Source organism: Streptomyces sp. NPDC057307, from assembly GCF_042667665.1.
Classification (GTDB): domain Bacteria; phylum Actinomycetota; class Actinomycetes; order Streptomycetales; family Streptomycetaceae; genus Streptomyces.
Map to the genome: position 1 here is coordinate 114,127 of NZ_JBHUZM010000001.1, position 57,202 is coordinate 171,328.

General features: G+C 72.1%; 48 protein-coding genes and 1 pseudogene (2 of these 49 running past the window's edge). 24 read left to right on the forward strand and 25 right to left on the reverse strand.

Features of this window, described 5'->3' with window-relative positions; genetic code table 11:
- From ACFUN8_RS00495 to ACFUN8_RS00515, 5 genes are all read left to right on the forward strand, one after another.
- Positions 1-638 carry the 3' portion of a TetR/AcrR family transcriptional regulator gene (locus ACFUN8_RS00495; RefSeq protein ID WP_383629577.1) on the forward strand. 4 nt of this gene lie to the left of the window's left edge, so only the last 638 of its 642 coding nucleotides appear in the window; the start codon falls outside the window, past its left edge; its stop codon occupies positions 636-638.
- Between the two features lie 180 nt (positions 639-818).
- Complete coding sequence (locus tag ACFUN8_RS00500) at positions 819-2,171, forward strand: amidohydrolase (RefSeq protein WP_383629579.1); 1,353 nt, start codon at positions 819-821, stop codon at positions 2,169-2,171.
- A complete protein-coding gene (locus ACFUN8_RS00505) occupies positions 2,159-3,355 on the forward strand; it encodes a DUF5937 family protein (protein ID WP_383629581.1) in 1,197 nt (398 codons plus the stop codon). Before ACFUN8_RS00500 ends, ACFUN8_RS00505 begins: the two co-directional genes overlap by 13 nt.
- Positions 3,356-3,498: 143 nt before the next feature.
- Positions 3,499-4,461, forward strand: coding sequence for a threonine/serine dehydratase (locus tag ACFUN8_RS00510; protein WP_383629583.1), 963 nt, complete (start codon positions 3,499-3,501; stop codon positions 4,459-4,461).
- Positions 4,462-4,677: 216 nt separating this feature from the next.
- Positions 4,678-5,250 (forward strand): hypothetical protein, encoded by a 573-nt coding sequence (locus ACFUN8_RS00515; protein ID WP_383629585.1) that lies wholly within the window; start codon positions 4,678-4,680, stop codon positions 5,248-5,250.
- Between the two features lie 135 nt (positions 5,251-5,385).
- Here the strand turns inward: ACFUN8_RS00515 and ACFUN8_RS00520 are convergent, their stop codons facing one another.
- On the reverse strand, positions 5,386-8,349 hold the full coding sequence (locus ACFUN8_RS00520) for a LuxR C-terminal-related transcriptional regulator (protein WP_383629587.1): 2,964 nt from the start codon (positions 8,347-8,349) through the stop codon (positions 5,386-5,388).
- A gap of 452 nt (positions 8,350-8,801) precedes the next feature.
- On the opposite strand from ACFUN8_RS00520, the gene ACFUN8_RS00525 reads away from it, so the two are divergent.
- Complete coding sequence (locus ACFUN8_RS00525; RefSeq protein ID WP_383629589.1) at positions 8,802-9,797, forward strand: alpha/beta fold hydrolase; 996 nt, start codon at positions 8,802-8,804, stop codon at positions 9,795-9,797.
- 67 nt (positions 9,798-9,864) lie between these two features.
- Here ACFUN8_RS00525 and ACFUN8_RS00530 read toward each other — a convergent pair whose 3' ends face one another.
- Together ACFUN8_RS00530 and ACFUN8_RS00535 are read right to left on the reverse strand one after the other, a co-directional pair.
- A complete protein-coding gene (locus tag ACFUN8_RS00530; RefSeq protein WP_383629591.1) occupies positions 9,865-10,551 on the reverse strand; it encodes a response regulator in 687 nt (228 codons plus the stop codon).
- A complete protein-coding gene (locus ACFUN8_RS00535) occupies positions 10,548-11,723 on the reverse strand; it encodes a sensor histidine kinase (protein ID WP_383629594.1) in 1,176 nt (391 codons plus the stop codon). Before ACFUN8_RS00535 ends, ACFUN8_RS00530 begins: the two co-directional genes overlap by 4 nt.
- A 168-nt stretch (positions 11,724-11,891) precedes the next feature.
- Between ACFUN8_RS00535 and ACFUN8_RS00540 the strand changes: the two genes are divergently transcribed.
- From ACFUN8_RS00540 to ACFUN8_RS00560, 5 genes are all read left to right on the forward strand, one after another.
- Positions 11,892-12,854: an ABC transporter ATP-binding protein gene (locus ACFUN8_RS00540; protein ID WP_383629596.1), complete on the forward strand. Its 963-nt coding sequence runs from the start codon at positions 11,892-11,894 to the stop codon at positions 12,852-12,854.
- Positions 12,851-14,377: an ABC transporter permease subunit gene (locus ACFUN8_RS00545; RefSeq protein ID WP_383629598.1), complete on the forward strand. Its 1,527-nt coding sequence runs from the start codon at positions 12,851-12,853 to the stop codon at positions 14,375-14,377. The genes ACFUN8_RS00540 and ACFUN8_RS00545 overlap by 4 nt, the downstream gene beginning before the upstream one ends.
- Positions 14,377-15,150, forward strand: a complete 774-nt coding sequence (locus ACFUN8_RS00550; RefSeq protein ID WP_383629600.1) for an ABC transporter permease — start codon at positions 14,377-14,379, stop codon at positions 15,148-15,150. The genes ACFUN8_RS00545 and ACFUN8_RS00550 overlap by 1 nt, the downstream gene beginning before the upstream one ends.
- Before the next feature lie 429 nt (positions 15,151-15,579).
- A complete protein-coding gene (locus tag ACFUN8_RS00555) occupies positions 15,580-16,575 on the forward strand; it encodes an ATP-binding cassette domain-containing protein (protein WP_383629602.1) in 996 nt (331 codons plus the stop codon).
- Positions 16,572-17,384 carry an ABC transporter permease gene (locus tag ACFUN8_RS00560; protein ID WP_383629604.1) on the forward strand — a complete coding sequence of 271 codons (813 nt, stop codon included), beginning with the start codon at positions 16,572-16,574 and terminating at the stop codon, positions 17,382-17,384. Before ACFUN8_RS00555 ends, ACFUN8_RS00560 begins: the two co-directional genes overlap by 4 nt.
- Before the next feature lie 52 nt (positions 17,385-17,436).
- On the opposite strand, the gene ACFUN8_RS00565 is transcribed toward ACFUN8_RS00560, so the two are convergent.
- Positions 17,437-18,585, reverse strand: a complete 1,149-nt coding sequence (locus ACFUN8_RS00565; protein WP_383629606.1) for an amidohydrolase family protein — start codon at positions 18,583-18,585, stop codon at positions 17,437-17,439.
- Between the two features lie 128 nt (positions 18,586-18,713).
- Between ACFUN8_RS00565 and ACFUN8_RS00570 the strand changes: the two genes are divergently transcribed.
- Together ACFUN8_RS00570 and ACFUN8_RS00575 are read left to right on the forward strand one after the other, a co-directional pair.
- A complete protein-coding gene (locus ACFUN8_RS00570; RefSeq protein WP_383629608.1) occupies positions 18,714-19,253 on the forward strand; it encodes a MarR family winged helix-turn-helix transcriptional regulator in 540 nt (179 codons plus the stop codon).
- A 55-nt stretch (positions 19,254-19,308) separates the two neighbouring features.
- Positions 19,309-19,674: a PH domain-containing protein gene (locus tag ACFUN8_RS00575; RefSeq protein ID WP_363244683.1), complete on the forward strand. Its 366-nt coding sequence runs from the start codon at positions 19,309-19,311 to the stop codon at positions 19,672-19,674.
- Positions 19,675-19,687: 13 nt separating this feature from the next.
- Here ACFUN8_RS00575 and ACFUN8_RS00580 read toward each other — a convergent pair whose 3' ends face one another.
- From ACFUN8_RS00580 to ACFUN8_RS00610, 7 genes are all read right to left on the reverse strand, one after another.
- Entirely contained in the window at positions 19,688-20,833 is a 1,146-nt protein-coding gene (locus tag ACFUN8_RS00580; protein ID WP_383629610.1) for a hypothetical protein, read from the reverse strand.
- A 5-nt stretch (positions 20,834-20,838) separates the two neighbouring features.
- The gene (locus ACFUN8_RS00585) at positions 20,839-23,394 is read right to left on the reverse strand and encodes an Hsp70 family protein (RefSeq protein ID WP_383629612.1); all 2,556 of its coding nucleotides are present in this window, start codon (positions 23,392-23,394) and stop codon (positions 20,839-20,841) included.
- Entirely contained in the window at positions 23,387-24,202 is an 816-nt protein-coding gene (locus ACFUN8_RS00590) for a hypothetical protein (protein ID WP_383629614.1), read from the reverse strand. Before ACFUN8_RS00590 ends, ACFUN8_RS00585 begins: the two co-directional genes overlap by 8 nt.
- A complete protein-coding gene (locus ACFUN8_RS00595; protein ID WP_383629760.1) occupies positions 24,199-25,407 on the reverse strand; it encodes a serine/threonine-protein kinase in 1,209 nt (402 codons plus the stop codon). Before ACFUN8_RS00595 ends, ACFUN8_RS00590 begins: the two co-directional genes overlap by 4 nt.
- A gap of 5 nt (positions 25,408-25,412) precedes the next feature.
- Positions 25,413-26,297, reverse strand: a complete 885-nt coding sequence (locus ACFUN8_RS00600; RefSeq protein ID WP_383629616.1) for an FHA domain-containing protein — start codon at positions 26,295-26,297, stop codon at positions 25,413-25,415.
- Complete coding sequence (locus tag ACFUN8_RS00605; protein WP_383629618.1) at positions 26,294-28,504, reverse strand: septum formation family protein; 2,211 nt, start codon at positions 28,502-28,504, stop codon at positions 26,294-26,296. Before ACFUN8_RS00605 ends, ACFUN8_RS00600 begins: the two co-directional genes overlap by 4 nt.
- Positions 28,505-28,795: 291 nt before the next feature.
- A complete protein-coding gene (locus ACFUN8_RS00610; RefSeq protein ID WP_383629620.1) occupies positions 28,796-29,872 on the reverse strand; it encodes a ferric reductase-like transmembrane domain-containing protein in 1,077 nt (358 codons plus the stop codon).
- A 314-nt stretch (positions 29,873-30,186) separates the two neighbouring features.
- On the opposite strand from ACFUN8_RS00610, the gene ACFUN8_RS00615 reads away from it, so the two are divergent.
- Both ACFUN8_RS00615 and ACFUN8_RS00620 read left to right on the forward strand, forming a co-directional pair.
- On the forward strand, positions 30,187-30,852 hold the full coding sequence (locus ACFUN8_RS00615) for a hypothetical protein (RefSeq protein WP_383629622.1): 666 nt from the start codon (positions 30,187-30,189) through the stop codon (positions 30,850-30,852).
- A 126-nt stretch (positions 30,853-30,978) separates the two neighbouring features.
- Positions 30,979-31,662 (forward strand): sigma-70 family RNA polymerase sigma factor, encoded by a 684-nt coding sequence (locus ACFUN8_RS00620; RefSeq protein WP_383629762.1) that lies wholly within the window; start codon positions 30,979-30,981, stop codon positions 31,660-31,662.
- Between the two features lie 25 nt (positions 31,663-31,687).
- Here ACFUN8_RS00620 and ACFUN8_RS00625 read toward each other — a convergent pair whose 3' ends face one another.
- The 4 genes from ACFUN8_RS00625 to ACFUN8_RS00640 form a co-directional block, all read right to left on the reverse strand.
- Positions 31,688-32,944 (reverse strand): MFS transporter, encoded by a 1,257-nt coding sequence (locus tag ACFUN8_RS00625; RefSeq protein ID WP_383629624.1) that lies wholly within the window; start codon positions 32,942-32,944, stop codon positions 31,688-31,690.
- Between the two features lie 44 nt (positions 32,945-32,988).
- Positions 32,989-34,227 carry an ATP-grasp domain-containing protein gene (locus ACFUN8_RS00630; RefSeq protein ID WP_383629626.1) on the reverse strand — a complete coding sequence of 413 codons (1,239 nt, stop codon included), beginning with the start codon at positions 34,225-34,227 and terminating at the stop codon, positions 32,989-32,991.
- On the reverse strand, positions 34,224-35,354 hold the full coding sequence (locus ACFUN8_RS00635) for a pyridoxal-phosphate dependent enzyme (protein WP_383629628.1): 1,131 nt from the start codon (positions 35,352-35,354) through the stop codon (positions 34,224-34,226). The genes ACFUN8_RS00630 and ACFUN8_RS00635 overlap by 4 nt, the downstream gene beginning before the upstream one ends.
- 102 nt (positions 35,355-35,456) lie before the next feature.
- Complete coding sequence (locus ACFUN8_RS00640) at positions 35,457-36,152, reverse strand: class I SAM-dependent methyltransferase (RefSeq protein ID WP_383629764.1); 696 nt, start codon at positions 36,150-36,152, stop codon at positions 35,457-35,459.
- A gap of 335 nt (positions 36,153-36,487) precedes the next feature.
- Between ACFUN8_RS00640 and ACFUN8_RS00645 the strand changes: the two genes are divergently transcribed.
- Positions 36,488-37,780 carry a CAP domain-containing protein gene (locus ACFUN8_RS00645; protein WP_383629630.1) on the forward strand — a complete coding sequence of 431 codons (1,293 nt, stop codon included), beginning with the start codon at positions 36,488-36,490 and terminating at the stop codon, positions 37,778-37,780.
- Positions 37,781-37,836: 56 nt separating this feature from the next.
- On the opposite strand, the gene ACFUN8_RS00650 is transcribed toward ACFUN8_RS00645, so the two are convergent.
- Positions 37,837-39,357 (reverse strand): alpha/beta hydrolase, encoded by a 1,521-nt coding sequence (locus tag ACFUN8_RS00650; protein WP_383629632.1) that lies wholly within the window; start codon positions 39,355-39,357, stop codon positions 37,837-37,839.
- A gap of 170 nt (positions 39,358-39,527) precedes the next feature.
- Here ACFUN8_RS00650 and ACFUN8_RS00655 point away from each other — a divergent pair, with 170 nt between their 5' ends.
- A complete protein-coding gene (locus tag ACFUN8_RS00655; RefSeq protein ID WP_383629635.1) occupies positions 39,528-40,040 on the forward strand; it encodes a hypothetical protein in 513 nt (170 codons plus the stop codon).
- Positions 40,041-40,053: 13 nt separating this feature from the next.
- Here the strand turns inward: ACFUN8_RS00655 and ACFUN8_RS00660 are convergent, their stop codons facing one another.
- Positions 40,054-40,395, reverse strand: a complete 342-nt coding sequence (locus ACFUN8_RS00660; protein WP_383629637.1) for a DUF5713 family protein — start codon at positions 40,393-40,395, stop codon at positions 40,054-40,056.
- Positions 40,396-40,563: 168 nt separating this feature from the next.
- Between ACFUN8_RS00660 and ACFUN8_RS00665 the strand changes: the two genes are divergently transcribed.
- Entirely contained in the window at positions 40,564-41,649 is a 1,086-nt protein-coding gene (locus ACFUN8_RS00665; protein ID WP_383629639.1) for an NAD-dependent epimerase/dehydratase family protein, read from the forward strand.
- Here ACFUN8_RS00665 and ACFUN8_RS00670 read toward each other — a convergent pair.
- The 3 genes and pseudogenes from ACFUN8_RS00670 to ACFUN8_RS00680 form a co-directional block, all read right to left on the reverse strand.
- Positions 41,608-42,402 carry an isocitrate lyase/phosphoenolpyruvate mutase family protein gene (locus tag ACFUN8_RS00670; RefSeq protein WP_383629641.1) on the reverse strand — a complete coding sequence of 265 codons (795 nt, stop codon included), beginning with the start codon at positions 42,400-42,402 and terminating at the stop codon, positions 41,608-41,610. The two genes, ACFUN8_RS00665 and ACFUN8_RS00670, sit on opposite strands and share 42 nt — an antisense overlap.
- A 38-nt stretch (positions 42,403-42,440) precedes the next feature.
- Complete coding sequence (locus tag ACFUN8_RS00675) at positions 42,441-43,550, reverse strand: sensor histidine kinase (RefSeq protein ID WP_383629643.1); 1,110 nt, start codon at positions 43,548-43,550, stop codon at positions 42,441-42,443.
- Positions 43,551-43,945: 395 nt separating this feature from the next.
- Positions 43,946-44,674, reverse strand: a pseudogene (locus ACFUN8_RS00680) (response regulator transcription factor); the annotation flags it as partial.
- A gap of 123 nt (positions 44,675-44,797) precedes the next feature.
- On the opposite strand from ACFUN8_RS00680, the gene ACFUN8_RS00685 reads away from it, so the two are divergent.
- From ACFUN8_RS00685 to ACFUN8_RS00695, 3 genes are read left to right on the forward strand one after another with little or no spacing between them, the layout of a single operon-like run.
- Complete coding sequence (locus ACFUN8_RS00685) at positions 44,798-45,580, forward strand: glycosyltransferase family 2 protein (protein ID WP_383629645.1); 783 nt, start codon at positions 44,798-44,800, stop codon at positions 45,578-45,580.
- Positions 45,577-46,230, forward strand: a complete 654-nt coding sequence (locus tag ACFUN8_RS00690) for a DUF2064 domain-containing protein (protein ID WP_383629646.1) — start codon at positions 45,577-45,579, stop codon at positions 46,228-46,230. The genes ACFUN8_RS00685 and ACFUN8_RS00690 overlap by 4 nt, the downstream gene beginning before the upstream one ends.
- On the forward strand, positions 46,227-47,051 hold the full coding sequence (locus tag ACFUN8_RS00695; protein ID WP_383629648.1) for a methyltransferase domain-containing protein: 825 nt from the start codon (positions 46,227-46,229) through the stop codon (positions 47,049-47,051). Before ACFUN8_RS00690 ends, ACFUN8_RS00695 begins: the two co-directional genes overlap by 4 nt.
- Positions 47,052-47,430: 379 nt before the next feature.
- Here ACFUN8_RS00695 and ACFUN8_RS00700 read toward each other — a convergent pair whose 3' ends face one another.
- Positions 47,431-48,771, reverse strand: coding sequence for a molybdopterin-dependent oxidoreductase (locus tag ACFUN8_RS00700; RefSeq protein ID WP_383629650.1), 1,341 nt, complete (start codon positions 48,769-48,771; stop codon positions 47,431-47,433).
- A gap of 113 nt (positions 48,772-48,884) precedes the next feature.
- Here ACFUN8_RS00700 and ACFUN8_RS00705 point away from each other — a divergent pair, with 113 nt between their 5' ends.
- Positions 48,885-50,324, forward strand: coding sequence for a hypothetical protein (locus tag ACFUN8_RS00705; protein ID WP_383629652.1), 1,440 nt, complete (start codon positions 48,885-48,887; stop codon positions 50,322-50,324).
- Between the two features lie 21 nt (positions 50,325-50,345).
- Here ACFUN8_RS00705 and ACFUN8_RS00710 read toward each other — a convergent pair whose 3' ends face one another.
- On the reverse strand, positions 50,346-51,044 hold the full coding sequence (locus ACFUN8_RS00710) for a GPP34 family phosphoprotein (RefSeq protein ID WP_383629654.1): 699 nt from the start codon (positions 51,042-51,044) through the stop codon (positions 50,346-50,348).
- 216 nt (positions 51,045-51,260) lie between these two features.
- Here ACFUN8_RS00710 and ACFUN8_RS00715 point away from each other — a divergent pair, with 216 nt between their 5' ends.
- The gene (locus tag ACFUN8_RS00715; RefSeq protein WP_383629656.1) at positions 51,261-52,241 is read left to right on the forward strand and encodes an aldo/keto reductase; all 981 of its coding nucleotides are present in this window, start codon (positions 51,261-51,263) and stop codon (positions 52,239-52,241) included.
- Between the two features lie 9 nt (positions 52,242-52,250).
- Here the strand turns inward: ACFUN8_RS00715 and ACFUN8_RS00720 are convergent, their stop codons facing one another.
- Positions 52,251-53,786, reverse strand: coding sequence for a PLP-dependent aminotransferase family protein (locus ACFUN8_RS00720; RefSeq protein ID WP_383629658.1), 1,536 nt, complete (start codon positions 53,784-53,786; stop codon positions 52,251-52,253).
- A 143-nt stretch (positions 53,787-53,929) separates the two neighbouring features.
- Between ACFUN8_RS00720 and ACFUN8_RS00725 the strand changes: the two genes are divergently transcribed.
- Positions 53,930-54,904 (forward strand): ABC transporter substrate-binding protein, encoded by a 975-nt coding sequence (locus ACFUN8_RS00725; RefSeq protein WP_383629660.1) that lies wholly within the window; start codon positions 53,930-53,932, stop codon positions 54,902-54,904.
- A 10-nt stretch (positions 54,905-54,914) separates the two neighbouring features.
- Here ACFUN8_RS00725 and ACFUN8_RS00730 read toward each other — a convergent pair whose 3' ends face one another.
- Positions 54,915-56,294, reverse strand: coding sequence for a glutamine synthetase family protein (locus ACFUN8_RS00730; RefSeq protein WP_383629662.1), 1,380 nt, complete (start codon positions 56,292-56,294; stop codon positions 54,915-54,917).
- Positions 56,291-57,202, reverse strand: partial view of an IucA/IucC family protein gene (locus ACFUN8_RS00735; RefSeq protein WP_383629664.1) — the 3' portion only. 894 nt of this gene lie beyond the right edge of the window; 912 of the gene's 1,806 nt are visible here — the last part of the coding sequence; the start codon falls outside the window, past its right edge; the stop codon is at positions 56,291-56,293. The genes ACFUN8_RS00730 and ACFUN8_RS00735 overlap by 4 nt, the downstream gene beginning before the upstream one ends.

Genomic DNA, 57,202 nt, shown 5'->3' on the forward strand with positions numbered 1-57,202 from the left:
CTTCTGAGGGGTCTGCGCTGCCCGAGGAGAACGATGACGCCTGTGGCGATCCCGGGACCGTCCGCCCCGGAGGCCGTACAGCGAGAGTGCGCGCCGCGGTGCTCCGCGCCGCCGGGGACCTCCTCGCCGAGCACGGCTTCGCCCACCTCGACCTCGCCGATGTCGCACGCCGCGCGGACGTCGGCAAGTCGACCGTCTACCGGCGCTGGGGGACGGTCGCCGGCCTCGTCGCGAACCTGCTGACGGACATGGCGGAGCAGTCGCTGCCGCGTACCGAGACCGGTTCGCTGCTCGGCGACCTGCGGGCCAACGCCGAACTCGTACGCCGCACGCTGGCCGACCCACGCCAAGGCGCCCTGTTCAAGGCGGTGATCGCGGCGGCCACGACGGACGCGAGGACGGCCGAGGCCCTGCACCGCTTCTACGAGATCAGGGTCGCCGAGTGGGCGCCGTGCGCCGAAGAGGCCGTGCGGCGGGGCGAGTTGCCGGAGGGCACCGACCCGTACGAGGTGATCCGCGCGGTCTCGGCCCCGCTCTACTACCGCCTGCTGACCAGCGACGCGCCCCTCGACGAGGCGGCGGGGGTACGTGCGGCGGAAGCGGCCGCGGCGGCGGCGAAGGCGGGTGTCTACGCGTAGGTCCTGTCCGGCGGGTCTTCGGGGCCCCGGAGAAACGCGACGGCGCGGGCGGGGGAAGGGAGCGGGGTTACCTGGGGCGCGGTAATCGGAGACCGGACGGGCGACGGCGGACGCAAGCTCGTCGTGTCCGGCCGCGTGGTCGGAGACACCTCAACTCGATCTCGTACGACGGGAGTCCCCATGTCCGGAACGACCACCGGCCCCACCTCCATCCCCACACCCGAGCCCGAGCCCGAGCCCACGCCCGTGCCCACGCCGGTGCCCACCTTGAAGGGCCTGACCGGCGAACTCACCGCGCTGCGGCCCCGCATGGAGGAGGTCAGCCTCGCCATCCACGCGCGGCCGGAGCTGAAGTTCGCCGAGTTCCACGCCCTGGAGGTGCTGACCGACTGGCTCACGGAGGCGGGCTTCGCGGTCGAGACGGGGGTGGGCGGGGTCGACACCGCGTTCGTGGCGGTGCACGAGGGAAGCCGACCCGGTCCTTACGTCGCCGTGCTCGCCGAGTACGACGCGCTGCCCGGCGTCGGGCACGGCTGCGGCCACAACCTCATCGCGGCCGGCGGCGCGGCCGCCGCCATCGCCGCCGTACGCGCGCTGCCCGACCACGCCGGCACGATCGCCGTCATCGGCACGCCCGGCGAGGAGATGGGCGGCGCGGGCAAGGTCCTGCTGGCCGACGCCGGGGTCTTCGACGGGGTGGACGCGGCGGTGATGTTCCACCCGGCCGACCGTTCGGCGACCACGCAGCACGCGCTGGCCGCCGCGCATCTGCGGGCCGACTTCACCGGCGTCAGCGCACATGCCTCGAAGACCCCGTGGGAGGGGCGCAGCGCGGTGGCCGCCGCCCAGCTCTTCCTCAACGCACTCGATTCGATGCGGCAGTTCATGCCGCCGACCGCCCGGCTGCACGGGATCGTCTCCGACGGCGGCCAGGCCCCGAACGTGGTCCCCGCTCGGGCGGCGGTGGACTTCTACGTACGGGACATCACGACGGCCGCCACCGAGGCACTCGTCGAGAGGGTCCGCGCGGCGGCGCGGGGCGCGGCGCTCGCCACCGGGACGGAAGCGGCGGTCACGGAGACCGGCGCGCTGTACGCGGAGCGCCGTAACAACGAGGTGATCGCGGCCCGATTCGGCGCCACGGTGCGGGCGTTGGGCGTGGGCATCGCCCCCGGCGCGCCGCACGAACCGGCCGGCTCGTCGGACATCGGCAACCTCTCCCAACTGCTGCCCGTCATCCACCCGTACGTCCAGACCGCCGAGTTCGGTACGCCCAGCCACTCCGACGCCATGCGGGACGCGGCGGCGACCGCCTTCGCGCACGACCGCACCCAGGTCGCGGCGACGGGGCTGGCCCGGGTCGTGACGGATCTGGTCTCGGATCCGGAGTTCCTGGCGGCGGCGCGGGCGGAGTTCGACGCGGCGCAGGCGGGAGAGGGGGAGGAAGCGGCGGACGACGAAGAGATCCTGGAGGTCATAGGGGCCTACGGTCACCCGGGCGACGCTCGTACAATCCGGCCATGTCGGTCGTAGTCGTACTGGAGGGGGCGGGGGCGGCCCGCTTCACCGTCGCGGTGTCGCCCCTCGCCGAGCTGGCCGCCAGCCTGCACGTGCTGACCGGGCACGGCCACCACGCGGAACACGCGCCCTGGGCCCGGGAGGTGGCGGGCTCCGCGCCGGCCGCCTTCCGGGCCGGGCTGCGGCGCTTCTCACCGCTGTGGACGGCGCTGCGGTGGCGGGGGTTCTACACGGGGCTGGAGAGGACGGAGGGTTCGGCGGGACCCGTGGGATCGGTTGGGTTGGTTGGGTCGGTTGGGTCGCCGAGGTCGGGGGCCGGGAGCGGGACTGCGACTGGGCGACGGTCGACACCGTTATCCGCCCCGCCCATACCCTCCCCGGGCTCCGCTCTGTCCCCGTTGTCGCGCCTGCCCGTCGACCGCTTCGCCGAGCTCACCGCGTACTCCTGCGCCAGCGGCTACCTCGGCTACGCCTTCGACCGCGTCCTCCACAACCCCGCCCAGGCCGCCGCGCTGCACCACGCGGCCTCCGGCCTCCCCGAACCGCACCTCGAACTCGCCGAGGCCCTGCTGCGCGACCCGGAGGCCCTGCGCGCCGATGTGCTCGCCTTCCTCGACCTGTGCCGCCCCGTCTTCTTCGGCGCCCTGTGGGCCGAGACCGAACCTCTCCTGGCCCGCGCCGCGCACCGCGTACGGCAGCGGCTCGCGGACGACGGCCCGGCGGCGGCGCTGGCCGCGCTCAGCCCGTCCAGCGTCCGGCTCGCCGACCCGCCGCGCGTCATCTTCGACAAGGTGCACCACGCGGTGATCTCCCCGGCCCGTACGCCGGTGCTGCTGATCCCCACCCGTTACGGCGCCCCGCATCTGGTGGTGAAGAACGAACCGCGTCTGCCGCCCGTCGTGCACTTCCCGGTCGACGCCCCGGTGGTGGGCGTGACGCTGGCCCGCAGCCGCATGCTCGCGCTGACCGATCCGAGCCGGGTACGGCTGTGCCGGCTGATCGCCCGCCAGTCGATGACCACGGCGGACCTGGCGGACCGGCTGTCGATGACGCGCCCCCAGGTCTCACGCCATCTGCGCGCGCTGCGCGACCTGGGACTCGTACGGACGGAACGCAACGGCCGCTACGTGCACTACGGCCTCGACCTCGGCGCGGTCGACCGCATCGGCAGGGACGTCGCGACGGCGCTGCAGTACTAGGACGGGTCCGACCCGACGGGGACGTGGGGGGCGGGCCCGACGCGACCTGGGGGAACGGCGATCTGTACGGTCTCTCCTGAGGCGGCGGCGATCGGGCGTGGACAACCGAGCGTCACAGCGGGCGTCAACAGGAGGTACGTGTCGTGATCGGCATCTCGGACATCGAAGCGGCGGCGCGACTGATCGCCGGACATGTCGTGCGTACGCCGACGGTCGAGAGCCCCGGACTGTCGGCGCTGCTCGGGGTCCCGGTCACCGCGAAGCTGGAGTTGCTGCAGCGCACGGGCTCCTTCAAGGCGCGCGGCGCGACGGCGAAGCTCCTGTCGCTGGACGACGCCGATCGCGCGGCCGGGGTGGTGGCGGTGAGCGGCGGCAACCACGCCATCTCCGTCGCGGTCATGGCCGAGGTGCTGGGCGTGAAAGCCACCGTCGTCATGGCGAAGTCCGCGCCCGCGCGCGCCGTGGAGATCGCGGAGGCGGCCGGCGCGACGGTGCGGCTGACCGACACGATGGACGACGCGTTCGCGCTCATGGCCCAGCTCCAGGCCGAGGGACTGACCATGGTCCACCCCTTCGACGACCCGGTCGTCGTCGCGGGACAAGGCACGGTCGGCCTCGAACTCGCCGACGACGCCCCCGGCGAGATCACGGATGTGCTCGTCTCCATCGGCGGCGGCGCACTGATCTCCGGCGTCGCGGCGGCTCTGCACGCGCGTCTGCCCGGCGTACGGGTCTGGGGTGTCGAGACCGAAGGCGCACAGGCCATGTCCGAGGCACTGGCCGCCGGGGCGCCGCAGCCGGTGCGGCTGTCGTCGATCGTCACCACCCTCAGCGCGCCCACGGTCTCGCGGCTCACCTACGACCATGTGACCGAGCTGGTCAGCGACGTACTCGTGGTCTCGGACGCCGAGGCCGTCCAGGGCACGCTCGATCTCGCGAACCACGCGAAGGTCTGGGCCGAACCGGCCGCCGGCTGTCTCGTCCCGGCGGCCCGCCGCGTACTGGAACGCGTAGGCGGCGAGGCGCGCCTCGGCCTGGTGCTGTGCGGCGGCAACGCGACCACGACGGACGTCATCTCCTGGGCGGAGCGCTTCAACCTCCGCTGAGAACCCTGCCCGCGCCCCCGGCGACTCCGTCGTCGGGGGTTCTTTGCGTATCCGTATGTCGGGCGACCCGGATAGGCGGCGGGCACGGGCGCACGTACTTTGCTCGCGATCCCCCCATGTACGGGGCCCGCCCCACGGGCCCGAGTCTCGCGGCGTCGTCCACGACGGGTCGTACCGGCGTGAATGTGCGCCACTCCCCCCACAAGGAGATATGTCATGCTCTCGTCAATCCGAAGAATCGCTGGGGCATCGGCCGTAGCGGCCGCCCTTCTCTTCGCGCTCCCCACGTCGGCCAACGCCGTCGAGAACACTGACACCGCCCGTCCCGCCGCCGTGACGCAGGCCGCCCAAGCTTCCGTCGCCGACCCCACCCCCTCCTCGCCGCGCTTCGAGACCGGTGACGCCGGCAACCTGTCGGACCTCCCGACGGTGAACGCCAACAAGCGCGACGTCCGCGTACCGGCGTGGAGCTACCACATCACCTCGTCCTGCAGCGGTCGCGAAGGCGCGATACGCCAGGGCGCCAACTACTGGGGCGCCGGGACCGAGACCGCCTCCAGCGGAACGCCTGTCTCCTGTGTCGGCGGCTACGTACAGGGCTGCGGCGCCGGCAACGTCGTGGGCTGCAACTGGGGCGCGGGCCAGCGCATCGAACTGTCCACCATGGTCGGCGACTTCGCTCTGCTCGCCGCCCACGAGTTCGGCCACAACTGGTACGGCCACTCCGGCACCGGCTGCGCGAGCTGGGCGAGCCAGGCCGATGTGATGCGCACGACCATGTGCAGCTGATGTCCCGTCATTCGAACTGACCGGCACTCGCCGGTGGGGCGGGCCGACCACGTACGACGGTCGGCCCGCCCCTTCTGTTCGCCTCTCCTGTTCGCCTCTCCTGTTCGCCCCTTCTGCTCGCCCCTTGGTCCCGCTCTACGCGCCACCGCCGTCGTTGCCCCCATCGTCGCCGTACGCCGGGCGGACCCGCGCCACCTCCTCCGCCAGACCTTGCCGGCTGGCGATGCCGAGCTTGCGCATCGCCCGCGCCACGTGCTGTTCCACCGTGCGCGGCGACAGATACAGCGTCGCCGCTATCTCGCGGTTCGTGAGCCCGGTGGCCGCCAGTTCCGCCACCTCCCCCTCGCGCGGGGACATCCGCTCCGCGTACGCCGGCCGGCCCGGCGGCCGCCGTTGCGCGGCGGGGCGGTAGGCGCGCAGCGTCGCCCGTACGCGCGCGGCGTCCCAGACCGCGCCGAGGTCGGTCAACTCCTGCACGCAGCGGGTGAGTTCACCGACGGCCTCCTCCACCTCGCCACCGCCCCCACCGCCTCCACCCCCGTCGCCGCCGCCGTCGCCGTCGCCACCGAGCAGGAGCGCGCAACGGCCCGCGCCCTCGCTCATGAGCGCGCGGGCGTACGGATGCGGCAGCCCGGCGTACGCCGCGCCCGACTGCTGGAAACGCGCCCGCGCCTCCGCCAACTCGCCGTCCGCCTCCGCCAGCACGGCCCGGCACCAGAGCAGGGCCGCGGTCGCCGACGGGGCGTCACGCCCGGCCAGACCGGCCGCGAACTCGGCCACCACCCGCTGCGCCGACTCGCGCTGTCCGGCGCGAGTATGGGCCTCGACCACCCAGGGAGCCAGTTCGGCGCCCCAGACCCAGACCCCCTTCCTGCCGAGCCACGCCCAGGCCGACGTGGCGGCTTCGGCGGCGGACTCCACGTCCTGCCGGGCCAGCAGGAGCCGGATGTGGGCGCCGGCCGCCGTGGCCGCCACCGGGGCCTCGCAGGTCTCGTACGCGCGGTAGGTCTGGTAGTTCTGATAGGTCTGGTACGCGTCGTCGGGCGTGGTCATGGTCGTGGTCTCGGCCCCCGTCCCGGCCCCGGCCCCGGCCCCTGTGCCGTTGCCGCACGGCGCGCGGGGCGACGGCGGGTCGCCCCGGGGGAGCCAGTCCCGCACCGCGGCCCAGTCCCCCTTCGCCAGCGCCAACAGGGCCAGCACCACGCGGGCGTCGCTCGCGCTGCCGTCCTCGGCGACCAGGCCCGTACACCGTTCGGCCAGGCCCTCCCAGCGGCCGGTCAGCCAGTCACGGAACAGGGCCGTCCCACGTCCGACCCGCTCCAGGAACGGTGCGCCGCTGCGCGCCGCCAGTTCGATGCCCTCCGTCAGCAGTTCGTCCGCGCGCCGGTAGTGGCCCAGATACACCGCGCCGTTCGCCGTGTTGCACAGGCCCCGCGCCACCTGCTGGCGGCTGGCCCGGTCCGCGCTGTCACGGGGCAGCCGCGCGATCAGCCGCCAGGCTTCCAGGTCGCCGGTGTTCATCAGTACGGTCGCCCGGCAGGCGCCGGTCGCCGTGCGTGCCGCGCGGTCCCCCGACGCGTCGGCCGCCGCCTCCGCGCGCTCCAGCCAGGTCACGTTCTCGGCCAGGGAGGCGCCGGGGAAGAACGGGTTCGCCAGCGCCGCCATCGCCCGCGCGGCGAGCGCGGGCCGCTCGGCCTCGGCCAACTCGTGCGCCGCCCGGCGCAGTTCCGTACGCCCCTCCTCGAAGCGTCTCTTACGGTTGTGCAGGAGCAGGCCCAGTTCGAGCCGTATCTCGCCCCGGTCGGCGGCGGGCAGCGCCGGGTCCTCGACGATCCCGCGCAGGACGCGGGCCGTCCCCTCCGAGCGGCAGCCGAACACGGCGCCACGGGCGAGCGTGAGCGCCAACCGCCCCCGCTTGTCCGGCGGGAGGCCGCCCACGTCCAACGCCTCTTCCAGCAGCGTGACCGCCGCCTCGTCGTCGTTCGCCACGTGCTCCGCGGCCCGCAGCCAGTCCTCCGTGCGACCGCCGCCGCGCCAGTGGCGTGCGACACGCGCCCACGGCACCGGCTCGTACGCGGCGAGCATCGCCGCCGCCCGGTGGTGCAGCCGCTCCCGCACCGGGCCCGGCAACTCCGCGTAGAGCGCCGACGCCGCCAGCGGCACCGCGAACCCGTACCGCCCCTCGCTCGTCTCCCGCAGGGCCGATCCCTCCAGCGCCGCGATCAGCGCCGTACGGCCCTCGTCCCCGCGAAAGCCCGCGACCGCCGCCAGGTCCTCTGCCCCCGCGGGCTCGTCCAGCACCGCCGCCGCCCAGACGATCGGGCGGTACGCCTCCGGCAGCGCGGCGGTCCGGTCCAGCACCAGCTCCGCCAGCCGGACGGGCACCCCGGCCTCGTCCACGTCCCGCGCGGAGAAACACTCCCGCCCGGTCCGCTCCACGCCACGGACACCATCCCGGTCCCGGTCCGGGTCCCGGTCGGCGGCGGTGTCCCGCAGCATCCGCAACAGATCCACGACGACCTGCGGCACCCCACCGGAACGCTGCCGCAGCCGCCCCACGAACTCCTGCGGACACCTCCGCGCCCCCAGCAACTCCCCCGCCACACACCGCACACGCCCCTCGTCCATCGGCTCCAGCCGCCACCGCACGACCGACAGCCGCGCCGGATAGTCCACCGCCCGGCCCAACGGCAGCCCGGAGCGCGGCAGTTGCTCGGGCCGGTAGGTCAGCACCGCGGCGAAGGGCGCGGGCGGCTCCCTCAGCAGACCGCGCAGCAGAGCCAGACAGTCGTCGTCGGCGTGGTGGAGATCCTCGGCGACAAGGAGGGCGGGGCGGGCGGAGGCCAGCAGCGCCTCCAGCGCCCGGTGCGGTGCGAGCCGCGGGTCCGGGCCGAGCGGATCGGCGACGACGAAGCCGCCCGAGGCCTGGAAGGTCACCACCAGCCGCGCCACCGCGCGCGCCTGTGGCAACTCCAGCAGCCGGTGCACCAGTCTGCTCTTCCCCATACCGGCGTCGCCCTCGACCAACACCAACGTCGGCTCCTGCCCGGCCCCGGACAGCGCGGACACCACTCCTCGCTCCCACGCCTGTTCCCGCACGAGAGGCCACTCCTCACGGTCGTCACGCACTGCTCGCCCTACCGGCCGTCCACGGCCGGAGCCGCAGGCCACCGCCCTCCGGTCCTCGCTGCCTATCACGCGTCGACATGTACAGAACAGCCACCACCCGGCCAGCTCCCCTCTTCTCGCCCCCGCGTTCCGAGGTCGAACTGGCACCCGCCACAGCCGGCCAACGGTGGGGCACCCGGCCGCAAGGCGCAGATGTGCGCGAATTCGTGGAACTCGTACGAGGGAATCCCGTTCCACTTTCTGCCCAAGACCCGTCCCCAGATGATTTCGTGGCGAATTCTGGTCGTTGGTAGGAGCAGTGAAGCGGAAATGCTCCTGCTCGCTCGCGTCCGGATCCGGTGTGCCGCCGCTGCGGGACCTGCAGGGGCACTTGCCGGACGGCGAGAGACCCCCACCTCAGTCCTTGGAGCCACCCTGTGCCTGTGCCCACCGACGCGATCACCAGCTCACGCACCCCCACCGCCGACGTCGCCCTCTCCTTCCCGACCCAGTCCACCGACGGAACGGCCGGCGAGGCCGGGCAGCACGCGGAAATCGTCGAACACGATCTGACCTTCGGCGGGTTCCGCTACACCTGCCGCATCGCCCGCCAGGGCCGGCTCGACACCGAGCCCATCGTGATCCTGGGCGGGTCCTCCCAGGACCGCCATTCATGGCAACGGCACGAGAAGTGGCTCACCCCCCTCAGCTCGGTCATCACCATCGACCTCCCCGGCTATGGGACCGCCGACTTCCTGCCCGCGAAGTACGGCGTCGACTTCCTCGCCGCGGCCGTACGCCACGTCGTCCAGGAACTCCGCATTCCCCGCGTCAACCTGGTGGCCGCCTGCTACGGCGGAGCCATCGGCGTACGGTTCGCCCAGCACTACCCTCACCTCCTCGCACGGATGATGCTCGTCGGGATGACCACCGTCATTCCGGCCGACTACGCGGTGGCCATGGAGCGTTGGGACGGCATGATCCGACGCGGTGAGACGGAGCCCATCGCCCGTGAGCTCGCCGACCGCTTCATGTCGCCTCCCGGCACCGGCCACGTACGCAAGAAGGCCGCCGTCGCCCGCCTCGTCTACCAGCAGATCGCGGCGCAGAACCCCGAGCAGCTGCGCATGTCCGCGGAGCACAACTCCCGGCTGATGCGCCACGAGTGGTACCGCCCCGAACCGACCCCCGCCGTCCCCAGCCTGGTCGTCACCGGTGAGCACGACACCCTGACCACACCCGCCATGGGCCGCACGATGGCCGCGTGTCTGCCGGCGGCGCGGTTCATGACCATCGAGGAGACGGACCACCTCGCCCCGGTGGAACGCATCGCCGACTTCGCCGACCTGATGGCGCGCTTCTGTACCGACCGCCCGCTGGAAGCGCTGCCCTACGCCGCCGAGCCGGAGGTATTCGGCGCGCCCCTGCCGACGGCCTGACCGGCCCACGGTCCGTCGGCGCGACGTCCCGGCCGCTCCCCGGTCCTCTTCTCCTCCCGCCCATCCCTCACCCCTCCTGTCCGCCGACGCCCGGCACGATCAGGCCCGACTCGTACGCCGCGACCACCGCCTGCGTGCGGTCACGCAGGCCGAGTTTGTTGAGCACGCGGCTGACGTGCGATTTGACCGTCTCCTCGCTGACGAACAGCCGGGCCGCGATCTCCGGGTTGGACAGGCCCTCGGCGATCAGCCGCAGCACCTCCGTCTCGCGCGGGGTGAGCGCGTCGAGCGACGCCGCAGGCGCGGCGGCCGGCTTTCGGCGCAGCCGGGCGAACTCGCCGATGAGACGGCGGGTGATCGTCGGCGCGAGCAGCGCCTCACCCGCGGCGACCACCCGCACGGCGTCGAACAGCCGCTCGGCCGCGACATCCTTGAGCAGGAAGCCGCTGGCCCCCGCGCCAAGGGCGTCGTAGACATGCTCGTCCAGGTCGAAGGTGGTCAGGATGATGATGCGCGGACCGTCGCCGTCCCCCGCCGCCGAGCAGATCCGTTCGGTCGCCTCGATGCCGTCCATGACCGGCATCCTGACGTCCATGAGCACGACGTCGGGTCGCTGCTCGCGGCAGACCCGCACCCCCTCGGCGCCGTCGGAAGCGGTGCCGGACACCGTGAAGTCGTCCTGCGTGGCGAGCAGTCCGGCGAAGCCGGCCCGCACCAGTTCGTGGTCGTCCACGATGACGATGCTCGTGCTCATCGGACGGCCTCCGGCGCCGCGAGGGGCAGCCTCGCCACCACCAGGAAGCCGCCACCGGGTGCCGGCCCGGCGCGCAGCTCGCCGCCGACCGCGGCGACCCGCTCACGCATGCCCAACAGCCCGTGCCCCGGGGTCCGGTCTCCCGATCCCGGCGGTGGTCCCGGGCCGTTGTCCCTGATCCGCACCTCAAGCACCTCCCGGTGGTAACGCAGTTCGACATCGACGGCCGCCCCCGGAGCGTGCCGGCGGGCGTTGGTGAGGGCTTCCTGGACTATGCGGTACGACGTGAGCTCGATGCCCGGGTCGAGCGGCGCCACCGGCCCGCTGACGATCAGCCGCGTGGCGGCGCCGGTCGCCTCACGCGCCTCGTCCAGCAGCTCGTTGAGCTGGGTGAGCCCCGGCTGCGGCCGACGGGTGACGGGCGGGGTGCCCGCGTCCTCGCGGAGCACGCCGAGCAGCCGCCGCATCTCCGTCAGCGCGGCGCGAGCCGTGTCACCTATGTCCCGCAGCCGCTTGGCCCCGGCCTCGGGCATGCCGGGCGTGGTCAGCCGGGCCGTCTCCGCCTGCACGGAGATCATCGAGATGTGGTGCGCGACGACGTCGTGCAATTCGCGTGCGATGCGCGCCCGTTCACCCCGCGCCACATGCTCGTGGAGCGTGTCGGCGACAGCCCGCTCGGTCGCGTCACGCGCCACCTCCTCGGCGCGCGCACGACGACCTGTGCCGTCCGCGACCGCCGCCGCCGCGAGCACGGCCGTCACCACCCCGTACACCCGTATCCCATTGATCTGCGGGCCCGCGAGGGCCGTCGCGACATACGGGAGCACCAGCAGCACGGCGAGCCGGCGGGAGCCGCGGCGGGCGAGCCAGTGCAGGGCGAGCAACTGCGCGACGAGCCCGCCGACGGTCAACAGGTGGAAACTCACGAGCGACACGACACCCGCGGCCGTGAGGCCGACGGTGGCGGTGGTGGCCAGTGGCGTGCGCAGCAGCCCGGCCGGAGTCGTGGTGCTGATCGCGAGCGTGAGCGCGAACGAGAGATCGGTGTCGATACTTCCCCCGCGCACCGCGGTCTCCCCGCACGCGAGCAGCGCGAGCCCCGCCCCGGTCGCCACCTGTCGGTCGGGCGACTCGGCGATCCTCTTCGCCACGCGCTTGATTTCTTGCCTCACGTCCACCATTGTCCCGGCGCCAGGGCCCGTTGGCGTCCCCCTGACCAGCCCTCTTCGCATCCCCCACGCGAGCGATACCGATGGCGGTTCCTCCCCCGTGCCAGGGGTGCCGAAGTGCGCTCTGCCGCGTGACGACCCGGGGCACCCCCGCTCCCTAGCCTTTCGAGCATGCAGGCAACCATCGAAGTTCAGGAGCTGCGCAAGCAGTTCGGGCAGACCGTCGCGGTCGACGGTCTGTCCTTCACCGTGCGACCGGGTCAGGTCACCGGATTCGTCGGGCCCAACGGCGCGGGAAAGTCCACGACCATGCGTATGCTCCTGGGCCTCGACGCGCCGGATTCCGGGCAGGCGTTGATCGGCGGGCGGCGGTACGGGACGCTGCGCCGGCCACTGACCGAGGTGGGGGCGCTGCTGGACGCGGCGGCCGTGCACCCGAGTCGGCGCGGCCGGGACCATCTGCTGTGGCTCGCGCACTCGCACGGATTCCCGGCCTCGCGCGTCGACGAGCTGCTGGAGCGCGTCGGCCTCGCGTCGGCGGGCCGGCGCCGGGCGGGGGGTTACTCACTGGGCATGCGGCAGCGGCTGGGGATAGCGGCCGCGCTGCTCGGCGATCCACCGGTGCTGCTGCTGGACGAGCCGGTCAACGGCCTTGATCCGGAAGGAATCCGATGGATCCGTGGCTTTCTGCGCGGGCTGGCGCGCGAGGGACGCGCGGTGCTGGTCTCCAGCCATCTGATGAGCGAGCTGGAGGACTCCGCCGATCATCTCGTCGTCGTCGGGCGGGGCCGGCTCATCGCCGACACCTCCGTCGCCGAGCTGCTGGCGGCCGCTTCGGGCGACCAGGTCGCGTTGCGTACGACCGCGCGTACGGAGGCAATGGGGCTGCTGGCCCGTGAGGGGGCGACGGTCGCGGCGGACGGGCCCCGGTCGCTCACCGTCACCGGCATGCCGACGGAGCGGATCGTCGCGCTGCTGACCGCGGGCGAGGTGCCATTCTCGGAGATCGGCGCCCACCGGGCGACGCTTGAGGAGGCGTATATGGAACTGACGCGTGACGCGGCCGAGTTCCGCACGGTCGAGGCCCACACGGACACGGCCGCGGTGAACGAGGCGGAGGGGACGCGCTCATGACCACGCCCACCGTCACGCCCTACCGCTCCGAACTCCCGCCCGCGCGCGCCGGGTTCCCGCAACTGCTGCACGCCGAGTGGACCAAGCTGCGTACCGTCCGCCGGTGGGGCTTCACCCTGCTCGCCGCCGTGGTGATCACGGTGCTGGTCTCGCTGCTCTCCGCCTTCAGCGGCGGCAGCGACGTCGGCGGAGACCGCCCCCCACCGCCGGTGGGACCGGACGGTGGCGTTGTCTCCGACGGCTTTCCCTTCGTCCACCAGCCGCTGACCGGCGACGGCAGCATCACCGCCCGGGTGTCCCCGCTCAGCGGCCGGGAAGGACGCGCGGCCGAGCCGTGGGCCAAGGCCGGAGTGGTGATCAAGGAGAGTACGAAACCTGGATCGCCCTACGTGGCCGCCATGATCACACGGGGGCACGGGGTCCGGCTCCAGTCCAACTTCATCCACGACACCGCCGGTGGCACCGTCTCCCATGACCGGCCGCACTGGGTGCGGCTGACCCGCTCGGGCGACGAGTTCACCGCGTACGAGTCGGCCGACGGCTCGACGTGGACGAAGGTCGGCACGGCGCGGCTCGCCGGACTGCCGGAGACCGCCCAGGCAGGTCTCTTCGTGGCCACACCCGGAGAGACCATGGTGCAGAGGCAGTTCGGCTCCACCTCGGTCGGAGGACGACCCGCACGGGTCACCGCGGCCTTCGACCGTGTCTCGGTGGACGGCGGAAACGGCACCTGGCGTCAGGACAACATCGGTGCGGCCGTCGGTGGGAACGGAGACCCCAAGGGGACGCCGGACAGTTCGACGGAGAAGTCCGGCACCTGGACGCTGACGGGCTCCGGCGACGTCGCGCCCCACACGCCGGAGGTCGACATCACCCAGCAGTCCCTCACCGGGGCGCAGATAGGGCTGATTCCGCTGGTGGCGCTGAGCGTGCTGTTCATCACCGCCGAATACCGGCGCGGCATGATCCTCACGACGCTGACGGCCAGTCCGCGCCGGGGCAGGGTGCTCGCCGCCAAGGCCGTCGTCCTGGCCGGAGCCGCCTTCCTGGCCGGACTTGTCGCCGCCGTGGTCTCCTTCCTGCTCAGCGAGCCCGAGTTGCGCGACCGGATGCCCAATCCCGTCTTCTATCCCGATGTGGCCCTCACCGACGGACCTGTGCTGCGCGCCGTCGTCGGCACCGCCGTACTGCTGGCGGCCGTCGCCGTGCTGGCCCTGGCCGTGGGCGCGCTCCTGCGGAACACGGCCGCGGCCGTCACGTTGATCGTGGTCGCGCTCGTCCTGCCGGTCGTCCTTCTCTCCGGACTGCCCATCGGCACGGCGCACTGGGTGATGAAGCTGACCCCTCTCGCCGGCTTCGCGGTGCAGCGGACGCTGCCGGAGTACGAACACGTGGACACCGTCTGCCTGCCCGAGGAGGGCTGCTATCCGCAAGCCCCGTGGGCAGGACTCTCGGTGCTGTGCGCCTGGGCGGTCGTGCTGCTGGGACTCGCGGTCTGGCGGCTGCGCCGGAGGGACGCGTGATGGGGGCACTGCACGCGGAATGGACGAAGCTGCGCACGGTGCCGAGCACTTGGTGGCTGCTGCTCGCCGTGGTGGCGCTGACGGTGGCGCTGGGGGCGGCGGCCACCGGGACGGTGTCGACGGACCAGTGTCCGTCGCCGGACGAGTGCCACGAGGACACCGTCAAGCTCAGCCTCACCGGCATCTGGCTCGGCCAAGCGGCGGTGGCCGCGTTCGGGGTGCTGGCGATGAGCAGTGAGTACGGGGCCGGGACCATTCACGCCACGCTGACGGCGGTGCCGGGCCGGGCCCGTGTCCTCGCCGCCAAGGCGGCGGTCGTCACGGGTGCCGCACTGGCCGCGGGGACGGTGGCCGTCCTCGGCTCACTGTTCACCGGCCGGCTCATCCTGCCCGGCAACGGCTTCAGCGCGGCGCCGCTCTCCCTCTCCGAGGGACCGGCCCTGCGTGCCGCCGTGGGGACGGTTCTCTACCTCGGCCTGATAGCCCTGCTCTCGCTGGGCGTGGCCGCGCTCGTACGGGACACGGCCGGGGCGATCACGACGGTGCTCGGACTGCTCTACGCGCTGCCCGCCGTGGTCGAGTTGGTGGGTAACGAGGAGTGGCGGGAGCGGATACGGGAGTGGGCCCCCGCCTCGGCGGGGCTGGCCGTTCAGGCGACCAAGAACCTGGACAGCCTGCCCATCGGCCCCTGGTCGGGCCTCGCGGTCCTGGCCGCCTGGGCGGGAGCCGGGCTGCTGGCGGGGGCGGCGGTGTTCAAGCTGCGCGACGCGTGAGCCCGCTGCCCACGCCAGCCGGAGCCATCTGACAGGGGACGGGTGCCAGTCGGCGCCAGGCGGTGCCAGTCGGTGCCGCCGGGAGGATCGGTTCGGGCGTCGGTGGCCGGGATGCCGTGATGGTTGGCACCACCGGATAGAGCGCGGCGACTCCCATCAAGAAGGGACTCTCACCTGCGATAACGATGGAAGACGCGAGACGGCTGAGCCAGAGTGCGGCACGATTGAGCCAGAGAGCCTTGCCATGACGCCAAGATGGTGCCACTATGGCGTTACGGCCGCAGCGGCGTCCGGTGTGACTGACCAGCGGTACACCCCCGGAGCGCGGCCACCCATCCACAGGTGATCGAACTGATGTCCGATGTGACACCAGACCTCGATCCGGCATGCCCCTCTCCGCCACGCCCCTCTCCAACGAAACGAGGACTCATGACCATCCAGCACTCCGCATCGGCGATCACCGCCGTCGGGCTTCGTAAGTCGTATGGCGAGAAGGTTGTTCTTGATGGGGTTGATCTGGAGGTGGGGGAGGGTTCGGTGTTTGCGTTGCTGGGTCCTAATGGTGCGGGGAAGACGACGGTGGTGCAGGTTCTGTCGACGTTGATCGGTTGTGATGGTGGGCGGGTGCGGGTGGGGGGTCATGATCTGGGGCGTGATCCGGAGGGTGTGCGGTCGGTGATCGGGGTGACGGGTCAGTTCTCGGCGGTGGACGGGTTGTTGAGTGGCCGGGAGAATCTGAATCTGATGGGGGATCTGCGGCATCTGGGGCGTGTGGCGGGCCGGGCGCGTACGGAGGAGCTGCTGGAGCGGTTCGATCTGGCCGACGCGGGGGACACGCTGGTGTCGGCGTATTCGGGCGGGATGCGGCGGCGGCTGGATCTGGCGATGACGCTGGTGGGTGACCCTCGTCTGATTTTCCTGGACGAGCCGACGACGGGTCTGGATCCGCGGAGCCGGCGCACGATGTGGGAGATCATCCGGGGGCTGGTCACCGACCAGGGGGTGACGATCTTCCTCACGACCCAGTATCTGGAGGAGGCGGACCAGCTCGCGGACCGGATCGCGGTGCTCGACCACGGGCGCCTGGTCGCGGAGGGCACCCCGGGGGAGCTGAAGCGCCTGGTCCCGGGCGGGCATGTCGAGTTGCGGTTCACCGGCACCACCGGGTTCGAGGCGGCGCTGGGGGTGTTGTCCGGCATGCTGGACGGCCTTCCGCGTGACGACGAGGCGCTGACCCTGCAGGTGCCGAGCGACGGGCGGGTGCGTTCCCTGCGGGCCCTGCTGGACCTGCTGGACGCGCACGGTGTCGAGGCGGAGGAACTGTCGGTCCACACGCCGGATCTGGACGATGTGTTCCTCGCGCTGACCGGGCAGCCCAGGTCCGTCCGTACCGCTCCTGTGACCGGGAAGGCTGTGACCCGATGAGTTCTCTCAACCACACCCTGGCTGATTCGGCGACGATGCTGCGGCGCAATCTGCGGCACATGCTGCGCTATCCGTCGATGACGGTGCTGCTGGCGGGGATGCCGGTGGTGTTCCTGCTGCTGTTCGTGTACGTCTTCGGCGGCGCCATCGGCGCCGGACTCGACCCCACCAACGGGTCGGGCGGCGGGTCGGGTGGTCGCGGGGAGTACATCGTCTACGTGATGCCCGGGATCCTGCTCATGACGGTGGCCGCCGTCGCCCAGGGGACGGCGATCTCGGTCGCGATGGACATGACCGAGGGCATCATCTCCCGCTTCCGTACGATGTCGATCTCCCGCGGCGCCGTCCTGACCGGACACGTCGTCGGGAGTCTCATACAGACCATGATCGCGACGGTGATCGTGGTGGCCGTGGCGCTTGTTGTCGGGTTCAGGACCGACGCGACGCCGGTGGAGTGGCTTGCCGCCCTCGGGATCATCGCGATGATCGCCTTCGCGGTCATCTGGCTGTCGGTCGCTCTCGGCCTGGTCAGCAAGACCGTCGAGAGTGCCAGCAACCTCCCGATGCCGCTGACGCTGCTGCCGTTCCTCGGCAGCGGGTTCGTCCCCACCGACTCCATGCCCACCGGGCTGCGCTGGTTCGCCGAGTACCAGCCCTTCACCCCCGTCATGGAAACCCTCCGCGGACTCCTCACCGGAACCGCCATCGGCAACAACGCCGCCCTCACCGCCGCCTGGAGCACCGGCATCGCCCTCCTCGCCTACCTCTGGGCCCGAAAGCTCTACAACCGCGACCCCGGCCAGAGCTGAGACCACCGAGCGAGTCCGCTCAACTTCTCAACTTCCGTTGAGACGCTGACTGTCAGCGGGAGAGCCGGACGCCACGCCGCCAGACCGCGACGATCTCGCGGGTGGCGGCGATGTCCCTGGTCGGATCCCCCTCGACCAGCACGAGATCGGCGCGCAGGCCGGGGGCGATACGGCCGCGGTCCGAGAGGCCGAAGTGCCGGGCCGTCGTCTCGGTGCACGCGGTCAGGGCCTGGGGCGGAGTGAGTCCGGCCCGCGTGAGCAGTTCCAGTTCGCGGTGCAGGCCGTCGCCGTGGGCGGGGTGGTACGGGTTGGCGTCGGTGCCGGCCAGCAGCGGTACGCCGGCCCGGTGCAGCGCGTTGGCGACGTAGGCGGCGTTGGCGGAGCGGCTGGGGTCGCCGCCGCCGAGAGACTCGATGTACACGAGGGTGCTGACCACAAACACGCCCTGGGTGGCGACCCGATGGACCAGTTCGTCGCTGTCCGGATGGCCAGGGACCTTGTCCGACCAGACGTGGGCCAGACCGTCGACGCCCGCGTCCAGGGCGATCACGGTGTCCCTGGCGGTGGCCACGTGCGCGATGGTCCGTAGGCCGGCGGCGCGGGCCGCCTCGACCAGGGCCTTGGCGAGGTCCCGGCCGATGGTCGGGGTAGGAGGAGGGGTCGGGTTGGACGGGGACGGTGACGCGGATGTGGCTCCGTCGTCGATCACGATCTTCAGGTAGTCACTCCCCTCGGCCAGCCGGGCGGCGACGAACTCCGGGGCCCGCGCGCTGTCTTCGATCGTGTCGAACCGCCCGACCGCGTCGTTGGGTTCGTCCAGTGTGGCCGCCATCGCCGTCATCACCGCTGTCGGATGCCCGCCCGGGGCGGTGGCCAGGACGCCGGCGCTGCGAAGGTCCGCGACGTCGTCCCGCTCGGCCGTCTTCCGCTGACGCGCGAGGTTCGACGGCAGGCAGAACATGTCCAGTTCGGTGGTCACGCCGTACGTCAGCGCTTGCGCGAGGCTCCCGTCGAAGGTGTGGGTGTGGGCGTCGATCAGCCCGGGCAGGAGTGTCCGCCCCGTGCCGTCAATCTCCACGTCCACGCCGTTGGGCTCGGAGTCGGCGATGCGGTCGCCGTCCAGCAGTACGTCGGCACGCGGGAGCGTGCGGCTGCCGTCGAAGACGCGTACGTCATGGATGAGAGTTCGCGGAGGGCGCACGGGGTCACCTCGACCAATCGGTTCGGCTCGGATCATTCACTTCAGTCGGCTGGGATACGGATTCCCAAGTAATTCTCCAGAAGATAGTACTCCAGCTAACTATTTACCAGTCGCTAGAATCTCGGGCCATGAGCGATGACGAGACGGACGCGAGCCTGGTGGACGGTGCCCTGGAGGACTGGCGCCGGGAGCGGCCCGACCTCGACGTGTCCGCCGTGGCGGCCGTCGGTCGACTGGCTTTCGTCGCCGAGAACGTCGTCGGCCCGGTCGGAAACCGCGCGGTTGAGCGCCACGGCATCGGCAAGGGCGAGTTCGATGTGCTCGCGACACTGCGGCGCAGAGGCGCGCCGTACACGCTGAGTCCGTCCGTTCTCTCCGCCGAGCTGATGATGTCGCGCGCGGGAATGACCAAGCGGCTGGACCGACTGGAGAAGGCCGGAATGCTGACGCGCGCCCTGGACGCCGACGACCGGCGCAGCTTCCGGGTCTCCCTCACCGACGAGGGCCGCCGCGTGGTCGACGCGGCGCTCACCGATCTGGTGAGCGCCCTCTCGGCGCTGGTCTCACACCTCACGGACGCGGAGCGCGACGGCCTCGACCGGGCGTTGACGGCGCTGGCGCGTGCGGGCAAGGAGTCGGGAGCCGTGGCGACGACTTCTGATCCCTGAACGCCCTGCCGGTATAGTACGAAGATCGTGCAACTTGGATAAATGGGGGACTCACATGGCGCTGTTCGGCAACGCACACACCATCAATCCGGCCACCGCTCAGCAGGACTACGCGCGCCTGCTGGGGCAGGGCGAACAGGTGCACGCCGCCTACCAGTTGATCCGCGACAGCATCCTCTTCACCGACCGGCGGCTGATCCTCGTCGACAAGCAGGGGATAACCGGCAAGAAGACCGAGTACCACTCCATCCCGTACCGGAGCATCACGCACTTCGCCGTGGAGACGGCCGGCACGTTCGATCTCGACGCGGAGCTGAAGATCTGGCTCTCCGGCGCCTCGGTGCCGATCCAGAAGACCTTCACCAAGGGCGTCGACATCTATGAAGTGCAGGCCATCCTCACGCAGTTCGCGGCCCGGTAGGTAGACCGGTAGTTCAGGGCGCGGGCCGGGGCTCCTTCGGGGTGATCAGCAGCGTGACCGTACGGTTGCGAGGCGCGTTCGCGTCCGTCGCCGGGAAAGGGCCCCGCCGCTGGTCCGCGCTGACCAGCCGGAAGTCCGTCAGCCGCAGGTCGCTGTCCTGCGCCAGATACTGGGCAGCGACCCGGGCGCGGTTCAGCGCGACGACCGAGCCGCCGCTCGGGGCCCCGCCGGGCACGGCGACGGAGTGACCCACCACCGTGGTCTCCACGCCCGTACCCGCCTCGGATTCCAGATCCGCCAGCCTGCGGCCGATCTCCGTCAACGCCTCGGCGCCATCCGGGCCGATCACGGAGTCGTACGGGAACACCCCCGTACTGAACACCAGTTGGACGTCCTCGGCATGCCGCCGGATCTCCACGCCCGGCATCGCCAGCCGCTTCGCGACCTCGTCGAGCGTGCTGTCGCGCTGCTCGGCGTCGGCCGTGACGCCCTCCTCGATCGCCGCCAGCCGCGCCTTGAGTTCGTCCGCGCGACGCGACTCCACCCTCAGCCGTTCCGATCCGGTGTCCGACTCGGCCACCGACTTCGAGGCCCGCCCACCGTCGCCGCCCTCACCGTCGTCGGCGTTCATGAAGAGCCAGCCGCCACCGCCGATCAGCCCGGCTCCCAACAGGGCGGCGGCGACCACCGCGACCCGGCCGGTGTGGACGGCGGGGCGGGCGTGCCGGCGTCCGGCGGCGATCTTCGCGAGGGTACGGCGGCCGGCCGCCGCGTCCGGGTCGTCGGGCGCGAGCGCCTCCACCCGGGACCAGCACGCGTCCGCCTCGGCCAACTCGCCGCGCTGGGCGTGCACCTTGGCGCGCAGGTTGAGGGCGGCCAGCACCGTCGCCCGGTCAGCACCGGACCCCGGGCCGGCCTTGTCAAGGCGGACCCGCCCCGCGTCCGGCCCATCCAGCTCGCCCGACGCGCTCAACTCGCCCAGCTCGTCCAGCAGCCGCGCCGCCAGGTCGAGATCCCCCGCCCGCGCCGCCGAGTGCGCCCGGTTCACGGCCAGTTGGAGGCTCAAGGCCCGCGCGTCCACCGAGTCGTCAGGCCCCCCGGTCGCCCCGGTCGCCTCCGTCACCCCGGTCACCTCCGTCACCTCCGTCACCTCACTCACGCCGCTCATGACCTGCCCAGCCAGACGACCTTCTCCTGCTCATCCTTCGGAAGCAGCCGGTACAAGCGCTGGTTCACCGCGTCCAGGCCCTGCCGGTCGTTCGCCGCGATGGCGCGCTGCCCCTCCTGGATGAGCGGCCCCGCCTGCCCGGACGACCGGAGCATCTCCTGAAGCGTGTAGAAGAGTTTCACCGACCAGTCGGGACTCCGCCGTTCAAGTTCGAACAGCAGCGTCCCCGTCCGGTCGATGAGCCCTCGCACGGCGACCGAGTCCTGCGCGTTGATCGCCTCGTCGGCGCGGCTCCGGATCGCGGCGAGTTCCTGCCGGTCGGCCGTGTCGCCGTGCTGACGCACGAGTTCGTCGGCCTCGGAGAGCGCGGACCGCAGGTCCCGTACGAGACCGGGCAGCCCCACGGCGTCCGCGATGTCGTCCAACTCCGCCTGGAGATCGCGCAGTCGCTCCTCGGCCGTGGCCGCCGCGCCGTTGTCCACGGCCGCCGCCTCCACCTGGTCGCGGGCGGTACTGACGGACCGCTCCTCGTCCAGCTTGGCCAGCCGTCGCTCGGCGTCCGCCGAGCCCGCGTCCGCCACGAATCCGCGCAGCGCCGCCAGCCGTCCCTCCGCCTCGTCCAAGTCGTCGCGCAGCGCCTCGGGGTTCTTGGTACGGATGTTGTCGAGGTCGATCTCGGCCTCGAACTGCGCCTGCACCAGCGGCACATCGGCGATCACCGTCACCATGCTGGACCGGTCGACCTCGACCGTCACCTCGACCTCGCTGCCCGCCGGCAGGTCGATCCGGATGTCACGCGGCCGGATCTCCAGCATTCCCACCGTACGGTTGCGGTCGGCCCGGCTGCGTTCGCCGTGGATGACCGGGATCCGGATCGTCGCGTCGGCGTCGGAGCGGTGCAGGGCCGCCGACGTACGGAACACCTCACGCACCGAGGTCGGCAGGGTGGCGCCCTTGCGCAGCATCGGCGCGAAGACCTGCTCGGCGAGCTGGATGCCGAGCGAGTTCGCGAGCCGTACGCCGCCGAACTCCAGGTCCCGGTGGGTGATCGACAAGGTGTTGGAGGTGAGTTCGCAGCGCGCGCCCGACGGGTCGGTCAGCTCGACGAAGAACTTCGATGTGGTGTGCGGGTCGACGGCAACATCGGTGACGAAGACGCCCTCCGCGTTCACCGAGATGGCGGCGGTACGGAACGGCGGCTGACCCTGCGGGTTGTTCAACGTGACCGTGTAGCCGCCCCAGTTCACCGGCGCCCCCGACCCCGCCGCGGAATCCGCCCCCGCCCCGGCCCCCACCCCGGCCCCCACCCCGGCCCCCGCCGCCGACTCCGACGAGCCGCGCAGGCGACCGCCGACCGTGGGCTGGAGGGTGGTGACACTGGGCTCGTACGACAGCTCGACGGCGAACTGCCCGGCCGGGACCGGCGCCGACTTCGACCGCGGGATCCGGACCGTACTGGCGAAGATCGCCGCACCACGGGCGACGACCGTGGTCGGGTCGAGGCTGACGTCGAGCTCGATCCCGAGGCCGTGGCGCGGGTCGGCCAGCCGTTCGCGCAGGCCGGGCGAGAGCGTGACGCCGCCGACGAGGAGCAGACGGTCGATGTCGTCCGGACCGAGAGCCGCCTCGGCGAGCGCGTCGCGGCACAGGTTGATCGCCCGGACGTAGAACGGCTCGGCGACCGAGTCGAGTTCACCGCGGGTCAGCGTGTGCTCGAAGGTGACCGGGTTGCCGGCACCGTCGTTGAGGTCGACCAGCAGCTCGACCTGGTCGCGCCGCGAGAGATGGATCTTCGCGTCCTCGGCCGCGCGCTTCAGCTTCGCGAAGTTCGCCCGCCACTTCGGGTTGTCCCTGCGCATGTCCGTCAGCCCGAGCTGCGAGACCGCCGCGGGCACCAGCAGCCGCTCGATCAGAGCCCAGTCGATCAGCTTGCCGCCGAGGTACGGGTCCCCCGCGTGGTTGAGCACCCGCAGGTCACCGTCGCGCTTGCTCACCAGCGCGGCGTCGAAGGTACCGCCGCCGAAGTCGAACACCATCCAGTACGCGCGGTCGGTGGCGTCCTGGAAGCCGTACGCGAAGGCCGCCGCCGTCGGCTCCTGCACCAGCGGGCAGGCGGCGGTGAAGCCGGCGAGCTTCGCGGCCTCGATGGTGGCCTTGTTCTGATTCAGCGCGAAGGCCGCGGGGACGGTGATCACCGCCGATTCGGGCGCGGAACCGCAGTGGTGTGTGGCGTCCGCGCGGAGCGACTTGAGCACTTCGGCGGAGAGCTGCGGCGGGGTGAAAGAGACCCCGGCGGTCTCGAAGACCTTCCGCGAGTCGGCCAGCCCCATCTCCAGTTTGAACTCGGCCGTGGCGTTCGCCGGGTCCTTCTCCACCCAGTCGCGCGCCGCGCGGCCGACGTGGACCCGGCCCTCCTTGGGCATCCAGACCGCCGAGGGTGTGATGTCCCAGCCGTCGTTGTTCTTGATGACGGACACACCGCCGCCCTCGACGACGGCGATGGCGCTGTTGGTCGTACCCAGGTCGATACCGAAGTCGACGGTGTCACGCATGATCGGTCCTCTCGTGGTCCGAGCTGGACGGTGCTTCTGAGGCAGGGGAAGGGGCGGGGGGAGAGACAGGGGAGGAGACAGAGGAGGCGGCGGGGGCAGCCACAGGGACGGAGTCCTCGGGCTCGGGCTCGTGCTCGTGCTCGTGCTCGCGTTCAAATTCGGATGCGGGCTCGGGCGCACGCTCGGCCGCACGCTCCGGCTCGGGCTCAGACGCCGGAGGCGTCGAAGGCGCGGCCGGTTCGGGCGGTTTGGGCGGACAGCCCACGATCACCTGGCCCATCTGGATGCGACGGCCGTGCAGATAGATCGTCGGCCGGATGGTTTCCCGTACGGTGTCGGCCGTCAGCGACGGATCGTCCTCGAAGGCCAGCGCCTCCAGCGACCGACCGGCGTGGAACGCGTCGCCCTCGTGTTCCTGTACCAGCAGCCCGGCGTCGTCCAGCGCCTCCCGGCACGAACGCAGATAGCGGCCGGTCTGCCGCGAGCGCGTGGTCGCCTCCTCACCCTGGCGGGAGAGCCTGCGCTGGGCACGCCACAGATTCGTCGCGGCATCGGCCAGCGCCTTCTCGTCCAACCGGTCCTCGGGCGGCGCCGATTGCAAGCTCGGTCGGACAGCCGGCTGGGGATCGTCGCCGACGCCTGCCTCCGTCGACACGACCGACGCCGCCACCGCCGCCGTCACTCCCGCGAGCAACCGCTCCAGTTCCTCGCGCGACGGTTCGTCCCACGGCAGCGGCGCGATCCGGAACGCGCGGTGGTGCCGCCGTTGCCGCAGGTCGGCCCGCAGCCGGGACAGCCGCCCGCTCACATCATCACCCCCCGGCGCCACAGCGTGAGCTTGGACAGATGCAGGTCGCGCAGGTACGGCGACAAGTTGACGGCCTCCTCCATGAGGTCGGCGGCGCGGTCGAGTTCCCCCGGCGAGCGGGCCAGTACGAGTGCTTCTTCGGCCAGCCGCCGCGCGCGTTGCGTGGGCGGCCTGTTGGGACGTTTGGTTACGGACCTGGGCCCCCCGCCCGCGCCGCGCGAGGACCCGGACGCGGCGGACTCAGCGGAATCAGAGCCCGAGTTGGAGTCGGAGTTGGAATCCGAGCCGGAGCCCGAGCCGGAGTAGCCGGAGGCGTTGGCGGATCCCACCGTCCTGCCCGCCGCAGCGGCGGCCATCGCCTCCGCGCGTTCGCGCAGCGCGTCCCCGAGGATCTGGGCCGTGGCCGGCCTGTGCTGCGGGTCGAGTTCGAGCATGGCGAGCACGATGCGGTCCAGGTCCGCGTCGACCTCGTCGTTGTAGCTGCTCGGCGGCAGCAGCGACCGGTTGAAACGGCCGAAGGAGAACGACGAGAACTCCTCCCCGCCCTGATGGAACGGAAAGCGGTTCGTCAGCAGCAGATACGCGATCACTCCGACCGACCACACGTCGCTGGCGCACGAGTAGCCCTGATTACGCATCACCTCGGGCGCCATGAAGGCGTACGTCCCCTGGGCGCTGGCCAGATGTGTGAACGGATCGGCGCGCTTCGCCAGCCCGAAGTCGCTCACCCGCACCCGCATGCCCGTCCCGTCGTAGCCGACAAGGACGTTGGCCATGGTCACGTCCCGGTGCACGATCGGCGGGTCCTGGTCGTGCGCGACGGCGAGACCGCTCGCGATCTGCGTCACCACCTCGGCGACCAGGTCCCTGGGCACCATCGACTTGTGCGCGGCGGCCAGCCGTTCGAGGCTGCCGCCCGCGACGTACTCCATCGTGAAGAAGCCCCGCACCCCCTCGGGAGTACGCACGGTGTTCGCGTCGAAGACGCGCACGATGTTCGGGTGCCCGAGCGTCGACAGCAGCCGGGCCTCGTCCAGCATCCGTACCGTCTCCTCCTTGGAGGCGACCCGTTTGAACAGCTTCATCGCCTGCCAGCCGAGATACTCGTGCCGCACCCGGTGGACCTCGGCGAACGCCCCCTCGCCCAGCGAGCGGTCGATCACGAGGGTGTCGCTGACCCGGTCACCACTGACGAGCAGTGTCATCCCCGTCACGCCCCCTGTTTCCCCGTAGCCCTTGACGTCCCCGTACTGCCCCCGCCCGCAAGGACGTTGAGCCGGTACCCGATCCCCGTCACCGTCTCCAAGATCTTCGGATTCGACGGATCCGCCTCCACACAGCGCCGTACGGCCCGTACGACCCCCGCGATGTCCGCCCTGCTGTACGAGCGGTGCGGCGCCCACTCCTCGTGCGCTCCCCACAACGCCGTGATCAGCTCGGCGTGTTCACACGCGACGGCCGCGCCGCTCGTGCTGCGCCCCGCCATGTAGCGCAGCAACTGGTGTCCCTGTGGCCGTAGTCCGGTGATCAGCGTCTCCTCGCCGTCCACGTTGCGGTACGCCCTGGCGGCCACCCAGTCGTATCGCAGGCACGGTCCGGTGTGGCGTACGTCGGACGGCGAACCGAACGGCGCCGGCCGGGTGGTGTGCGGGTCCAGGAAGGTCAACTCCCAGTACACCGGCTCCCCTTCGGGATCCATGTCGCCGAGGATCAGCACGGTGTCCCCGTGCTGTATGCGCTTGCGCGCCTGGAGACGTTCGATGGCGTCGCCATGTCTCAGCAGCGTCCCGTTGACGCTCGCGTTGTCCGTCACCGACCACATGCCGTCGGCGAAGTCGAGCGTGCAGTGCAGCCGTCCGACCCAACGCTGCGGATCGGGTCCGAGACCCACGTCGGGAGCCCGCTCGGGCACGGCGCGCCCGACGGTGACCGACACACCGCTCAGCTCGAAGACGTTCTGCCCGCCCTCCGGCGAACTGACGCGCAGAGCCGCCCCCTTGACCCCCACCACCCGTTTCTCCTCCGTGGTCATCATCGGCAGCCGCCCGTCCGGCAGCCTTCCAGCCGGCGGTGGCTGCTCAGGCGATCGTGTCATCGCAGTCCGCCGGTGAAGGTGTTGTCGGCCAAGTAGGACACGGCACACATGGCGTAGATCGGGCGGTCCGGGCTGGTCCACCAGTCCGAGGCCGGATAGGTGACGTGCAGGCTCAGGTCGTTGGACAGGCCCTTCGTCAGTTTCTGGCACGCCGTCTGCGCCCGGTCGAAGACGGCTTTGTCGCCGGGCCACTTGCCCGCGTCGTCCGCGTACAGAACGGGATAGCCCACGATCTCGGCCCAATGGGGCTCCTCGCACGGCACGATGGGGAGATCCGTCGTCGTGACGGCGAGGTCGGTCTTGCTCTCCACACACGATCCCACCGGCGCGTTGGCCGCTATGTTCCCGGCGAAGGTGGACATCGGCACGGACGTGGGAAAGGCCGGCGCGTTCACGTTCACCCGGTCCGAGGACGTCATGTTCTGGTTGTCCAGCCGGTGCGCCACGCACGTCGTGTACTCGTCGAGCGTCGGCCCGGACGGATCCCAGGCCTCCTTGCCCGGGGTCGAGTACTTGACCGTCATCGTCGTGTCGTCCGGACGGAACTCGGCCAGGGCGCGTTCGCATCGGAACCTGGAGAGCGCCACCGTCTGGTCGATTCCGGGGTACTCCGCCTTCAGATACCGGGACGCCAGGTCCACCAGCGGTTCGTACGCCACCACCTCGCCCCAGTGCGGGTCGTCGCACGAGACCACGTCCACCTCACGTGCGCCGAGCGTCCAGTCCGACTCCTGCTCTATGCAGCTCCCGACCGGGCTGTTGTCCGTGATCACCGGCGCCGCGACGACCGCGACGCCACGTTCCGACCCCGCGCCAGAACCGGGGTCCCCCTCGCCGTCGAAGTACCCCGCGATCCACGCCGCGAAGAGGATCCCCAGGGCGAGGAGCACGGCCCAGGCCAGGGCCCGGACCCCGCCACCGCTGCGTCGCGGCATGTACGTACCGGGCCGGACCCGGAGATCGGCCAGCATCCGGTCGATCTCGTCGGACCCCGGTCCACCGGCCAGTTGGCTCTTGACCCTCAGCAGGAGGGTCCTGGCCAGATGCACATGGCCGGCGGCGACCAACTGGTCGACCTGCGCCTTGATCTGCGTGAACGTGGTCATCATCTCGGTCAGGCCGTCACGGTTCGTCCTGATCGTCTGCTGGGTGACCGGGTCCGTCGCCAGTTCGGCGGCCGTACGGAACCACTTCGACGCGTTCAGGTTCGCGGCCGGACCGAGTGCGTCGGCGGCGGCGGTGGCGCAGTTGTTGAGCAGCACCGCGACGTCGTTGCGGGCGCTCGCGGTACGGCGGTGCCTGGCGTACGGGACCAGGGCCTCCAGCCGGGCCAGTGCGGGCAGGGCGTGGTCGTACGCCTCGGCCGCGGCGCCGTCCCAGTTCCCCCCTTCCAACTGGGACGACGCCCGTTTAGCGGTCGCACGCAGCGACTCGTAGTGAGGCGCGGCGGCCTCCTCCAGCTGGTCGTCGACCAGGTTGGCCGGTACGAGGGGCCAGTCCCGCGCCCGGAGGGCGAGCCGGGCCCGGTCGGCGGGTGTCGACGCCGCCGCGGCCAGCTCGATGAGCGGTTTGACGAGGACGGTCGGCAGCGCGTCGCGGAGCGTGTCGATCACGGACTCGTCGAGCTGCCGGTCGTCGAGTACGGAGATACGGTGCCGTACGTGGTCCCAGAACACGGCGCGGCGGAGCACCTGGCCCCACAACCGCGCCGCGTTGGACCAGAGTTGGGTGACCTCGTCGAGGCGCTGGCCGGACGACAGGGCGGCGTTCTCGACCTCCAGGTCGAGCGCGGCGCTGTGGGCGCGTACGGCGGCGTCGTGGTCGTGGTGCAGCGTCTTGGGGCAGGGGCAGGTGGACGCGCTGCCGTCGGCCGACCCGTTCCCGTTCGCCGCCCCGCTCCCGGCGCCGTTCCCGTCCCAGAGCCAGAACAGTTCGTCGACCAGCCGGCGGCGCGGATCGCCGAGTATGCGGTCGAAGGCGCCACGGACGTCGTCCAGCCGGACGGGGAGCGAGTGCCCGAGATCGACGTCGGCGCCGAGTTCCAGTGCGGGAGTGATGCGCTGCTGCCGCTGCCGCACGGTCCGCCGGTCGGCGGATGTGGGCAGGCCGGTGATACGGAACGAGTTCCGCCGGTACATCTGCGGACCTGCCGCCTCCAGCAGGCCCGCTGTCGTCTCGTCGATCACAGCACGCTCCGAATCGACCATGTCGAGGGTGGGTGTTCCCTCTGGAAAGTATGGCGACCTGACGTGCCCTGCTCCATGGCAACCGCATGGAATTCACATGGGCAACGCCCCCTTCGCCGGGCCCGGTTGAGCGTGCGACCGGGGCGGGGCGAAAGGGGCGGGAAGGATGGTGAAGGAGGTGCGGGAGGTGGGGAAGATACGGATGTTACGGCGCGGAAGGGGACGGTCCGGTTGGCCGGCTCGCTCGCCCCACCCGCTTCACTCGCCCCACCCGCTTCACTCGCCCCACCCGCTTCACTCGCCTCACCCGTCTCACTCGTCGTGCACGTGCGTGGACGACGTGTCCTCGGGCGGCACCGTACGCCCGCCGTCACGTCCCGAGGCGATCACCGCGACCAGCACACCGATGATGGCCACGACCGCCACCCGACCCGACATGCGCAGGCTCCAGCCGGCCTTCGACCCCTGGTGCGCACCCGGCGACGCGAGGCGTTCCGAGCGGCGGGCCGGCCGGAGGAGGCGGAGCAGGAAGAGTGCGGCGAGCGGGAGTTGGAGGAGCCACACCGTGTTGCGGAAGGCTCCGTCGTACCAGACGTTCGTGCCGTACAGCAGGGTGTGCCAGACGCTCAGGACGTACACGACGAGCACGAAGCGGTGCATGATCCGCCACGTCTTCGGGCCGATGCGGTGCCGTACGTAGAAGAGCAGGCCGAGCGGGATCGCGAGGTAGAGGGCGGCCTGGCCGATCGGCATGGCCCAGACGCCGGTGCCGGAGTTGTAGCCGCCGGGGATGAACGTCTCCAGTACGGCGCTGCCCACCCGCGAGGGCCAGGAGTCGGTGTCCTGGTAGATCAACTCGGCGGCGAACAGCAGCGCGTGGGCGACGATGAGCGCGATCGTGTTGAGGCTGGTGGTGCGGTGCAGACGCTCCAGCCGGGGGCCCGAGAGCGGCAGGCGCGCGGGACGCGGGCCGGAGAGCAGCAGGCCGATGACGACGGTGCCCCACGCCCAGAGGAGCGCGGACCAGCCGAACGCCTGGCTGAGGTAGTACATCCAGAACTCGCCCGTGTCCGCCATGAAGGGCATGACGGTGAGGGTGGAGGACGCCTCCGACTCGATCCGGACGTAGAGGATGACGAAGACGGCGGCAGTCACGACCAGGGCGACCGTGCCGTCGAGCCAGCTCGCCCGCAGGTCCGAGCGGAGGGTGACGCGCGGCGTGGGTGAGGTGGCGGCGGCGGCCCTCGCGGGAGCCGCGGCGGCCGGGGGCTCGACCTCGACCTTGGTCTCGATCTTGGTCTCGGCCTCGGCCTTGGTCTCAGCCTTGGGTTCGGCTTCGGCCTTGGCCACCGGGCTCGGAGCCGGGGTCTTCTCTGCGTCGGGCGTCACGGGCTCTGGGGGCGGATTCATCGGGCGGTCTCCGGTTCCGTCATCTTCCGTCGTACGGAGTTGGCGCGGGGTCATGCGGTGATGCGGTCGAGCGGTGACGCGGTGACGCGGTCTTGTGTGGGTGCGGTGATGCGGTCGTGCGTGGGTGCGCGCGCTCGTACTGTCTGTTGGAGGTGTCGGTGGCCGGGGGCGAGAAGTTCCCGAGGTCTTCATGTGAGCTGGATCACACCAACTCCTTGTCCCCGCATAGCGCGTGAACATCCGATGTATACCCATCAGGTGTCCTTTCGCGACAGCCCTGTCACGCTGGCACCATGACGGCCATGGGAGCCGGACCCGCACTCCGCCTCGCACGCACCGCGGTCTTCGCCGCCGTGTGTGTCCTGGTGTCCGGGCTCGGCCACGCCCTGTCGTCCGGTGGCCCGCTGCCGCCACGCGTGCTCGCCCTCGCCTTCCTGCCGGTCTGCGGCGCGGGCTGGTTGCTGTCCCGGAGGGAACGCGGCGGCGCGGCGATCGTCGCCGCGAGCGCCGCCGGACAGCTCCTGCTGCACGCCGTGTTCAGCGGCCTGCATCCCCGGCCGCCCGGCGGCCACGTCGGGCACGGCAGCAGCCATGAAGGCAGCGGCAACGGCGAGATGACGCACGAGGCCTTCGGCGAACTCCTCAGCCTGAACGGGCTGACCGGACTGCTCGACAGCTCCGCCCTCGGCTCCGGCATGATCGGCGCCCATCTCCTCGCCGGCCTCGTGTGCGGCCTGTGGCTGTGGCGCGGCGACCGCGCCTTCGTACGACTGATGGGCACGCTCGGGCTGTTCGTGTACGAGCGGCTCCGCTTCGCCCACGCGGTGCTGAGCGGCGGCGGGCCGACGTACCTCCCGGTGCTCGCGCCCCCCGTCGCCTACCGGCCGATCCGGCCCCCGGCCCAACTCCCGCCCCTGCACGTCGTGTCGCGGCGCGGGCCGCCACTCCTTCCGTCCTGAGCGCTTCTCCGCTCCACGCACACCACCGCTCTGATTCCACGGGCCACGCGGCCCGGACGCGAAGGACGTCTCGTGATACCTGCTGCCCTGCACACACCTGTGCCGACGCGCATACCCCCCACCCGCATACATCCGACCACCGGGCGCCACTCGCGCGCCACCAACACCGCCGACGACTCCGAGATCACCGCGTGGGCCCTGGCCGCCGGTCTCGGTGACCGGCGGGCGGCCGAACTCTTCGTACGCGCTACGTACGACGACGTACGCCGCTTCGTCGCGCACCTCAGCGCCGACGTGCGCGGCGCGGACGACCTCACCCAGGAGACGTACCTGCGGGCGCTGGCGAGCCTCGCGCGGTTCGCGGGGCGTTCCTGCGCGCGCGTCTGGCTGCTGGCGATCGCGCGCCGCGTGGTCGTCGACCGGTACCGGCGCGCCGCCGTACGGCCCCGGATCGCCGACACCACGGACTGGGTGACCGTCGCGGACCGTGCCCAGCCTCGGCATCTGCCGGGCTTCGAGGAGTCGGTGGCGCTCGCGGACGCGCTGGCCGCGATGGATCCGGGCCGCCGTCAGGCGTTCGTACTGACCCGCCTCCTCGGGCTGTCGTACGCGGAGGCCGCCGACGCGCTGGGCTGCCCGGTCGGGACGATACGGTCCCGGGTCGCCCGCGCCCGGCGGGATCTCGCGGCGGTGTGGCAGCCGGAGGACGAGGGCGCGGGGTACGCGGAAAACCCGCAGAACCCCACCACCCCGAAGAGCACGAAGAGCACGAAGAGCACGAAGAGCACGGTGCCGGTCATGGCCATGTGACGGCCGTCTGAGGGAGGCACACACCTCAGCGCGGGAGGCGCGCCGCGACCGGCTCGCCTCCCGTGCGGCGCCGCGCGGCCCCGGCCACGCACACCACCAGCAGCGCGGGCAGCACCACCGCCTGCGCGCTGACCACCACCCAGAACACCGGTACCGCCGACGCCCGTTCGGCCACCCCGTACAACTGCCCGCCGATCACGGCCGCCGCGAACGCCCCGAGCCCGGCCGCCAGCCGCTGTCTGCCGAAGACCGTCGCGGAGGGGGCGGTGGACCGGTCGAGGGCTTCCAGGTCGTTCTTCAGGAAGAGGACGATCTCGCCGAGGCAGAGCAGCACCGCGCCGACCGCGATCCCCGCCCGGCCGCCGAGCGCGAGCACGGCCGTACCGGAGGCCATCGCGCCGAAGCCGAGCCGCAGCGCGACGGCGTACGGGAGGGCGGCGAGGCGGTGGGCGAAGAGGGGCTGGGCGACGACGAGGAGGATCGCGTAACCCATGAGGACGGTGCCGTAGAAGGCGGTGGAGGTGCGGGGCACGGCGTACAGGGCGAGGTAGTGCTGGAAGAACATGAAGACGTAGACGGCGAGCACGGTGAAGGCGAAGGGCGGCAGGTGACGCCCGGCGACCGCTCCGCTCCCCACGCCCCTGTCCTCGCCGACACGCTGCCCCTCCTCAACCCGGCCCTCCTCAGCCCGGCCGTCCTCAGCCCGGCCGCCCACCACCCGGCCCTTCTCAACCCGTTCGTCCCCCACCCGCTCGTCCGCCACCGACGGCAGCAGTGCGTGCCCCGCCCCCACCAGCGCGAACAGCACAGCCACGCCCGTGAACAGCCCGCCCGGCGACGTCAGTACGAACGGCGCCGCCGCCGGCGGCCCCAGCGCGATCCCCGCGTTGAAGGCGGAACCGCTCGCCGCGAGCAGCCCCGGCCGCCGCTCCGGTCCACAACCCGCCACCAGATACGCCTTGTTGGCGGGCAGGTACAGCGCGGCGCCGCACGACACCAGGAACAGCGCGGCCACCGCGACGACCGGCCGGGTCAGGCCCGGTACGAAGGCGGCGAAGCCCGCCGTACGTACGGCGAGCGCCACCAGCATCGTGGCCCGCAGCCCGATCCGGGCCGCCAGCGCCGCCCCGACGACCCCACCCGAGAACTGCACCAGCGACGCGACGGCCAGCACGACGCCCACCACCCCGAGGCCGAAGCCGAAGCGGTCGTGGAGGAGCACCGACATGTACGGGAGTACGGCGAAGCTGCCGAGGGTGATGAGGAACGAGCCGCTCAGCAAGAAGATTTGAGGGCCCGTCAGAGCACCTGCCGGGCGCGGCGGCCTCACCCCCGCCCGGCCGTCTTCATCACCGGCCGCACCGTCGTCGCCGCGCTCCACGCCCGGTGCTGCGCCAACTCCGCCGTCGCCGCCTGCGCGAGGACCATGCCCGTGCAGCCGCGCTGGTCGCCCACGTGCGGCACGGCATCGCCCGGTGCTCGCACCGGGTACCAACTCACCTCCCCCGGAAAGGCGTTCAGACCGTCCAGCCCGGCCCACCCCTCCAGGACGCCCGGCTCGTCCGCGTACACGAGGACGAACGCGACGGCCGGACCGGTCGGCCGCAGCGGCGCGTCCAGCAGGCGTGGGCGGCGTCCCAGCGTGACGTCCACCAGCGCCTCGTACACGTTGACTTCGAGCGTGCGGCACATGGCCTCGGCGACCAGGGCGCCGCCGATCCTGCGGTTGATCTCCACCAGCTCCGGTCCGCGCCGCGTGAGGACGAACTCGACGTGCGCGAAGCCCTGATCGTGCCCGGCCGCCGCGAGCACGTCGCCCACCCACCTTTCGATCGTGGCCAGTTCGTCGTCCGGCAGGGCCACCGGGAAGGCCGCGGCCTCCTCCCGTACGGCGGGGCGCCGCGACGTCTGCCGGCTCAGCACGCCCAGCAGCCGGGTCTGCCCCTCCCAGCTCAGGGTCTCGGCGCTGTAGAGGGGCCCGGCGAGGAACGGCTCGGCGAACAGGCTCCCGTTCAGCCCGCCCGGCGCGCGCCCGCGCTCCTCCGCCTCTGCCAGCGCCGCGCCCAGCGCCTCCTCGTCGTGCACGATCCACACGTCGCGCGACGACGTCCCCGCCGACACCTTCAGTACGGCGGGCAGCCCGACACCCTCACGCACCGACTCCGCGCTCGCCCGCCGGGGTTCGACCACCACCGACGTCCCGGCGCTCAACCCCGCCCGATGCAGCGTCCGCCGTACGCGCGCCTTGTCACGAAGAAGTATTACGGCCTCCGGATCCGGACCCGGCAATCCGAGTTCCTGTGCGAGGTCGGCCGCGGGCGCGCTCCAGGTGTCCGTCGTGTTGATCAGCCCGGCGAGGTCGGGCACGTTCGCGAGGGCGCGGCGTACGGCGTCCGGGTCGAAGGTGTCGACGTCGATGACGTCCACGCCGCTGACGGTGGCGAGTTCGTGCCGGTACACACCCCGGTCGCCGGTCAGCAGCACGAACCGGTGCCCGGCGGCGCGGGCGGCCTGTGCCGTACGCCCGAGGCCGAAGGAGAGTGCTTCCAGGGCGGCGATGGTCATCGGCCCGCCTCGCCTTCGGAGCCCTCGGAGCCTTCGGAGCCCTTGGAGTCCTTGGAGCCTTCGGAACCCTCGGGCTTGACGACGGCGGCGGGCGGCGCGGGGCGGCCCGCCCACTCCATCACGGCCCAGGGCGGGCGCAGTTCGGCCAGCTCGTCTATCCGTTCCGGTTTCAGCGCGCTCGGGTCGGACGCCTCCGCGTGCCGGGCGAACACCCGCTCCGCGTAACGGTGTCCGGTGTCGGCGCCGAGGACGAGATGCGTACGGCGCGGATCACCGGCCGCCTCCCACTCCGCGACGAGATGCGCGGCGCCGGTCGACAGGCCGGCGAACACCGCGTGCTGCCGCAGCAGCGCGACGGAGCCGGCCATGGCGTGCCGGAAGTCGAGCCAGTGCACGGTGTCGTACAGCTCGTGCCGCACATTCCCGAAGGGGATGGAGCTGCCGATGCCCGCGATGATCGCGTCCGGATCGCTGAAGCCCTCACTGCCGAACGTCACGCTGCCGAACGGCTGGATGCCCACCAGCCGCACCGAACGCCCGTCGGCGCGCAGCGCGCGGGTGAGTCCCCCGGTGGAGGCGCCGGTGCCGACGGTGCCGACCACCGTCAGGTCCTCGCCGGGCAGCGCGGCGGCGGCGAGGTCCGCCAGCTCGCGGTAGCCGGTGTGGTGGACGCCGTCGTGGTACTGCCGCATCCAGTGGAAGTCCGGCCGTGAGTCGAGGAGTTGGCGTACATGCCGGACACGTCTCTCCTGGTCGAGCCGGAGGCTCTGCGACGGCGGCATCTGGTCGACGGTCGCGCCGAGGACCTCCAACTGGGCGCGCATCGTGGCGTCCACGGTGGTGGAGGCCACGATGTGGCAGCGCAGGCCGTAGCGGTGGCAGGCCATGGCGAGCGCGAGGGCGTAGATGCCGCTCGAACTGTCCACGAGGGTCTGGCCGGGCACGACCCGGCCGCGTTCGAGCAGTTCGCGTACGGCGCCGAGCGCCGCGTACACCTTCATGGTCTCGAAGCGGGCCAGCACCACGTTCTCGGAGAGCCGGAGGAAGGCCGGGGCTTTCATGGCGTCGGTGATGTGGTCGTGCACGGGGACCGACAGGCGGGGGGTGGTCGGGCTGAGCTGGGGCATGGCGTACGGGTCCTCCAGGACTGTGGAGCGTGGCGTACGGACATCGGGGCGGGCGGGCAGGCGGCCGGGGCGGGGCGCGTCCCCCGATGCCGCGGGGGTACGTCACTTCTTCACGCCCCGGACGATCAGCCGGCGCGAGGTCTGGTCGTACGGTCCGCCGTCGAAGTCCCCGAAGCACTCGACGTCCGCGAACCCGGCGGCCACGAACAGGTCGTGGAGTTCGGCCGCGCTGTAGAGGTACGACCTGATGGACGCGGTGCGGGCGCTCTCGCCGCGTACGAGCGTCCAGTCGGTCCGGAGCCTGCGCCAGCTGTCCAGGACGGTGTCGCGCTGCACGACGTACGAACCGTCCGGCAGATCCACAGCCTGTGGACGGCCGATCCAGCCCGCGAGCACCTCTTTACCCATGACGTCGACCAGCAGCCGGCCGCCGGGGGCGAGGCTCTGCCACGCGTTGCGCAGCACCCGGAAGTTGTCGTCCGCGTCTTCGAAGTAGCCGAAGGAGGTGAAGACGTTGAGGATCACGTCGTAGGTCTCGGGGGCGGCGTACGTGAGCATGTCCTCGCGTACGAGCGTGACGTCCGCCGCGCCCGCCGCGCGGCAGGCGGCCTCGGCACGCTCCAGCATGGCGGGGCTCAGATCGACGCCGGTCACCCGGTGGCCGCGTGCGGCCAGGGGGACGAGGAAGAGGCCGGGGCCGCAGCAGAGGTCGAGTACGCGGGAGCCGGGCGGGAAGTCCAGCAGCGGGGCGGTCCTGACCAGCTCGGCGACGGTCTCGGCGCGGGTGCCGGAGAACATGGCGGGGGCGAAGTCGACCCACAGGCTGTCGTCGTCGTACCAGTCGCCGCTCGCCGCGTCGTTGGCCACGTCGCCCGTCACGTCGCTGGCCCCTTCGCTGGCCACGTTGCTCGCCCCTTCGTTCGCCGCGTCGCTCGCCACATCGGCCTCCGTGTGTCTTCGCTTCTTCGTTTCCCCGGTCCTCGTCCTCTGAGTTGTCGCGGCGTGGCGGGCCCGAGTTCCCGGAGCGTGCGAAATGGCGAGAGGTGGCCACGAGGGACGGCGCGGGAACCCTGCCGGTCGCGCCCGGCGTTCTCACGTCACACGAACACCCGGAAAAGGCAGGAGGCGGCACGATGATCGATCTGATCTCCGGCGGGAACATCTCGCTGCCCGGCGGCGCGCTCGCGATCCGGGTGCCGGGGCCCTTCGACCTGTCCGTGCTGATCACCGGCGAGGACGGAAAGGTCGCCGGCGACGGCGACTTCGTCTTCTACAACCAGCCGTCGGCGCCCGGCGCGACTCTGCGGGCCGACACGGTCACGGTGGACGTGGGGCGGCTACGGGCCGGGGCGAGCCGGGTCACGGTGGTGGTGAGCGCCGCCGACCCGGCCGTGCCGCTCGGCCGGCTGCCCGCGCCCACGCTGTCGGTGACGCTGTCGGTGACGGGGAGCGCGGGCCGGTGCCTCGCCCGCTTCACGCCACCACGGCCGACGCACGAGAGCGTGCTGCTGCTCGCGGAGATCTACCGGCGGGGAGGCGGCTGGAAGCTGCGGGCCCTGGGCCAGGGTTACGCGGACGGGCTGGCCGGGGTGGCGCGCGACTTCGGCATCGAGGTGGCCGAGGACGACCCCACCCCTGACGGCGGCTTCACCGCTCTCGTCAACGCCGAGCGCTCACGGTCCGGCGCCCCGCCCGTCACCTCCGACGCCCGGCTCGCGGCGGCGGCACAGGCACACGCCACCGCCATGGCCGCCGAGGGCCGGCTCGACGCCGCCCCCGGGCCGGGGCGGTCGGGCGGCGTCTCCCTCCACCAGCGGATCGTGTCCCACGGATACGCCTATCTGACGGTCGCCGAGCAGTTGGTCTCCGGCCCTCGTACGGAAGCCGACTTCCTGGCGTACTGCCTCACCGACACCCGCATGGGCCGTACGGTGCGCGATCCCGCCCTCGCCGAGGTGGGCGTCGCCCACGCCCCGGCCCCCGGTGGCGACATCTTCTGGACGGCGGTGTGGGCCCGCCCGCTGACCCCGCACGGCCTGGCGGCCGTCGCGTCCGACGTCGTCGCGCTCACGAACGCGGAGCGCTCGGCCGCCGGTCTGCGCCCGCTGGCCGGCGACCCCCGGCTGACGGCGGCCGCGCAGGCGCACAGCGACGACATGGTCGCGCGGGGCTTCTACTCCCACACGAGCCCCGACGGCCGGCAGCCGTGGGACCGGGCCGCCGCCGCGGGCTGCACACACCGGGGTATCGGCGAGAACATCGCGTGCGGCCAGCGGTCCGCCGCCGAGGTGGTCCAGGGCTGGATGAACAGCCCCGGACACCGTGCCAACATCCTCAAGCCGGATTTCACGCACCTAGGCATCGGCCTGCGTGGCGGCGGCGAGATGGCCATGTACTGGACCCAGCTCTTCGGCAGTTCGGGTTAGGACCAGGCCGAGACCGGCCCTCACCCCCCTGCCCGGCCCTCCCCCTCTCCCCCGGCTCAACTCGCGCAGTACACATCCCGCTCGGGCCGCTCGCCCGTCTTCAGGAACGTGGTGACCTTGCTGTCGCCGCACGCGTTGCCGTTGCCCAGATACATCCCGTGACCGCCCTGGTCGACGGTGATGAGCCTGGCCCGGTCGCCCAGCGCCTCACGCATCTTCAGACCACCGAAGTACGGCGTGGACGGGTCCCGCAGGCTCTGGATCATCAGGATGTTGGACGGACCCCGGTCCGTGACGCGGGTCGGCTTGTCCGCGTAGTCGCTCTTCCAGAAGGCACAGGGCCCCACGTTGCGGGGCATGCCGGCGGTGAGCGGATAGCGGGCGCGGTCCTCCTTCGTGGCCCGCGCGTATTCGCCGACGGAGGCGGGCCAGCGAATGTCGTTGCAGACGACGCCCATCGTGACCGCCGCGTCCTCGTCGCGCAGCGGCTGGGCGATCTCCGGGGTCAGCACGGGCGTGGCGGCCGGGTCCTGGGCGGCCTGGACGAGGCGTGCGAGCTGCGGGAAGACCGAGTCGCTGTAGAGGCCGTTGAGGAAAGCCTGCCGCAGCATGTTGCCGGTCAGCGGGTTGCCCTCGGTCGTCGACTCCTTCGGCGCGCGGTCCAGCCGCGCCGCGACGGCGAGGAACAACGGCCGCACGTCCTCGGCCCGTTCGGCCAGCCGGAGCCCGTCCCCGTCCCTGGCCGGGTCGGCGGCCCAGGCCGCGAAGTCGGGGAAGCGGTCCTCCACGGCCTGCGAGGTGTTCGCCATCCAGCCCTGCTCGACCCGCGTGTGGTCGGGGTCACCGCTGCTGTCCAGCAGCCAACGGTCCGTGTGCCGCGCGTACTTCTGCGCGTACACGGCCCCGATGTACGTCCCGTACGAGCTGCCCCACGCCGACAGCTTCTCCTCCCCCAGCGCCTGCCGGAACCGCTCGATGTCCCGCACCTCGTTGGCGGAGGTGAAACTCCGCAGCACCGCGCCCCCGTTCTCCGCGCACGCCTCGGCGGTACGGCGCGAGCGGGCCACGTTCTCGCCGATCTGCCCGTCGGCACCGGGCCAGGACCGCAGCTTCGCCAGATACCGGTCGTCCGCGTCGAGCCCGCAACTCGCGGTCGTACTGCCACCGACCCCACGCGGATCGAAGCTCACGATGTCGTACGCCCCGTCCATCTGCCCCTGCAGCGCCTTCCCCTTCCGGGCCAGCGTCTGCACCCCGGACCCACCGGGGCCGCCGGGAATCATCAGCAGCACTCCCCGCCGCGCCTCGGGCCGCTCGCTGCGCACCCGGCTCACGGCGAGCGTCACCTTCTCCCCACCGGGCTTCCGGTAGTCGAGCGGCACCTCCAACTGCCCGCACTCCTGCCCGACCGGCCCCCCGGCCTGCGCACACGGCACCCACGTGATCCCCCGCCCACCCGCACCCCCACTGTCGCCCCGCGCGACCGCCGGCCCGGCAACGCCCAACGACCCGGCCACGGCGGCGGCGGAGAGTGCGAGGACGAGGCTTCTCTGGCTGTAATTCCGGTAAGTCGTCATGTTCCAAGGGTTGTTGACGGGGCGGCCGTTTCCCATGCGGCAGGCAGGCATTCGGGAGGTGGGGGTACCCCCCGGACCGATATGAAAAGGTGCTCGGGACACCTATCGGGTGACCGGGCTGGACCGCCCGGTCGGACCAAGCCCGCCAGGACCGCACCACGGGGGAATCGATGCGCAGTACGACCACCATGCTGTGCCTCGGCACAGCCCTGCTCCTCGCCGGCGGCGGCGTCACCGGCTGCTCCGACGGCGGTGAGGACCCGCAACTGGCCGTCGGGGCCGGCGTGACGCGGGAGTTGGAGGGCGGGGGCAGGGCGACCTACACGCTCAAGAGCGTGACCGACCCGGCCGAGATGAAGCCGGGCGAGCTGACGCCGCTCCACGACGGTCGCTTCTGGGCCGCGTTGGAGCTGGAATTCAAGAATGTCGGGGACAAGGACATCGAGGAGCGCCCCCGGTACCGCACGGATGTCGGCCCCCGGGAGGGCGAGAAGCCCTTCGGCACGACCGCCACCGACTTCGAGCCCGTCCAGGGCCCCGCGCTGCCGGAGGTCGTACGGCTCAAGCCCGGTGAGAGCGCCCAGGGCTACCTCGTCATCGAGGTCGGGAGGCAAGGTCCGGTCGTCGGCACGGTGACGTACTCCCCCGGCCGCAGCGGGGACATCGTCTGGAAAGTCGACTGACCGGCCCGGCCCCTCACCAGTCGCGTTCGGCGACCAGCTCCTCCAGATCCGCGTCCGCGAACCCGTAGGCGTCCGCGATGAACCCGAAGTCCGTGGCTATCTCGTCCCGCGCCACGGTCTCGATCTCACTGCCCGCCGCCCAGAACTCCTCCTGCAACTGGTTGAACTCTTCCGTCGCCCCCGCGGTGAGCACGTACAGCGCCGCCAGATCAACCGGCCGCTCCGCCTCGATACGCCCGCACAGCCGAAGCAGGATCTCCCGCCCCTTGTCGAGAAGGTGATCCGGGAAGTACGTGTCCGCGTACAGCGCGCGCAGAAACCCGTACCCCGCCACCTGCTGGTTCGTCATCGACATGGCGATCCCCATCCCCTTCCGATCCCTTCCGGGAGCCGACGTGTTGATCCTGCACCACGGGTCTGACAATCCCGTGGGAACGGGCGGTGCGGTGCGGGATCTTACGGTCCCGTGACATGCCGTCGTGGGTGGGCACCTCTGCGTGATCGCGCGCCTAGCGTGGTGGTCATGCGTGTACTTGTCACCGGCGGAGCCGGGTTCATCGGGTCGGAGATCGCCGGGGCCCTCGTCTCGCGCGGTCACGAAGTGGTCGTGTACGACGCGATGCTGCACTCCGCGCACGGTGGGGCCCTGCCCCGGCCGGTGCGGGACGGGGAGCGGCTGGTCGTCGGGGACGTGCGGGACCGGGAGAGCGTCGACGCGGTGCTCGGTGGGATCGACGCCGTCTGTCATCAGGCCGCCATGGTCGGGCTCGGGAAGGACTTCGCCGACGCGCCCGCGTACGTGGGGTGCAACGACCTCGGCACGGCCGTGCTTCTCGCCGCCATGGCCGCCGCCGGCGTGCGGTCGCTGGTGCTCGCCGGGTCGATGGTCGTGTACGGCGAGGGGCGCTACGACTGCCCGCGCCACGGCGTGGTCCGGCCCGGACCGCGGGCGGCCGCCGATCTGGAAGCGGGGCGGTTCGAGCCCAACTGCCCAGCCTGCGGTGCGCAGTTGACCCCCGGCCTGGTCGGCGAGGACGCCCCCACCGATCCCCGCAACGTGTACGCCACGACGAAGCTCACGCAGGAGCATCTGGCCTCCTCGTGGGCGCGCGCGACGGGTGGGCGCGCCACGTCCCTGCGGTACCACAACGTCTACGGGCCCGGGATGCCCCGCGACACCCCGTACGCGGGCGTCGCCTCCTTCTTCCGGTCCGCGCTGGCGCGCGGCGAGGCGCCCCGTGTGTACGAGGACGGCGGCCAGCGAAGGGACTTCGTGCACGTACGGGACGTGGCCGCCGCCAACGTGGCCGCGCTCGACGCCGGGGCCACGGCGGTGGCCCCCGGCTTCGCCGCGTACAACACCGGCAGCGGCGAGCCGCACACCATCGGCGAGATGGCCGCCGCGCTGGCGACGGCGCACGGCGGGCCCGCGCCCGTCGTGACCGGGGAGTACCGCCTCGGCGACGTACGCCATGTCACCGCCGACTCAAGGGCGTTGCGCGACGAGCTGGGCTGGAAGCCGGAGGTGGGGTTCGCCGAGGGCATGGCGGAGTTCGCGACGGCGCCGCTACGTGAGCCCGGAGGCGTAGTCCACGAGTCGCGCCTGTAGCACCGGATACGGCGTCCCCTCGGGGACGCTGCCGCCGCCCCGTACCGCTTCCGCGACGCCGACGGCCGCGTGGAGCGCGGCGCGGTACGGCAGGGATCCCGTACTCACCCGGCGTACGCCCAGCTCCGCCAGCCCGCCGGGCGAAAGAGCCGGGATCGCGAGGACGTTCAGGGGTACGGGGACGGCCGCCGCCAGTTCGCGCAGCACGGCGGGCTCCGTGGCACCGGGGACGAACACGCCGTCCGCGCCCGCCTCGACGTAGCGCGTGGCGCGTTCCAGCGTCGCGGCGACGGTCGCGTCCTGGCCGAGCCAGTACGTGTCCACGCGCGCGTTGACGAACACCTCCGGGCAACGCCGCTTCACCGCCGCGACCTTCGCGGCGTGCGCGGCGGGGTCGACGAGCGTCTCGGCGGTGCTGTCCTCGATGTTGACGCCCGCGACCGCCATCAGCGCGGAGACGTACGCGGCGACCTGGTCCGGGTCGTCCGCGTAACCGTCCTCGATGTCCACGCTGACATGCACCGGCAGCGGCGCCAGCGCGCGGGCCAGTGCGAGATTCGCGTCGCGCGTCGACCGGCCGCCGTCCGGGCGGCCGAGCCCGGAGGCGACCCCGAAGCTCGTCGTGCCGACGGCCTCGAACCCGGCCTCGACAAAGGCGAGGGCCGAGGGGACGTCCCAGGCGTTGGGGAGGACCAGGGGCAGGTCATGGTGGTGCAGGGCGCCGAAGCCGGCGCGGGAAGTTGAGCGAGTCATGCGTGAACCGTACGGAGCGCGAAGCGGTAAGGGCGGGATCAGGCCGCCGCGGGGAGCGTCACCTCGAAGCAGCAGCCGCCCGTGACGTTACGGACCGCCGCCCGGCCCTCGTGGGCCTCCACGATGCCGCGCACGATCGCGAGTCCGAGGCCCGCCCCGGCCGGGGGCGTACGGGCGTCGCTGCCGCGCCAGCCCGTGTCGAACACCCGTGGCAGATCCTCCTCCGGGATTCCGCCGCAGCCGTCCGTCACCGACAGCACCACCCCGCTCTCGGAGTGGCGCGCCGTGACGGCGACCGTGCCGTCGGCCGGGGTCCGGCGGATGGCGTTGACCAGCAGATTGCCGAGGACGCGGCTCATCTCCTTGCTGTCGACCTCCACCGGTACGGCGTCGATACGGTCTCCCACGAGCCGTACGCCCAGCTCGCGCGCCAGCGGGTCGGCGCCGGCCAGGGCGTCGCCGACCAGGTCGTACACGGAGATACGGGTGGGGGTCAGGGTGAGTGATCCCGCGTGGATCCGGGAGAGTTCGAAGAGGTCGCCGACCATGCCGTTCATGCGCTCGACCTCGGTACGTATCTGCCGCAGGTAGCGCGGGGAGTCGACGGCCATGCCGTCCTCCAGCGCCTCCGACATGGCGCGCAGCCCGGCGAGGGGCGTCCGCAGGTCGTGCGAGATCCAGGCGACGAGTTCGCGCCGCGAGGTCTCCAACGCGCGCTCACGCTCGCGCGAACTGTCCAGCTTGGCGCTGGTCGCCGCCAACTCTCGCGTCAGCGCGGCCAGTTCGGCGGTCGCGGGCTCGACGGGCGCGGCGAAGACGCCGCCGTCGCCGAACGACCGGGCGGCCAGCGTCAGATCCCTGCTGCGGGCGACCATCCACCGGCCGAGGAGGACGGCGGTGAGGAGGGAGACGACGGCGGCCATCGCGACGACCGTCGTGACGACGCTCAGATCGTGCGGCGACAGGAACATCGCCCAGGCGACGGCGAGCGTCCCGGCGAGCATGGCGGTCACGGCGACGGCGGCGACGACGGTCACGGACACGACGAGCGACCGGTGCCGGAGGAGACGCAGGGTGAGGGCCCCGAGCAGCCCGGCGGCACCGGCCCCCAGGAACGCGATGAGGGCGATGAGGAACATGTCGGTCATGGCCGGTCGGGTCCTTGGGGGTGGGGGTTCGGGTTGGGGTTGAGGCGGAGGTTGGGGTTGGGGCGGGGGTGGGTGTCGCCGTGGCCGGGCGGGGTGGGAGCGGTGCCTGTCCCGGCGGGCGCGGTGCCGGGTTCGGCGGACGCGGTGGTAATCCCGGCGGGCGCGGTGCCGTTCCCCGCAGGCGCGGCGCCTGTCCCGGCGGGCGGGTTCGGCCGCCCGTCGACGGCCGGCGACTGCACCTGGCCCGGCATCGTCGTCCACGCGGTGGGGCCGAGGCCGTCGGCAGCGGGCACCTCCTCGGTGCCCGGCGCCGCAGGCCCGGTAGGCGCGGTCGGCGGGGCGACGGCAGCGCGCGGCTCACCGTCGGCCACCTGCCCGACCGCCGTACGTGAATCCTCGGCACCCCCACCCGCCAGGCGATACCCCACCCCCCACACCGTCTGGATCAACCGCGGCCGTGCCGGGTCATGTTCGATCTTGGCGCGGAGGCGGCGGACATGGACCGTGACCGTCGACAGGTCGCCGAAGTCCCAGCCCCAGACCTCGCTCATCAGCTCCTCGCGCGAGAACGCCCGCCCCGGGTGCGCAAGGAAGAACGCCAGCAGGTCGAACTCCCGCAGCGTGAGCGCCAGTTCGGCGCCCTCCCGAGTGGCGCGGCGGGCCGTCGGGTCCAGGGTGAGGGTGGCCGCCCGCAGCACGTTCTCGGCCGGCGACGAACCCAGCGGCACCGACTGCCGCGCCCGGCGCAGCACCGACTCCACCCGCAGCACCAACTCCCGTGGGCTGAACGGCTTGGTGACGTAGTCGTCCGCGCCCGTCTCCAGGCCCAGCACGCGGTCCTCCTCGTCCCCGCGCGCCGTCAGCATGATCACCGGTACCGGACCGCCTTGTTCGCGCATCCGGCGGCAGACCTCGAAGCCGTCCATACCGGGCAGCATCAGGTCCAGTACGACCAGGTCCGGGCGCCGGCGCGCGAAGTGCGCGAGTGCGGACGGGCCGTCGGCCGCGCGGCCGACGTCATGGCCGGCCCGGTCGAGGTAGCCGGCGACGACCTCGGCCACGGTCGGGTCGTCGTCCACCACGAGCACATGCGCGGGACCGCCCCCAGGGGGATTGCTCTGCATACGTCCACCTTCGCACTCCGCCGCCCGCGACGGTCCCGGCGAACGCCCGGAACGGCCCGACGTCCCTGTTTCGTAAGGACCAGAAGTCCTTTATGCGGCTTTATGGTCCGTAGGGTGAGCGCCGTGACCCACCTCACTGATCTCACCGCCGACGTCGTCCTGCCCTGCCTCGACGAGGCAGCCGCACTGCCCTGGGTGCTGGAACACATCCCTGTCGGCTGGCGCGCGATCGTCGTCGACAACGGCTCCACGGACGGCTCGGCCGACGTCGCACGCGCGCTCGGCGCGACCGTCGTGCACGAACCGCGGCGCGGTTTCGGTGCCGCCTGCCACGCGGGCCTCCTCGCGGCCGACGCCGAGTACGTCTGTTTCTGCGACTGCGACGGTTCCCTCGACCCCGGCCTCCTCCCCGGCTTCGTACTCCAAGTCGCCCTCGGGAAGACCGACTTGATGCTCGGACGCCGTCGCCCGCAGGGTCGTGGCGCCTGGCCCGCGCACGCCCGCGCCGGGAATCTCGCCCTCTCCCGGATGCTGCGCCGCCGTACCGGCGTGACGCTCCACGACCTCGGCCCCCTGCGCGCCGCGCGCCGCGCGGACCTGCTGGCACTCGGCCTCACCGACCGGCGCAGCGGCTACCCGCTGGAGATGGTCGTGCGCGCGGCCGACGCCGGGCTGACGGTCAACGAGACCGACGTGCCCTACCGGCCTCGTACAGGGAAGTCCAAGGTCACCGGTACCTGGCGGGGTACCTGGCACGCCGTACGCGACATGCGCGCCGTACTGAGTCAGCCGCCCCGGACACCCGGGACCCGCGAGACACCCCGGCCGCCGGCCGGGACCGCGCACACCCCCACGCACACCCCCACACACACCTCGGCGCACACTCCTGCGGAGGCGGCCAAGTGACCTCCCCCACCACCACCCTCCTCGTCATCGCCAAGGAACCCGTTCCCGGCCGCGTCAAGACCCGCCTCACCCCGCCCTTCAGCCCCACCGAGGCCGCCCTCCTCGCCGAGGCCGCCCTCGCCGACACCCTGCGGACCGTCCTCGCCCTCCCCGCCCGCCGCCGTGTCCTCGTCCTCGAAGGCCGCCCGGGACCCTGGCTGCCGCCGGGCATCGAGGTGGTGCCTCAGGGCGGGGGCGGGCTGGACGAGCGGATCGCCGCCGCCTTCGAGAGCTGTACGGGGCCGACGCTCCTCGTCGGCATGGACACCCCGCAGCTCACCCCCGCCCTGCTCGCCCCCGCACTCGCCCCCGTCGGGCACGGCGGCTACGACGCGTGGTTCGGGCCCGCCGACGACGGCGGCTTCTGGGCGCTCGGCCTCGCCGCGCCCGAGTCCGCGCCGCCGGATCTCATTCGCGGGGTGCCCATGTCCGTACCGGAGACCGGCGCCGTACAGCGTCGTCGTCTGGTCGACGCCGGGCTCACGGTGCGCGATCTCCCGCCCCTGCGCGACGTGGATTCGGCGGCCGACGCCGAGTACGTCGCGGCGCTCGCCCCGCACGGACAGTTCGCCGCCACCCTCCGCCGGCTGACCCCGGTGGGCGCCCGATGAGCGCGACGGAGACCACACAAAGCACCGACACCGGCACAGCCACCACGGCCACCGGCACCGACACCGCACCCGCCGCCTGGAGCGCCGACCCGTACGCCGACGCCCTCCGCGCCGGCCGCGGCCCGCTCTTCCTGCGCCGCACGGACGGCTGGCTGCTGCCCCTCGACGTCGAACGCTGGTGCGCACGCGCCGACGCCGCCGATCTCTCGGCCCTGCACCGTTGCGAGGGCGCCGTCCTGGACGTCGGCTGCGGCCCCGGCCGTCTCGTCGCCGCGCTCGCGGCCCGGGGCCGGCGGGCCCTCGGCATCGACGTCAGCGCGGCGGCCGTCGAACGTACGCTGCGCCTCGGCGGCACGGCCCTGCACCGCTCCGTCTTCGATCCCCTGCCCGGCGAGGGGCGTTGGGGCACCGTCCTGCTCGTCGACGGCAACATCGGCATCGGCGGCGACCCGGCCGGTCTGCTCCGCCGGGCCGGCGGGCTGCTGACACACGGCGGGCTGGTCATCGCCGAGACCGCGCCCGTGGACATCGACGAGCGCGTACACGTACGGGTGGACGACGGGCGCCGCCCGTCACCGGGTGCGGCGGGCTCGCACTTCCCGTGGGCCCGGCTCGGCACCCCCGCCCTGCTGCGGTACGGGCGCGCCCTCGGCTGGCTGCCGGTGGATCAGTGGGAGGCGGCGGGCCGCCCCTTCGTGGCCCTGCGCCGCAGCACCGCCCGTGTCACCAGACAGAGCGCCGAGCACGCGAACAGCGCGGCGGTCACCAGCAGCCAGCGCGCCAGGAACCCGTCGGACGACAGGGCGGCGTACGGCTCGTAACGCCTCACCCGCCCCGTGATCAGCGGGAACCACACCAGCAGGAGCAGCAAGGACAGGAAGGCCGGTACGCGTACGAAGTTGACGAGCCGGCGCCGGGGTCCCAGAGCGGCGGCCACCGCACGGTCGGCCGCCGTGTAGACCGGCAGCAGGACGAGGTCGTGCACGAGCGCGGCGCCGACGAACCACACCACGATCAGATACGTCTCGCCCGTCAGCAGACGTACGGCCACGTAACCCGCGAACGCGAGCGTGGTGAGCAGCAGCACGATCTGGAACGGACTGCCCAGCAGGGCCCGGTACGTCTGACGGCGTTTCACCGTACTCATCGGACTCATCGGACTCTTCCAACTCCTCCGACTCTTCGGACTCTTCGGACTCATCAGACCGCTCCGAACGTCAGCTTGGTGACCCACTTCGTGTTGAGCACCCCGGGCGCGGCCGGGACGATGATCCGCGCCGGGAACCCGTGGTCGAGCGACAGATCGGCGCCGTTGACCTGCAGGGCCAGCAGCGAGCGGCCGTCGCGCACCTGGTTGTCGCGCAGCGCGCCCGTCCGGAAACTGCCCCTGCGCTGGAGGGATTCCACGAACACCCCTGGTGGGCCGTCCGGATACCCCGCGAGCGCGGCCAGGTCACGCAGGCGTACGCCGCGCCAGGACTGGTTCGACGTCGACCAGCCCTCCACACAGGCGATCGGCAGCTCGGACGTGTGCTGGGCCATGGCGAGGAGCTGGGCGCGCGAGAGCGTGACGTCCCCGGCGGGGCCGCTGAGGGTCAGCCGCCACCCGTCCGTCGTCTCGGCCGCCCTGACCCCGACGGACGCGGCGGTCTTGTTGATCTGGAACCCGCTCGGGCCGCTCCCCGGATCCTCCCAGCCGTGCGGGGCGAGCAGCGCGGTACGCCGCAGCGGCCCGTCGAAGCTCCGGCCCGCCGTCGTGAGCAGCATGAACAGCGAGCCCGTGCCGACGACGGCGAAGGCGCCGCGCCGCGAGACGGTCGGCGGGGCGGGCCTCGGCGACGCCAGGTCGTCGTCGGCGGGTCCACCGGGAGCGCGGTACGCGCCCGGCTCCCCGCCCGGCGGGGGCCCCGAGCGAAGCTCACCGCTGCGGATCGCCGCCAGCGCCTTCGGCATCTTCAGCGCGGCATGCGCCACGAACCCCGCGAAGAACACCCACGCGCCGTAGAAGTGCAGCGGATAGAAGGAGCCCGGGAAGAGATAGTCCAGCTGGATGTTGAGCACCCCGGTGATCAGCTCGAACAGCACACCGCCCACCAGCAGGAGCAGCGAGATCCGCTCCAGCGCGTGCGCCACCGACTTCACCGGCGGCAGCGCGAAGAACCTCGGGATCACCGACCAGAGCTTCGCCAGCACCACCGGGATCAGCGCGATGCCCACCGTGACGTGGAATCCCTGCGTGAGGCGGTAGAGCCAGTACGGGTGCGTCGGCCAGTCGAAGAGGTAGAAGCCCAGCCACCCCCGGTCCGGCGTCTTGTCGTTGACGGACGCGAGATCCGGGTTGTACGCCGCGTACGACAGCAGACCGGTCACGAACACCAGCGTGAGCCCCATCAGGAGGACGAGCCCGAGCACCGCGGTGAACCGGACGCCGCGCACCGGACTGCGCCAGAAACCGGGATCCGTCGGAAGCCTCGGCAGCCTCGGCAGCCTCGGCAGCGCGGGCGACTTCGACGGTTTGGAGAGGGACGGGCGGTGATCCATGCGGCGACCGTAAGCCCGCGCACCCGCCCAGAAGGTGGTACGACTTCTGACGAAATGGTGACGTGGCCCCGCCACACCACCTCATCGGATCACCCGCTGCATAACGTGCCGGGGTGAAGACCGACGAACGCGGACACCTGACGGCGGACACCCATCCCCATGAAGGCACACCCCGCCCACCCCACCGCCGGGATCTCGTCGCCGCCGCGATCGGCGTCGCCCTCGTCACCGCGGCCGCGCTCGTCGGCTGGGCGATCCAGCGCGCCGACGGCAGCCTCCAGGTCAACTGGCCACCCCTGCTCGGCACCTGGGATCCCCGCCTCGGTCCCGGCACCCCCGCCGCACTCGCCGTCGCCGTCCTGATCGTCGCGTACGGCCCCGGCCTCGCCGCCCGGCTGCCGTGGCGCGCGCTGCTCCTCACCACCTGGGCCGCCGCGCTGGCCTGGACGTTCTCGCTGGCGCTCATCGACGGCTGGCACACCGGCGTGGCGCGCCGGCTCACCACCAAGCACGAATACCTCAGCGTCATCGACCGCTTCACCGACATCGGACCGACACTGCGCGGCTTCGCCGACCACATCGTGATCGGCGAACCCGGCAACTGGCCCGCCCATGTCGCGGGCCATCCGCCGGGCGCCACCCTCACCTTCGTCTGGCTCGACCGGATCGGCCTCGGCGGCGGCTCGTGGGCGGGGGTCTGGTGCATCGTGATCGGCGGTTCGGCCGTGGCCGCCGTACTCGTCACGCTCCGCGCCCTCACCGACGAGCCGACGGCGCGCCGCGCGGCGCCGTTCCTGGCGCTGGCCCCGGCCGCCGTCTGGATGGGCACATCGGCCGACGGCTACTTCGCGGGCGTCGCCGCCTGGTCGCTCGCCCTGCTCGCGCTCGCCGCGACCCGTACGACGCGCCTGCCCGCCGCGGCGGCGGTGGGTGCCGGGCTGCTGTACGGGTTCACCTGCTACCTCTCCTACGGCCTGACGCTCATGGCGCTCCCCGGCCTCGGGGTCCTCGCCCTGGCCCGCACCGCGCGCCCGCTGCCCCTGGTGCTCGTCGGGGCGTCGGTGGTGCCGGTGGCGTTCACGCTCGCGGGGTTCAACTGGTGGGAGGCGTACCAGGAGTTGGTCGTGCGCTACTACCAGGGCGCGGGCGGGGTGCGCCCGTACGCGTACTGGATCTGGGGGAACCTCGCCGCCACGACCCTGGCGGTCGGCCTCGCGACGGTGGCGGGCCTCGGCCGGGTCCTGACGCTCGCGCCCCGCGCCGTACGGGAACTGCGTCCGCGCCGCGCCGTACGGGAACTGCGCCCGCCCGGCGAACAGGGCCCCGGAACCCCCGCGCTCCGCCTCGCCGTTCTCGTCCTGGCGGCGCTGCTCGCGATCCTCGCGGCCGATCTGTCCGGGATGAGCAAGGCGGAGACGGAGCGCATCTGGCTGCCGTTCATGCTGTGGCTGATCCCCACCACCGCCCTGCTGCCCGGCCGGCGGCGGTGGTGGCTGGCCGGGCAGGCGGTCGTCGCGCTGCTGGTCAACCACCTTGTCTTCACCGGCTGGTGACGCGACGTCAGGTGTTGCGCGTCACGTGGTCGTCGTCGTCACCGTCGTCACCACGATGATCGCCATCAGCGCGTCCTCCGCCGCCTTGACCACCTGGCGCACCGCCGGGGCCGCCCACTCCCCGTGCGCGATCTCCTCCATGTTCGCCTTGGCGGTCTTCAACTCGGGCTTCTTGTAGAGCAGTCCATGCAGTTTCGCCCCGTGCAGCAGGGCCACCAGACCGGCCGTGCGCTCGTCGGCGGCCGCCCCTCGCATCACCACCTGGTCGAGCCGCTGCCGCAGCGCGGTCTCCACCGAGCCGTCGGCCTCCGGATAGCGGGTCACGGGGAAGAGGCCGAGCACCTTCTTCCTCTCTTCCCGGACCAGGCCCTTCGCCACCAGGTTCTTGGTCGTCCCGGCCACCGCGCCCCGCTTCAGGTGCTCGATCCACCCTTTCGTCTTGCGCGGCTTGGACTTGTTCCAGCCGGCGATGTCGGCCAGTGCCGCGTCGAGGGTGGGATCGCCCAGCGGCGTCGCGTCGCGGACGGTGACCTGGTCGCCGTCCACCTCGACCCGGCCCGCCAGCGCCAGCTCGACCAGGGACGCGGCGGCGATGGCGAAGGCGACGTTCGTCGACTCCTTCTCGGACCCGGACTCGTCGTCCAGCGACAGGAGCAGCAGTTGCTCGCCCAAGGTGGTCTCGACGGGTCCGCTCTTCGGCGCATTCGTGGGGTAGTCCATGACGCTCGTCTCTCCTGGAACTGTGGGGGTATTCGCACGTCTTCCCTCTGGGGACGCACGGGGAACGCGAACGGCTCCCAGACGACTGCCGAGTCGGTATCGGTCTGGTTTTTCACTCACTGATCGGACCGGTACACCATGCCGATCAGCGCCTAGCGTGAAGGGAGAAACACGGGGACGAACACGAACACGAACGTGAACACGAGGAGTGTGGACATGCGACGACGCCGTATCGGCGGGCCGTCCGGGCCCCTGGCCAGCGCGCTGTGCCTGGGCGCGCTGCCCTTCGGCAGCAGCGTGGACGAGAAGACGTCCTTCGCGATCCTCGACCGGTTCATCGAGGCCGGAGGCAATCTGATCGACACGGCCAACAACTACGTCTTCTGGGTCCCCGGCGCCACCGGCGGCGAGAGCGAGACCACGGTCGGCCGCTGGCTGGCGAGCCGGGGCGTCCGGGACGAGGTGCTGATCTCGACCAAGGCCGGGGCCCGCCCCACCGTCCCCGGCACCGGCCTGGAGACGGCCGAGGGACTGTCGGCCGGTGCGATCGGCAAGGCCGCGGCCGACAGCCTGCGGCGCCTGGGCACCGACCGGATCGACCTCTACTGGACGCACATCGAGGACCGGACCGTCCCGCTGGCCGAGACCCTCGGCGCGCTGGACGACCTGGTGACGGGCGGCCTGGCCGGCCTCATCGGCTGCTCCAACCACACCGCGTGGCGCACCGCGCGGGCGCGTGACATCTCGTACGCCAACGGCTGGGCGGCGTACACCTGCGTACAGCAGCGCCAGTCCTACCTCCAGCCGCGCTTCGACACCGGCCTGCCGGAGTCCGGGCATGTGCATGTGACGCCGGAGCTGCTGGACTACGTGCGCAGCGAGCCCGAACTGACGCTCATGGCCTACTCGTCGCTGCTCTCGGGCGGGTACACGCGCGCGGACAAGCCGCTGCCCGCCGCGTACGACCACCCCGGCACCCCGGCGCGGCTCGCCGTGCTGCGCGAGGTGGCGGACGAGCTGGGTGCCAGTCCCAACCAGGTGGTGCTGGCCTGGCTGATGGGGGCGGATCCGGCGGTGCTGCCGATCGTGGGGGTCAGTTCGGTGGAGCAACTGGACGAGGTGCTGGGCGCGTTGGAGGTGGAGTTGCCGGCGGAGACACGGGCGCGGCTGGACACGGCGGGCGACCCGGCGCCGTGACGGGACCGATCAGCGGGCCGGACCCGCAGGACCCGCCGGACCGACCGCACCCCCCGCGCCCCCCGCACCGATCGGACCAGCCGGACCCGCAGGACCGACCCGGCCGGCCGGAGCCACCGGGCCGCCCGCCTCCCGGATCGCGTCGGCCAGCCGTCGTACGGCTTCGGGCAGCGCCGGGTCGGCGAGGTTGCCGTACCCGATGACCAGAGCGCCGCCGCCCGGGGAAGCGGCCCCGCCCGCCGTGAACCCCGCCAGATCCGACAGCCGCACATCGCGCCGGGCCGCGCCACGGACCACGTCCCCGGCCGCGCACCCCGTGAGATGCAGCAGCAGATGGAATCCGGCGGCGGCCCCCGACACCCGGTGCTCCGGCAGCCGTTCGGCGATCTCCGTGAGGAGGCTGTCGCGGCGCCGTCGGTAGCGGAGCCGGGAGGCGCGCAGATGCCTGTCGTACGCCCCCGACTCCAGGAAGCGGGAGAACGCCGCCTGGTCGATCACGGGCGGCGGCGACCCGAGGGCGTCCGCCGCGTACAGCCCGTCGAGCAGCCCCGGCACACCCGGCGGCACGACCGTCCAGCCGATACGCAGGGCGGGTGACAGCGTCTTGCTGAGCGAGCCCATCAGGGCGACCCGTTCCGGGGCCATGCCCTGGAGCGTGCCGACGGGATGGCGGTCGTAGCGGAACTCGGCGTCGTAGTCGTCCTCCATGATCAGGCCGTCCGTCTCCCGGGCCCAGGCGATGAGTTCGGCCCGGCGGGGCGGGCTGAGGACGACGCCGGTGGGGAACTGGTGCGCGGGCGCCACGATCACCGCCCGTACATGCGGCTCGCGGCGCAGCAGGTCGACGCGCAGGCCGTCGCCGTCCACGGGGGTGGCGACGACGGTCAGCCCGGCGGCCGTGACGGCGGTACGGAGCCGGGACCAGCCCGGGTCCTCCAGGGCCACGTGGGTGTGCCCGGCCGCGCGCAGGGCGCGGCTCAGCCGGAGCACACCGTCCAGGGTGCCGCCGCACACGACGAGTTGTCCGGCGTCGAGCGCGGCGCCCCGGCCACGTACGAGATAGGCGGCGATCCGCTCCCGCAGCGCGTGGTGGCCGGCGGGGTCGGGATAGCCGAAGTCGGTGGGGGTGAGTGTGCCGGTCGCGTGCCGTACGGCGTCGGCCCACCGTTTCCGGGGGAACTCACGGAGGTCGGGCATGCCGGGCAGCATGTCGAACTCCGGCTTCCAGACCGCCTGTTGGACTCGCCGCCCGTACGAGGGCGCCCGCCCGGCCGTCTCCGTGCGTACCCGGGTCGCCGATCCACCGCGCGCCTCGAAGTACCCCTCGGCGACGAGCTGCGCGTACGCCTCGGTCACCACCCAGCGGGAGCAGCCGAGGTCGGCGGCGAGCGCCCGGCTGGGCGGCAGAGCGCTGCCGGGAGCGATACGGCCGTCGACGACGGCCGCCCGGAGGGCCCGGCCGAGCCGCAGGTGCAGGGGGCCTCCGGCCCGTTCACCCAGGTCGAGGAGGGTGCCCCAGGCGGGGTCGGTGCGGGGGTGCGGCATCCCGCGATGGTACGTAGGTGACAGGTGCGGCCATGTGGCTGGACCGTAATGTCCGGCAGTCGCCGCCCCACCCCGCTAAAGTTAGGTGCACCTTAGTTACGTCCGGGCCGACTCCGGGCGGCTGTCAGGGAGGCTTCCCCACCGTGTCCACACACCTCACCCGCCGTCTCAGCCTCGCCGCCACGGTCACCGCGCTCGCCGTGTCGCTCTCCGCGTGCGGCGGGAGCGACAGCGACGAGCCCTCGGACAAGGCCGGTTCGGGAGCGACGCACACCGTGCGGACCGCCATGGGCGAGGTGAAGGTCCCGGACGACCCGAAGCGCGTCGTCGTACTCGACACGGACGCGCTCGACTCCGCGATCACGCTCGGGGTCACCCCGGTCGGCGCCACGACGGCCGTCGCGGACGCGCCGTTCTCCACGTACCTCCCGGCGGACAAGCTCAAGGGCATCAAGCCGGTCGGTCTGATCGCCGAGCCGAACCTCGAAGCCATCGCCGCCCTCAAGCCCGACCTCATCCTGAGCAGCAAGGTCCGCGACGAGAAGAACTACAAGCCGCTGTCGGAGATCGCCCCGACCGTCTTCTCCGACACCACCGGCCCCAACTGGCGTGAGAACTTCGAGCTGCACGCCGACGCCCTCGGCAAGGCGGCGGAGGCGAAGACGATCGCCGCCGGCTACGACACCCGCGTGAAGTCGCTGACCACCGCCCTCGGCGGGCCGGAGGCTGCGCGCAAGACCACGTTCGGCTTCGTCCGCTTCGTGGAGGGCGCCGACACGCGCCTGTACCTGAACGACACATTCGTCGGCTCGATCTTCGGCGACCTCGGCGTGGGCCGCCCCGCCAACCAGGACAAGGACGGCTTCTCGCTCGACGTCAGCCCGGAGAAGATCGACCAGGCCGACGCGGACGTCATCTTCTACTCCACCTACGGCGACGCGAAGAAGGCCAAGGAGACCGACATCATCGGCGGCCCGCTCTGGAAGAACCTGACCGCGGTGAAGGAGAAGGCGGCGTTCAAGGTCGACGACAACCTGTGGATGCTGGGCATCGGTTACACCGGCGCGGGCCAGGTGCTGGACGAGATCGAGAAGAACTACGGCGGCGCCACGAGCTAGGGACTGTCGATCACAGCCGCTCGAAGCCCCGCATCCGCTCCCAGTCCGTCACCGACGTCTCGAACTCCGCCAGTTCGGTGCGGGCCGCCCGCGCGTAGTGCGTGACCACCGGCTCGCCGAAGACCTTCGCGGTGATCTCGCTGCTCTCCCAGCGGTGCAGCGCCTCCGTGAGCGTGCTGGGCAGCCGGGGCACCGACGGGTCGGCGAGCGCGTTCTCCGTGTGCGGTGACGGGAGTTCGAGCCGGTGCTCGATCCCGTACAGACCGGCGGCGACGGCCGCGGCGACCGCCAGGTAGGGGTTCGCGTCACCGCCGGGCACGCGGTGCTCGATGCGCAGGGAGGAGCCCGTACCCACCACGCGTATCGGGCATGTCCTGTTGTCGCGGCCCCAGGCGATGCCGGTGGGGGCGAAGGCGCCGGGCTGGAGGCGCTTGTAGGAGTTGATGTTCGGCGCCATCAGCAGGGCGAAGTCCGGCAGGCAGGCGAGCTGACCGGCCACGAAGTGGCGCATCAGGTCCGCCATGCCGTCGTCGGCGGACGCGTCGGCCAGGACGGCGGTGCCGTCCGTGCCACGCAGCGACAGATGGACGTGGCACGAATTGCCCTCGCCCTCGTCGAACTTGGGCATGAAGGTCAGCGCCACGCCCTCCTGGGCGGCGATCTGCTTGGCGCCGTTCTTGAAGAAGACGTGGTTGTCGCAGGTCGTCATCGCCTCCGCGTAACGGAAGACGATCTCGTACTGTCCCGGGTGGCACTCCCCGCGCGCCGTCTCCATCGCCAGTCCCGCGCGGCCCATCTCGCGCCGGATGCGGCGTACGACGGGCTCGATGTCGCTCAGGCCCTGGAGCGAGTAGTCGACGTTGTACGTGGTGGCCGACGTGAGGCCCTGGTAGCGGGTCTCACGGGCCGCGCGGTAGGTGTCGAGGAAGACGAGGAATTCGAGTTCCGTCCCCGCGAGTGCGGTCAGGCCGCGCTCGGCGAGGCGGTCGAGCTGGGTGCGCAGGACGTGGCGGGGGGCGACGGCGACCGGGGAGTCGGCCGCGCCCGGCCAGTGCGCGTCGGCGAGGACGAGGGCCGTGCCCTCGTCCCAGGGGAGACGCGTGCGCAGGGTGGTGGGGTCGGGCCGCAGAAGGAAGTCGCCGAAGCCGGTCTGCCAGGCGTCGATCGCGTAACCGGGGCGCGTGTCCATCTCCACGTCGGAGGCCAGGAGATAGACGCACGCGCCGAAACCCGCGGCGCCGTTCGCGATCTCTTCGAGGAAGTACGGGACGGACAGCCGGCTGCCCTGGAGGCGCCCCTGAAGGTCGGGGACGGCGACGATGACCTCCTCGACCCTCCCGGCGGCGGCCTCGGCTCGCAACAGCTCGTACGGGTGGGCCTTGTGGGTCATTTCCGGTCCTCTATTCGTGCCAGCGGGTTCGGCACGGTGCCGTGCACGACGTCGAAGCCCTCGTCCCGCTCCGAACGGTCGTGGAAGCCGCCGCCCAGGAGCTGTTCGCGGTTGAGCGCGACGCGGTCGAAGGACGGGGCGAAGAGACCGTACGAGTCGAAGCGGTCGGCCAGCTCCGGGAAGCGGGCGTGGTAGCGCTCGATCTCGGCGCGTACGAGTGCCCAGAACGCGTCCTCGTCCACGGCGAGTTGATCGGCGCACAGCGGTGCGAAGAACCGGAAGTGCCCGGCGAACACCGCGCTGAGCAGCGAGTGCGCCAGCTCGTGGGCCGGCCAGCGGAGCAGGACACGGTCGGCGCGCTCGGGAAGCCCGGCGTACTCGGGCCGGTCGCCGGGCAGCAGGTTCACGTCCTCGGCGAAGTCCTTGACGGCGATGCCGACGGGGATCTCGTCGCGGTCGAAGAGGACGACGGTGTTCTCTCCGTGCGGGCAGAAGGCGACGCCGTAACGGTAGAGGTAGTGCAGCAGGCCCGGCAGCAGCGCGCCGAAGAACCGTTCCAGCCAGGCGGTGGGCGTGAGCCCGGAGCGCTCGACCAACTCGGCGGTGAGCGCCCGCCCGTCGGACCCGACCTTGAGCAACGCGGCCATGGTGCGGGCGCGTTCACCCGCGTCCGTGTCGAGCAGCGCGGCGACCGGCTCGCGCCAGACGGCGCCGAGGAGTTCGTGGTAGCGGTACGGCGCGTCCTTGACCGACTCGTACAGCGGATGGCCCACGGCGACGGCCGCGACCTCGCCGAGCGGGTGGATGCGCGCCTCGTCACGCAGATACGGATCGGCGTCCCGTACGGAGTGCAGCCAGGCGCTCACATCGGGCGCGGCCTCGGTCGGGTCGGTCGAAAGTCCGCGCCA

Excerpts from the sequence above, each read along its gene's own strand:
- ACFUN8_RS00560 (WP_383629604.1), top strand. The coding sequence starts at position 16,572 with ATGAGTTCTCTCAACCACACCCTGGCTGATTCGGCGACGATGCTGCGG.
- ACFUN8_RS00555 (WP_383629602.1), top strand. The coding sequence starts at position 15,580 with ATGACCATCCAGCACTCCGCATCGGCGATCACCGCCGTCGGGCTTCGT.
- ACFUN8_RS00675 (WP_383629643.1), bottom strand. The coding sequence starts at position 43,550 with ATGACCGACATGTTCCTCATCGCCCTCATCGCGTTCCTGGGGGCCGGT.
- ACFUN8_RS00515 (WP_383629585.1), top strand. The coding sequence starts at position 4,678 with ATGCTCTCGTCAATCCGAAGAATCGCTGGGGCATCGGCCGTAGCGGCC.
- ACFUN8_RS00720 (WP_383629658.1), bottom strand. The coding sequence starts at position 53,786 with ATGCCGCACCCCCGCACCGACCCCGCCTGGGGCACCCTCCTCGACCTG.
- ACFUN8_RS00500 (WP_383629579.1), top strand. The coding sequence starts at position 819 with ATGTCCGGAACGACCACCGGCCCCACCTCCATCCCCACACCCGAGCCC.
- ACFUN8_RS00635 (WP_383629628.1), bottom strand. The coding sequence starts at position 35,354 with ATGCCCCAGCTCAGCCCGACCACCCCCCGCCTGTCGGTCCCCGTGCAC.
- ACFUN8_RS00670 (WP_383629641.1), bottom strand. The coding sequence starts at position 42,402 with ATGACTCGCTCAACTTCCCGCGCCGGCTTCGGCGCCCTGCACCACCAT.
- ACFUN8_RS00695 (WP_383629648.1), top strand. The coding sequence starts at position 46,227 with ATGAGCGCGACGGAGACCACACAAAGCACCGACACCGGCACAGCCACC.
- ACFUN8_RS00660 (WP_383629637.1), bottom strand. The coding sequence starts at position 40,395 with ATGTCGATGACGAACCAGCAGGTGGCGGGGTACGGGTTTCTGCGCGCG.
- ACFUN8_RS00630 (WP_383629626.1), bottom strand. The coding sequence starts at position 34,227 with ATGACCATCGCCGCCCTGGAAGCACTCTCCTTCGGCCTCGGGCGTACG.
- ACFUN8_RS00700 (WP_383629650.1), bottom strand. The coding sequence starts at position 48,771 with ATGGATCACCGCCCGTCCCTCTCCAAACCGTCGAAGTCGCCCGCGCTG.
- ACFUN8_RS00570 (WP_383629608.1), top strand. The coding sequence starts at position 18,714 with ATGAGCGATGACGAGACGGACGCGAGCCTGGTGGACGGTGCCCTGGAG.
- ACFUN8_RS00605 (WP_383629618.1), bottom strand. The coding sequence starts at position 28,504 with ATGGTCGATTCGGAGCGTGCTGTGATCGACGAGACGACAGCGGGCCTG.
- ACFUN8_RS00645 (WP_383629630.1), top strand. The coding sequence starts at position 36,488 with ATGATCGATCTGATCTCCGGCGGGAACATCTCGCTGCCCGGCGGCGCG.
- ACFUN8_RS00640 (WP_383629764.1), bottom strand. The coding sequence starts at position 36,152 with ATGTTCTCCGGCACCCGCGCCGAGACCGTCGCCGAGCTGGTCAGGACC.
- ACFUN8_RS00710 (WP_383629654.1), bottom strand. The coding sequence starts at position 51,044 with ATGGACTACCCCACGAATGCGCCGAAGAGCGGACCCGTCGAGACCACC.
- ACFUN8_RS00655 (WP_383629635.1), top strand. The coding sequence starts at position 39,528 with ATGCGCAGTACGACCACCATGCTGTGCCTCGGCACAGCCCTGCTCCTC.
- ACFUN8_RS00505 (WP_383629581.1), top strand. The coding sequence starts at position 2,159 with ATGTCGGTCGTAGTCGTACTGGAGGGGGCGGGGGCGGCCCGCTTCACC.
- ACFUN8_RS00575 (WP_363244683.1), top strand. The coding sequence starts at position 19,309 with ATGGCGCTGTTCGGCAACGCACACACCATCAATCCGGCCACCGCTCAG.
- ACFUN8_RS00595 (WP_383629760.1), bottom strand. The coding sequence starts at position 25,407 with ATGACACTGCTCGTCAGTGGTGACCGGGTCAGCGACACCCTCGTGATC.
- ACFUN8_RS00615 (WP_383629622.1), top strand. The coding sequence starts at position 30,187 with ATGACGGCCATGGGAGCCGGACCCGCACTCCGCCTCGCACGCACCGCG.
- ACFUN8_RS00730 (WP_383629662.1), bottom strand. The coding sequence starts at position 56,294 with ATGACCCACAAGGCCCACCCGTACGAGCTGTTGCGAGCCGAGGCCGCC.
- ACFUN8_RS00550 (WP_383629600.1), top strand. The coding sequence starts at position 14,377 with ATGGGGGCACTGCACGCGGAATGGACGAAGCTGCGCACGGTGCCGAGC.
- ACFUN8_RS00530 (WP_383629591.1), bottom strand. The coding sequence starts at position 10,551 with ATGAGCACGAGCATCGTCATCGTGGACGACCACGAACTGGTGCGGGCC.
- ACFUN8_RS00545 (WP_383629598.1), top strand. The coding sequence starts at position 12,851 with ATGACCACGCCCACCGTCACGCCCTACCGCTCCGAACTCCCGCCCGCG.
- ACFUN8_RS00665 (WP_383629639.1), top strand. The coding sequence starts at position 40,564 with ATGCGTGTACTTGTCACCGGCGGAGCCGGGTTCATCGGGTCGGAGATC.
- ACFUN8_RS00540 (WP_383629596.1), top strand. The coding sequence starts at position 11,892 with ATGCAGGCAACCATCGAAGTTCAGGAGCTGCGCAAGCAGTTCGGGCAG.
- ACFUN8_RS00715 (WP_383629656.1), top strand. The coding sequence starts at position 51,261 with ATGCGACGACGCCGTATCGGCGGGCCGTCCGGGCCCCTGGCCAGCGCG.
- ACFUN8_RS00650 (WP_383629632.1), bottom strand. The coding sequence starts at position 39,357 with ATGACGACTTACCGGAATTACAGCCAGAGAAGCCTCGTCCTCGCACTC.
- ACFUN8_RS00600 (WP_383629616.1), bottom strand. The coding sequence starts at position 26,297 with ATGACACGATCGCCTGAGCAGCCACCGCCGGCTGGAAGGCTGCCGGAC.
- ACFUN8_RS00585 (WP_383629612.1), bottom strand. The coding sequence starts at position 23,394 with ATGCGTGACACCGTCGACTTCGGTATCGACCTGGGTACGACCAACAGC.